Source organism: Sphingomonas aurea, assembly GCF_030678875.1.
Classification (GTDB): Bacteria; Pseudomonadota; Alphaproteobacteria; order Sphingomonadales; family Sphingomonadaceae; genus Sphingomonas; species Sphingomonas aurea.
Map to the genome: position 1 here is coordinate 1 of NZ_JAUUDS010000004.1, position 53418 is coordinate 53418.

The 53418-nt window shown below is 67.5% G+C and carries 69 protein-coding genes and 1 tRNA gene (1 of these 70 only partly in view); 16 read left to right on the forward strand and 54 right to left on the reverse strand.

What is annotated here, in order from left to right:
- Positions 1-78: 78 nt before the first annotated feature.
- The 36 genes from guaA to rpsL form a co-directional block, all read right to left on the reverse strand.
- Entirely contained in the window at positions 79-1632 is a 1554-nt protein-coding gene (gene guaA / locus Q5H91_RS09450) for a glutamine-hydrolyzing GMP synthase (protein ID WP_305173151.1), read from the reverse strand.
- Between the two features lie 203 nt (positions 1633-1835).
- The gene (rplQ, locus tag Q5H91_RS09455) at positions 1836-2258 is read right to left on the reverse strand and encodes a 50S ribosomal protein L17 (RefSeq protein ID WP_305173152.1); all 423 of its coding nucleotides are present in this window, start codon (positions 2256-2258) and stop codon (positions 1836-1838) included.
- A 228-nt stretch (positions 2259-2486) separates the two neighbouring features.
- The gene (locus tag Q5H91_RS09460; protein WP_305173153.1) at positions 2487-3551 is read right to left on the reverse strand and encodes a DNA-directed RNA polymerase subunit alpha; all 1065 of its coding nucleotides are present in this window, start codon (positions 3549-3551) and stop codon (positions 2487-2489) included.
- 92 nt (positions 3552-3643) lie between these two features.
- Entirely contained in the window at positions 3644-4033 is a 390-nt protein-coding gene (gene rpsK / locus Q5H91_RS09465; protein WP_019516037.1) for a 30S ribosomal protein S11, read from the reverse strand.
- 104 nt (positions 4034-4137) lie between these two features.
- Positions 4138-4506 (reverse strand): 30S ribosomal protein S13, encoded by a 369-nt coding sequence (rpsM, locus tag Q5H91_RS09470; protein WP_305173154.1) that lies wholly within the window; start codon positions 4504-4506, stop codon positions 4138-4140.
- 159 nt (positions 4507-4665) lie between these two features.
- Entirely contained in the window at positions 4666-4920 is a 255-nt protein-coding gene (locus Q5H91_RS09475; RefSeq protein WP_305173155.1) for a hypothetical protein, read from the reverse strand.
- Positions 4921-4960: 40 nt separating this feature from the next.
- Positions 4961-6304: a sensor histidine kinase gene (locus Q5H91_RS09480; RefSeq protein WP_305173156.1), complete on the reverse strand. Its 1344-nt coding sequence runs from the start codon at positions 6302-6304 to the stop codon at positions 4961-4963.
- A 13-nt stretch (positions 6305-6317) separates the two neighbouring features.
- A complete protein-coding gene (locus tag Q5H91_RS09485) occupies positions 6318-7013 on the reverse strand; it encodes a winged helix-turn-helix domain-containing protein (RefSeq protein WP_305173157.1) in 696 nt (231 codons plus the stop codon).
- Positions 7014-7234: 221 nt separating this feature from the next.
- The gene (locus tag Q5H91_RS09490; protein ID WP_305173158.1) at positions 7235-7885 is read right to left on the reverse strand and encodes an adenylate kinase; all 651 of its coding nucleotides are present in this window, start codon (positions 7883-7885) and stop codon (positions 7235-7237) included.
- A 39-nt stretch (positions 7886-7924) separates the two neighbouring features.
- A complete protein-coding gene (secY, locus tag Q5H91_RS09495; RefSeq protein WP_305173159.1) occupies positions 7925-9289 on the reverse strand; it encodes a preprotein translocase subunit SecY in 1365 nt (454 codons plus the stop codon).
- A gap of 135 nt (positions 9290-9424) precedes the next feature.
- On the reverse strand, positions 9425-9967 hold the full coding sequence (rplO, locus tag Q5H91_RS09500; RefSeq protein WP_305173160.1) for a 50S ribosomal protein L15: 543 nt from the start codon (positions 9965-9967) through the stop codon (positions 9425-9427).
- A 101-nt stretch (positions 9968-10068) separates the two neighbouring features.
- Entirely contained in the window at positions 10069-11304 is a 1236-nt protein-coding gene (locus tag Q5H91_RS09505) for an acyltransferase family protein (protein ID WP_305173161.1), read from the reverse strand.
- Positions 11305-11355: 51 nt separating this feature from the next.
- Positions 11356-11532 carry a 50S ribosomal protein L30 gene (gene rpmD, locus Q5H91_RS09510; RefSeq protein ID WP_305173162.1) on the reverse strand — a complete coding sequence of 59 codons (177 nt, stop codon included), beginning with the start codon at positions 11530-11532 and terminating at the stop codon, positions 11356-11358.
- A 5-nt stretch (positions 11533-11537) separates the two neighbouring features.
- The gene (gene rpsE, locus Q5H91_RS09515; RefSeq protein ID WP_305173163.1) at positions 11538-12332 is read right to left on the reverse strand and encodes a 30S ribosomal protein S5; all 795 of its coding nucleotides are present in this window, start codon (positions 12330-12332) and stop codon (positions 11538-11540) included.
- Between the two features lie 4 nt (positions 12333-12336).
- On the reverse strand, positions 12337-12687 hold the full coding sequence (gene rplR / locus Q5H91_RS09520) for a 50S ribosomal protein L18 (protein WP_305173164.1): 351 nt from the start codon (positions 12685-12687) through the stop codon (positions 12337-12339).
- Positions 12687-13220 (reverse strand): 50S ribosomal protein L6, encoded by a 534-nt coding sequence (rplF, locus tag Q5H91_RS09525; protein WP_305173165.1) that lies wholly within the window; start codon positions 13218-13220, stop codon positions 12687-12689. Before rplF ends, rplR begins: the two co-directional genes overlap by 1 nt.
- Positions 13220-13615, reverse strand: coding sequence for a 30S ribosomal protein S8 (rpsH, locus tag Q5H91_RS09530; protein ID WP_305173166.1), 396 nt, complete (start codon positions 13613-13615; stop codon positions 13220-13222). The genes rplF and rpsH overlap by 1 nt, the downstream gene beginning before the upstream one ends.
- A gap of 12 nt (positions 13616-13627) precedes the next feature.
- A complete protein-coding gene (gene rpsN, locus Q5H91_RS09535; RefSeq protein ID WP_305173167.1) occupies positions 13628-13933 on the reverse strand; it encodes a 30S ribosomal protein S14 in 306 nt (101 codons plus the stop codon).
- Positions 13934-13988: 55 nt separating this feature from the next.
- Entirely contained in the window at positions 13989-14573 is a 585-nt protein-coding gene (rplE, locus tag Q5H91_RS09540) for a 50S ribosomal protein L5 (protein ID WP_305173168.1), read from the reverse strand.
- On the reverse strand, positions 14566-14883 hold the full coding sequence (rplX, locus tag Q5H91_RS09545; RefSeq protein WP_305173169.1) for a 50S ribosomal protein L24: 318 nt from the start codon (positions 14881-14883) through the stop codon (positions 14566-14568). The genes rplE and rplX overlap by 8 nt, the downstream gene beginning before the upstream one ends.
- On the reverse strand, positions 14883-15251 hold the full coding sequence (gene rplN, locus Q5H91_RS09550) for a 50S ribosomal protein L14 (protein WP_017979484.1): 369 nt from the start codon (positions 15249-15251) through the stop codon (positions 14883-14885). The genes rplX and rplN overlap by 1 nt, the downstream gene beginning before the upstream one ends.
- Before the next feature lie 157 nt (positions 15252-15408).
- On the reverse strand, positions 15409-15681 hold the full coding sequence (rpsQ, locus tag Q5H91_RS09555) for a 30S ribosomal protein S17 (protein ID WP_305173170.1): 273 nt from the start codon (positions 15679-15681) through the stop codon (positions 15409-15411).
- Between the two features lie 12 nt (positions 15682-15693).
- The gene (gene rpmC / locus Q5H91_RS09560) at positions 15694-15894 is read right to left on the reverse strand and encodes a 50S ribosomal protein L29 (RefSeq protein WP_305173171.1); all 201 of its coding nucleotides are present in this window, start codon (positions 15892-15894) and stop codon (positions 15694-15696) included.
- A 1-nt stretch (position 15895) separates the two neighbouring features.
- The gene (rplP, locus tag Q5H91_RS09565; RefSeq protein WP_305173172.1) at positions 15896-16330 is read right to left on the reverse strand and encodes a 50S ribosomal protein L16; all 435 of its coding nucleotides are present in this window, start codon (positions 16328-16330) and stop codon (positions 15896-15898) included.
- 12 nt (positions 16331-16342) lie between these two features.
- A complete protein-coding gene (gene rpsC, locus Q5H91_RS09570) occupies positions 16343-17050 on the reverse strand; it encodes a 30S ribosomal protein S3 (RefSeq protein ID WP_305173173.1) in 708 nt (235 codons plus the stop codon).
- Positions 17050-17427, reverse strand: coding sequence for a 50S ribosomal protein L22 (gene rplV / locus Q5H91_RS09575; protein WP_305173174.1), 378 nt, complete (start codon positions 17425-17427; stop codon positions 17050-17052). The genes rpsC and rplV overlap by 1 nt, the downstream gene beginning before the upstream one ends.
- The gene (gene rpsS, locus Q5H91_RS09580) at positions 17427-17702 is read right to left on the reverse strand and encodes a 30S ribosomal protein S19 (RefSeq protein ID WP_305173175.1); all 276 of its coding nucleotides are present in this window, start codon (positions 17700-17702) and stop codon (positions 17427-17429) included. The genes rplV and rpsS overlap by 1 nt, the downstream gene beginning before the upstream one ends.
- 3 nt (positions 17703-17705) lie before the next feature.
- The gene (gene rplB / locus Q5H91_RS09585; RefSeq protein ID WP_305173176.1) at positions 17706-18560 is read right to left on the reverse strand and encodes a 50S ribosomal protein L2; all 855 of its coding nucleotides are present in this window, start codon (positions 18558-18560) and stop codon (positions 17706-17708) included.
- A 1-nt stretch (position 18561) separates the two neighbouring features.
- Positions 18562-18882 (reverse strand): 50S ribosomal protein L23, encoded by a 321-nt coding sequence (locus Q5H91_RS09590; protein WP_305173177.1) that lies wholly within the window; start codon positions 18880-18882, stop codon positions 18562-18564.
- Complete coding sequence (rplD, locus tag Q5H91_RS09595) at positions 18875-19489, reverse strand: 50S ribosomal protein L4 (RefSeq protein WP_305173178.1); 615 nt, start codon at positions 19487-19489, stop codon at positions 18875-18877. The genes Q5H91_RS09590 and rplD overlap by 8 nt, the downstream gene beginning before the upstream one ends.
- Positions 19490-19492: 3 nt before the next feature.
- Positions 19493-20227 (reverse strand): 50S ribosomal protein L3, encoded by a 735-nt coding sequence (gene rplC / locus Q5H91_RS09600; protein WP_305173179.1) that lies wholly within the window; start codon positions 20225-20227, stop codon positions 19493-19495.
- A 253-nt stretch (positions 20228-20480) separates the two neighbouring features.
- Positions 20481-20789 carry a 30S ribosomal protein S10 gene (rpsJ, locus tag Q5H91_RS09605; protein WP_007406109.1) on the reverse strand — a complete coding sequence of 103 codons (309 nt, stop codon included), beginning with the start codon at positions 20787-20789 and terminating at the stop codon, positions 20481-20483.
- A 165-nt stretch (positions 20790-20954) separates the two neighbouring features.
- A complete protein-coding gene (tuf, locus tag Q5H91_RS09610) occupies positions 20955-22148 on the reverse strand; it encodes an elongation factor Tu (RefSeq protein WP_305173180.1) in 1194 nt (397 codons plus the stop codon).
- Between the two features lie 209 nt (positions 22149-22357).
- Positions 22358-24454, reverse strand: a complete 2097-nt coding sequence (fusA, locus tag Q5H91_RS09615) for an elongation factor G (RefSeq protein WP_305173181.1) — start codon at positions 24452-24454, stop codon at positions 22358-22360.
- A gap of 95 nt (positions 24455-24549) precedes the next feature.
- Positions 24550-25020: a 30S ribosomal protein S7 gene (rpsG, locus tag Q5H91_RS09620; RefSeq protein ID WP_305173182.1), complete on the reverse strand. Its 471-nt coding sequence runs from the start codon at positions 25018-25020 to the stop codon at positions 24550-24552.
- 112 nt (positions 25021-25132) lie between these two features.
- Positions 25133-25504 carry a 30S ribosomal protein S12 gene (gene rpsL / locus Q5H91_RS09625; RefSeq protein WP_112381158.1) on the reverse strand — a complete coding sequence of 124 codons (372 nt, stop codon included), beginning with the start codon at positions 25502-25504 and terminating at the stop codon, positions 25133-25135.
- A gap of 267 nt (positions 25505-25771) precedes the next feature.
- On the opposite strand from rpsL, the gene Q5H91_RS09630 reads away from it, so the two are divergent.
- Positions 25772-25848: transfer RNA gene (locus Q5H91_RS09630), tRNA-Trp, on the forward strand.
- A gap of 99 nt (positions 25849-25947) precedes the next feature.
- Here the strand turns inward: Q5H91_RS09630 and Q5H91_RS09635 are convergent.
- Positions 25948-26508 (reverse strand): PEPxxWA-CTERM sorting domain-containing protein, encoded by a 561-nt coding sequence (locus tag Q5H91_RS09635; protein ID WP_305173183.1) that lies wholly within the window; start codon positions 26506-26508, stop codon positions 25948-25950.
- Positions 26509-26774: 266 nt separating this feature from the next.
- Between Q5H91_RS09635 and Q5H91_RS09640 the strand changes: the two genes are divergently transcribed.
- A complete protein-coding gene (locus tag Q5H91_RS09640; RefSeq protein ID WP_305173184.1) occupies positions 26775-27176 on the forward strand; it encodes an MAPEG family protein in 402 nt (133 codons plus the stop codon).
- A 10-nt stretch (positions 27177-27186) separates the two neighbouring features.
- On the opposite strand, the gene Q5H91_RS09645 is transcribed toward Q5H91_RS09640, so the two are convergent.
- From Q5H91_RS09645 to Q5H91_RS09675, 7 genes are read right to left on the reverse strand one after another with little or no spacing between them, the layout of a single operon-like run.
- A complete protein-coding gene (locus Q5H91_RS09645) occupies positions 27187-27966 on the reverse strand; it encodes a metallophosphoesterase family protein (protein ID WP_305173185.1) in 780 nt (259 codons plus the stop codon).
- A 31-nt stretch (positions 27967-27997) separates the two neighbouring features.
- A complete protein-coding gene (locus Q5H91_RS09650; RefSeq protein WP_305173186.1) occupies positions 27998-29104 on the reverse strand; it encodes a catalase family protein in 1107 nt (368 codons plus the stop codon).
- Positions 29105-29159: 55 nt separating this feature from the next.
- Complete coding sequence (locus tag Q5H91_RS09655) at positions 29160-30548, reverse strand: hypothetical protein (RefSeq protein ID WP_305173187.1); 1389 nt, start codon at positions 30546-30548, stop codon at positions 29160-29162.
- A gap of 8 nt (positions 30549-30556) precedes the next feature.
- Entirely contained in the window at positions 30557-31837 is a 1281-nt protein-coding gene (locus Q5H91_RS09660) for a Xaa-Pro dipeptidase (protein ID WP_305173188.1), read from the reverse strand.
- A gap of 51 nt (positions 31838-31888) precedes the next feature.
- Positions 31889-33301, reverse strand: a complete 1413-nt coding sequence (gene lpdA, locus Q5H91_RS09665; protein ID WP_305173189.1) for a dihydrolipoyl dehydrogenase — start codon at positions 33299-33301, stop codon at positions 31889-31891.
- Between the two features lie 37 nt (positions 33302-33338).
- Positions 33339-33746, reverse strand: coding sequence for an acyl-CoA thioesterase (locus tag Q5H91_RS09670; protein WP_305173190.1), 408 nt, complete (start codon positions 33744-33746; stop codon positions 33339-33341).
- Between the two features lie 17 nt (positions 33747-33763).
- Positions 33764-35125, reverse strand: coding sequence for a pyruvate dehydrogenase complex dihydrolipoamide acetyltransferase (locus Q5H91_RS09675; protein ID WP_305173191.1), 1362 nt, complete (start codon positions 35123-35125; stop codon positions 33764-33766).
- A gap of 119 nt (positions 35126-35244) precedes the next feature.
- On the opposite strand from Q5H91_RS09675, the gene Q5H91_RS09680 reads away from it, so the two are divergent.
- Positions 35245-35700 (forward strand): universal stress protein, encoded by a 456-nt coding sequence (locus tag Q5H91_RS09680; RefSeq protein ID WP_305173192.1) that lies wholly within the window; start codon positions 35245-35247, stop codon positions 35698-35700.
- 200 nt (positions 35701-35900) lie between these two features.
- Here Q5H91_RS09680 and gmk read toward each other — a convergent pair whose 3' ends face one another.
- From gmk to Q5H91_RS09710, 6 genes are all read right to left on the reverse strand, one after another.
- Positions 35901-36551 (reverse strand): guanylate kinase, encoded by a 651-nt coding sequence (gene gmk / locus Q5H91_RS09685; RefSeq protein WP_305173193.1) that lies wholly within the window; start codon positions 36549-36551, stop codon positions 35901-35903.
- Between the two features lie 57 nt (positions 36552-36608).
- On the reverse strand, positions 36609-36818 hold the full coding sequence (locus Q5H91_RS09690; RefSeq protein ID WP_305173194.1) for a hypothetical protein: 210 nt from the start codon (positions 36816-36818) through the stop codon (positions 36609-36611).
- On the reverse strand, positions 36815-37024 hold the full coding sequence (locus Q5H91_RS09695) for a hypothetical protein (RefSeq protein WP_305173195.1): 210 nt from the start codon (positions 37022-37024) through the stop codon (positions 36815-36817). Before Q5H91_RS09695 ends, Q5H91_RS09690 begins: the two co-directional genes overlap by 4 nt.
- A 52-nt stretch (positions 37025-37076) precedes the next feature.
- Positions 37077-38468, reverse strand: a complete 1392-nt coding sequence (fumC, locus tag Q5H91_RS09700; protein WP_305173196.1) for a class II fumarate hydratase — start codon at positions 38466-38468, stop codon at positions 37077-37079.
- Between the two features lie 23 nt (positions 38469-38491).
- Complete coding sequence (locus Q5H91_RS09705; RefSeq protein ID WP_305173197.1) at positions 38492-38911, reverse strand: GNAT family N-acetyltransferase; 420 nt, start codon at positions 38909-38911, stop codon at positions 38492-38494.
- A gap of 126 nt (positions 38912-39037) precedes the next feature.
- The gene (locus tag Q5H91_RS09710; protein WP_305173198.1) at positions 39038-39523 is read right to left on the reverse strand and encodes an SspB family protein; all 486 of its coding nucleotides are present in this window, start codon (positions 39521-39523) and stop codon (positions 39038-39040) included.
- 74 nt (positions 39524-39597) lie between these two features.
- Here Q5H91_RS09710 and hisB point away from each other — a divergent pair, with 74 nt between their 5' ends.
- From hisB to Q5H91_RS09745, 7 genes are all read left to right on the forward strand, one after another.
- Positions 39598-40185, forward strand: a complete 588-nt coding sequence (hisB, locus tag Q5H91_RS09715) for an imidazoleglycerol-phosphate dehydratase HisB (RefSeq protein ID WP_305173199.1) — start codon at positions 39598-39600, stop codon at positions 40183-40185.
- Positions 40186-40201: 16 nt separating this feature from the next.
- On the forward strand, positions 40202-40807 hold the full coding sequence (hisH, locus tag Q5H91_RS09720) for an imidazole glycerol phosphate synthase subunit HisH (protein WP_305173200.1): 606 nt from the start codon (positions 40202-40204) through the stop codon (positions 40805-40807).
- Positions 40795-41532 (forward strand): 1-(5-phosphoribosyl)-5-[(5-phosphoribosylamino)methylideneamino]imidazole-4-carboxamide isomerase, encoded by a 738-nt coding sequence (gene hisA / locus Q5H91_RS09725; protein WP_305173201.1) that lies wholly within the window; start codon positions 40795-40797, stop codon positions 41530-41532. The genes hisH and hisA overlap by 13 nt, the downstream gene beginning before the upstream one ends.
- Positions 41529-42290 (forward strand): imidazole glycerol phosphate synthase subunit HisF, encoded by a 762-nt coding sequence (hisF, locus tag Q5H91_RS09730; RefSeq protein ID WP_305173202.1) that lies wholly within the window; start codon positions 41529-41531, stop codon positions 42288-42290. Before hisA ends, hisF begins: the two co-directional genes overlap by 4 nt.
- Positions 42291-42301: 11 nt before the next feature.
- Positions 42302-42616 carry a phosphoribosyl-ATP diphosphatase gene (locus Q5H91_RS09735; RefSeq protein ID WP_305173203.1) on the forward strand — a complete coding sequence of 105 codons (315 nt, stop codon included), beginning with the start codon at positions 42302-42304 and terminating at the stop codon, positions 42614-42616.
- 9 nt (positions 42617-42625) lie between these two features.
- A complete protein-coding gene (locus tag Q5H91_RS09740) occupies positions 42626-43003 on the forward strand; it encodes a histidine triad nucleotide-binding protein (protein WP_305173204.1) in 378 nt (125 codons plus the stop codon).
- Between the two features lie 119 nt (positions 43004-43122).
- Positions 43123-44661, forward strand: a complete 1539-nt coding sequence (locus Q5H91_RS09745) for an amino acid permease (RefSeq protein WP_305173205.1) — start codon at positions 43123-43125, stop codon at positions 44659-44661.
- A gap of 75 nt (positions 44662-44736) precedes the next feature.
- On the opposite strand, the gene Q5H91_RS09750 is transcribed toward Q5H91_RS09745, so the two are convergent.
- On the reverse strand, positions 44737-45735 hold the full coding sequence (locus Q5H91_RS09750) for an adenosine kinase (RefSeq protein WP_305173206.1): 999 nt from the start codon (positions 45733-45735) through the stop codon (positions 44737-44739).
- Positions 45736-45794: 59 nt separating this feature from the next.
- On the opposite strand from Q5H91_RS09750, the gene Q5H91_RS09755 reads away from it, so the two are divergent.
- Positions 45795-46508 (forward strand): EI24 domain-containing protein, encoded by a 714-nt coding sequence (locus Q5H91_RS09755; RefSeq protein WP_305173207.1) that lies wholly within the window; start codon positions 45795-45797, stop codon positions 46506-46508.
- On the forward strand, positions 46505-46876 hold the full coding sequence (locus tag Q5H91_RS09760) for a hypothetical protein (protein ID WP_305173208.1): 372 nt from the start codon (positions 46505-46507) through the stop codon (positions 46874-46876). Before Q5H91_RS09755 ends, Q5H91_RS09760 begins: the two co-directional genes overlap by 4 nt.
- Here Q5H91_RS09760 and queG read toward each other — a convergent pair.
- A complete protein-coding gene (queG, locus tag Q5H91_RS09765; RefSeq protein ID WP_305173209.1) occupies positions 46851-47906 on the reverse strand; it encodes a tRNA epoxyqueuosine(34) reductase QueG in 1056 nt (351 codons plus the stop codon). The two genes, Q5H91_RS09760 and queG, sit on opposite strands and share 26 nt — an antisense overlap.
- A gap of 39 nt (positions 47907-47945) precedes the next feature.
- On the opposite strand from queG, the gene Q5H91_RS09770 reads away from it, so the two are divergent.
- From Q5H91_RS09770 to msrB, 3 genes are read left to right on the forward strand one after another with little or no spacing between them, the layout of a single operon-like run.
- On the forward strand, positions 47946-48878 hold the full coding sequence (locus tag Q5H91_RS09770; RefSeq protein WP_305173210.1) for an ABC transporter ATP-binding protein: 933 nt from the start codon (positions 47946-47948) through the stop codon (positions 48876-48878).
- Positions 48875-50095: an ABC transporter permease gene (locus tag Q5H91_RS09775; protein WP_305173211.1), complete on the forward strand. Its 1221-nt coding sequence runs from the start codon at positions 48875-48877 to the stop codon at positions 50093-50095. Before Q5H91_RS09770 ends, Q5H91_RS09775 begins: the two co-directional genes overlap by 4 nt.
- 32 nt (positions 50096-50127) lie before the next feature.
- Positions 50128-50619, forward strand: a complete 492-nt coding sequence (gene msrB / locus Q5H91_RS09780; protein WP_305173212.1) for a peptide-methionine (R)-S-oxide reductase MsrB — start codon at positions 50128-50130, stop codon at positions 50617-50619.
- Between the two features lie 125 nt (positions 50620-50744).
- Here the strand turns inward: msrB and Q5H91_RS09785 are convergent, their stop codons facing one another.
- Positions 50745-51203: a CHAP domain-containing protein gene (locus Q5H91_RS09785; RefSeq protein WP_305173213.1), complete on the reverse strand. Its 459-nt coding sequence runs from the start codon at positions 51201-51203 to the stop codon at positions 50745-50747.
- Between the two features lie 179 nt (positions 51204-51382).
- Positions 51383-53266 carry a M1 family metallopeptidase gene (locus Q5H91_RS09790; RefSeq protein ID WP_305173214.1) on the reverse strand — a complete coding sequence of 628 codons (1884 nt, stop codon included), beginning with the start codon at positions 53264-53266 and terminating at the stop codon, positions 51383-51385.
- A 133-nt stretch (positions 53267-53399) separates the two neighbouring features.
- On the opposite strand from Q5H91_RS09790, the gene Q5H91_RS09795 reads away from it, so the two are divergent.
- A protein-coding gene (locus Q5H91_RS09795; protein WP_305173215.1) for an SDR family oxidoreductase crosses the window boundary here: on the forward strand, positions 53400-53418 show its 5' portion. 770 nt of this gene lie beyond the right edge of the window; only the first 19 of its 789 coding nucleotides appear in the window; it begins with the start codon at positions 53400-53402; its stop codon lies beyond the right edge, outside the window.

Here is a 53418-nt window from a genome sequence, read left to right on the forward strand (position 1 = left end):
CGCTAGTTCCCGCCTGGCGGCGCGTTGCCGCGCCGAGTGATCGGGGCGAGCAGCCCCCGGCTGCTCGCTAGTTCCCGATCACTCCCACTCGATCGTGCCGGGCGGCTTGGATGTATAGTCGTAGACGACGCGGTTGACGCCCTTCACCTCGTTGATAATCCGCGTCGCCACGCGCGGCAGGAAGTCGCCGGGGAAGGAGAAAGCCTGCGCGGTCATTCCGTCGACCGAGGTCACCGCGCGCAGCGCCAGCACCGAGTCGTAGGTGCGCGCGTCGCCCATCACCCCGACCGTGCGGACCGGCAGCAGCACGGCGAACGCCTGCCAGATCGCGTCGTAGAGGCCGGCGTTGCGGATCTCCTCCAGGTAGATCGCATCCGCCTTGCGCAGGATGTCGCAGCGTTCCTTCGTCACCTCGCCCGGAATGCGGATGGCGAGGCCGGGGCCGGGGAACGGGTGGCGGCCGACGAACACGTCGGGGAGGCCCAGCTCCCGGCCGAGCGCGCGGACCTCGTCCTTGAACAGCTCGCGCAGCGGCTCGACCAGTTTCATGTTCATCCGCTCTGGCAGGCCACCGACATTGTGATGGCTCTTGATCGTCACCGACGGGCCGCCGGTGAAGCTGACGCTCTCGATCACGTCCGGGTAGAGCGTGCCCTGCGCCAGGAACTCGGCGCCGCCGATCTTCTTCGCCTCCGCCTCGAACACGTCGATGAAGGTCTTGCCGATGAACTTGCGCTTGGCTTCCGGGTCGGTGACGCCGGCGAGGCCGTTCATGAACAGCGTCTGCGCTTCGACATGGATCAGCGGGATGTTGTAGTGGCCGCGGAACAGGCCGACGACCTGCTCCGCCTCGCCCTGCCGCAGGATGCCGCCGTCGACGAACACGCAGGTCAGCTGGTCGCCGATCGCCTCGTGGATCAGCAGCGCCGCGACCGACGAATCGACCCCGCCCGACAGGCCGCAGATCACCTTGGCACTGCCGACCTGCTGGCGGATCTCCGCGATCTTGGCGGCCCGGAACTCGGCCATGCTCCAGTCGCCGGTCAGGCCGCAGACATGGCGGGCGAAGTTGGCGATCAGCTTGGCGCCGTCGGGGGTGTGGACGACCTCCGGGTGGAACTGCATCGCGTAGATGCGGCGCGCGTCGTCGGCGATGATCGCGAAGGGCGCGCCCTTACTGGTCGCGACCGGGCGGAAGCCGGGGGCAAGCTCTGCGACATGGTCGCCGTGGCTCATCCACACCTGGTGCCGCTCGCCCTGGGTCCAAAGGCCGTCGAACAGCGCGCACGGCGCGCCGATGTCGATGAACGCCTCGCCGAACTCGCCGCCCGCTCCCTTCTCAACCTGGCCGCCGAGCTGCCGGGTCAATGCCTGCTGGCCATAGCAGATGCCGAGCATCGGCAGGCCGCTGTCGAGGATCTCCTGCGGAATGCGCGGGCTGTCCTCGTCGACGACCGAGGCCGGGCCGCCCGACAGGACGATCCCCTTGGGCGCCATGCGGGTAAAGGCTTCGGCCGCCGACTGGAAAGGGGCGATCTCGCTATAGACCCCCGCCTCGCGGATGCGCCGCGCGATGAGCTGGGTCACCTGGCTGCCGAAGTCGACGATGAGGATGCTGTCGGGGTGTTCCATGGCGCAGGCCCTAGCCGCGCAGGCGGCAATGGCCAAGCCCGGCGGAGCGACGGGGCCAAGCCCGGCCGGCGGAGCATCGCTCCGTCCGGCGGTGCGGCTTTGCCGCGGCGCTCATGCGGTCATACGAAAAGAGGCCGCACTTCCGGGTGGAAGCACGGCCCCTCTATTACAGACGCCGGCGCGGCGACGCCGCGCGGTCCGCCTCAGGCGGCGTCGTCGTAATCCTCGTCGTTCATTACCGGGCCCGAATCCTGGCCCTTGGCCGACACGTCGCGGTCGACGAACTCGATGATCGCCATCGGCGACGCATCCGACTGGCGCGGGCCGGCCTTGATGATGCGGGTGTAGCCGCCGTTACGGCCCGCATAGCGCTCGGCCAGGACGTCGAACAGCTTCACGAGCTGTGCGTCGTCGAGCAGGCGGGCGTGCGCCAGACGGCGGTTGGACAGGCCACCCTTCTTCGCCAGGGTCACCAGCTTCTCGACGTAGGGGCGAAGCTCCTTCGCCTTGGCGACGGTGGTGGTGATCTGCTCATGCTTGATGAGCGCGGCCGACATGTTGCGGAACAGGGCGATCCGGTGGGCCGAGGTACGCTGCAGCTTACGGCCGCCGACGCGATGACGCATGGTAGTTCCTTCTCGTTCGTAGGGGGGCCGTGTGAGGTACCCCGATCCAGGCGGTGTTATGGAAGGGCCACCGCCATTTGCCCTGGAAAGTCACGAAAGGTCACACCCGTTGGGATGCTGGCCGGGCCGCGGCCAAGCCGCGTCCTCTACGTCGAACGGGTCGGCTGGAAGCCGACCCGCCGGCCGGGGCTGTGCGTCTCCGGTGCAGCATCGCTGCACCGGTGCGCATCAGCCCATGATCTCCTGCTCGAGCTTCTTCGCCATCTCTTCGATGTTCTCGGGCGGCCAGCCGGGAATTTCCATGCCCAGCCGCAGCCCCATCGACGACAGCACTTCCTTGATCTCGTTCAAGGACTTGCGGCCAAAGTTCGGCGTGCGGAGCATCTCTGCCTCGGTCTTGCCGACGAGATCGCCGATATAGATGATGTTGTCGTTCTTCAGGCAGTTGGCCGAGCGCACCGACAGTTCCAGCTCGTCCACCTTCTTCAGGAGGTAGCGGTTGATCTGCTGGGTGTCGCCCGCAGGCTCCGCGCCGGCGGCAGGCGCCGCCGCCTGGCCGATCGGGGCCGAGCGGGTGACCGACGAGTCGTCGAAATGGACGAACAGCGCCAGCTGGTCCTGCAGGATGCGGCCGGCATAGCCCACCGCGTCCTCGGGCGTGACGGTGCCGTCGGTCTCGATCGTCAGCGTCAGCTTGTCATAGTCGAGGTCCTGACCGACGCGGGTCGGGTCGACCTTGTACGACACCTGGCGCACCGGCGAGTAGAGCGCGTCGACCGGGATCAGGCCGATCGGCGCGTCGGCCGGACGGTTGCCGGCGGCGGGGACATAGCCCTTACCGACGTCGGCGGTCAGCTCCATGTTGAAGGTCGCGCCCTCGTCGAGGTGGCAGATCACCAGGTCCTTGTTCATGACCTCGATGTCGCCCGACACGGCGATGTCGCCCGCCTTCACCTCGCCGGGGCCGGTGGCCGACAGCTGGAGGCGCTTCGGGCCTTCGCCCTGCATGCGGATCGCGATCTGCTTCACGTTCAGGACGATGTCCGTCACGTCCTCGCGCACGCCGGCGAGGCTGGAGAACTCGTGCAGGACGTTCTCGATCTTGATCGACGTCACCGCCGCACCCTGCAGCGAGGAGAGCAGCACGCGGCGCAGCGCATTGCCGAGCGTCAGGCCGAAGCCACGCTCCAGCGGCTCGGCGACGAAGGTCGCCTTGCGCTTGCCGTCACCGCCCTTTTTCTCCAGGCCGTTCGGCTTCTTGAGTTCCTGCCAGTTCTTTGCGTTGACAGCCACGGGGTTCCCCTGGGTTGGAGGCCGGTGGGGCGCCGGCCTCGGATAAGTAACGCCGACTCGTCAGCCGGCGCGAAGGTCGAGCAAGATAAGGCTCAGACGCGCCGGCGCTTGGACGGGCGCACGCCGTTGTGCGGGATCGAGGTCACGTCGCGGATCGAGGTGATCTGGAAACCGACCGCCTGCAGCGCGCGCAGCGCCGACTCGCGGCCCGAACCCGGACCCTTGACCTCGACCTCGAGCGTGCGGACGCCGTGTTCGGCGGCCTTCTTGCCGGCGTCCTCGGCCGCGACCTGCGCCGCGTACGGGGTCGACTTGCGCGAGCCCTTGAAGCCCATCATGCCGGCCGACGACCAGCTGATCGCATTGCCCTGCGCATCGGTGATCGTGATCATGGTGTTGTTGAAGCTGGCGTTGACGTGCGCGACGCCGGCGGTGATGTTCTTGCGTTCGCGACGGCGAATGCGCTGCGGTGCTTGTGCCATTATCTAATCCTGACCTTGTTCCGTGGTACGGAGGCCGGGAGGCGGTATGCCTCTGACCTGCCTCCGGCGGAGAAGAAGTGAAAAACAGTCCCCCGGACTGTTTTTTACTTCTTCTTCCCCGCGATCGGCTTTGCCTTGCCCTTGCGGGTGCGCGCGTTGGTGTGCGTGCGCTGGCCGCGGACCGGCAGGCCCTTGCGGTGACGCAGGCCGCGATAGCAGGCCAGATCCATCAGACGCTTGATGTTCATCGCGGTCTCGCGGCGCAGATCGCCCTCGACCGTGTGGTCGGCGTCGATCGCCTCGCGGATCTGCAGAACCTCCTGATCGGTCAGGTCCTGGACCCGGCGCTCGGCCGCGATGCTCAGCTTGTCCGTGATCTGCTTGGCCTTGGCCGGGCCGATCCCGTGGATATAGGTCAGCGCGATGACGACGCGCTTGTTGGTCGGGATGTTAACACCCGCGATACGTGCCATGTGATATATACTCCTAGCTCCACAGCGGCCGGCATGGCTAGCCACGACCGCTATCTCGACGCGTTGACCCCGAACGCACGATGGCGGCGAGCGCAAACAAGCGCCGCCGGAAACCGGTGTTGCGGAGTGAGGGTCAGTTAAGCGCGGCGCAACGCCCTGTCAACCATCGGGTTCCGCGGATCGTCGCAGAGCCGATGCCTTGCTCCGCAAGCCGACCCAGCGTCGCAACGCGACGACGAACCAGATCAACTCCACCGCCCCGAACGGCCACGCACCTTGGAGAAAGCCATAGGCCGACCCCATCAGACAGCCGAGGGCGAACAGCAGCGTCCAGAACGGCGCCCGATCCTCCAGCACGTAGCAGATCAGCATGAAGGTGACGGCGAACAGGCCAAAGGCGGTCAGGGCGTCCATGCCCCGGCGCTAGCGCAAAGCGCACGCGCTTGCACCCCGGCTAAAGCGGCAGGATGATCCGTGCGATCAGTCCGGGATGGTTGTCGGCCAGCTCGAAGCGACCGTCGTGAAGCCGCGCGACCGTATCGATCAGCGACATGCCTAGCCCTGCCCCCGGGGTCGTCCGCGCGGTGTCGAGGCGGCCGAAGCGGCGCAGCGCCTGCGCCCGGTCGGATGCGGCGATGCCGGTGCCGCGATCCTCGACCTGGATCGCGACCCCCTCCACATGCGGGGCCAGGCGCAGCGTCACCATTCCCCCGGCCGCGGCGTGCTTCAGCGCGTTGTCGATCAGGTTGGTGATCGCCTGGCTGATAAGCTCGCGGTGGAGGCGCATCACCGGCGACCCTGCGTCGATCGCAACGACGAAGGCGAGCCCCGCCTCCTCGGCGACGGGACCGTAGAGGTCGGCGATCTCCTCGATCAGCGCGGCGGGATCGACGTCAGTGAAGCGGTCGCGCGACACCGACTCGGCACGGCTGATCTCGATCACCATGGTCAGCATCCGCATGACCACGTCCGTCTCGGCGAGCAGACCGCCCAGCATAGCGTCGCGTGCGGCCGGGTCCGCGATCATCACCGCCTGCTCGGTCTTGGTCCTGAGGCGGGCGAGCGGCGAGCGGAGATCGTGCGCCAGACTGTCGGTGACGACGCGCAACTCGGTCATCAGCCGCTCGATCCGGCCGAGCATAACGTTGAGCCGCGCGGCGAGACGGTCGAATGCGTCGGCGCCGCCCGCCACCATCTCGACCCGGCGCGACAGGTCGCCCTGCCCCGCCGCCTCGACCACCCCGGCGATCCGGTCGAGCCGCGCGCCGACATAACGGGCGAGGACCAGGCCCGCCCCGATGCCGAGCGCCAGCGACAGGGTGACGGCGAGCGCCAGCGCGCTCTCGATCGCGCGCTGCTCCGCCTCGATCACGTCGAGGTTGCGCCCGGTCAGCAGCCAGTAGCCGCCGATCGCGTGGAGGAGGTAGCCGGTGTCGTGGAGGCCCCAGGCCCCCTCCTCCCCCAGCCGTGCGACACGGAAATGGGTCGGTCGCAGCGGTACGGTGACCCGGTCCGGGGCGTAGCCGACCAGCCGTCGCCCGTCATGGTCGAGCACCGCCACGACCAGCGAGACGTCGCCGGGCGGCCGGGCGTCGCGAACCGCTGCCGAAAGCGCCGCCGCGCCGCCCTCATGCCAGATCGCGAGCAGCGCGTCGGACTGCTCGATCATCTCGCGCCGGGTGGCGGCGATCGCGTCGTCATGGGTCTGCTTCCAGACGAAGCCGACCAGCACCAGGTTCGACACCAGCGCCAGCGCGATCGCGAGCAGCGCGATCCGCGCGGTGACCGACAGCCTCATGGACGGGGCTGCATCAGCTCTCCGCGGCGGCCAGCCGATATCCCGCCCCGCGTACCGTGTGGAGGATGGGCGAGGTGAAGCCGTCCTCCAGCTTGCGGCGCAGGCGGCCGATATGGACGTCGACGACGTTCGATCCGGGATCGAAGTGATAGTTCCAGATCTTCTCCAGCATCATCGTGCGGGTGACGACCTGACCGGCGTGGCGGGCAAGGAATTCGAGCAGGTTGAACTCGCGCCCGCCCAGCGCGATCGTCCGGCCAGCGCGGCTGACGTGACGCGAGAGCAGATCGATCTCCAGATCACCGACCGACAGGCGGGTCTTCTGCGGCTCGCTGGCGGCGCGGTCGGCGCGGCGGACCAGCGCCTCGATCCGGGCGGACAATTCGGTGAAGGAGAAAGGCTTGCAGAGATAATCGTCGGCGCCCGCCTTCAGCCCGTCGACCCGATCGTCGACCGAGGCGAGCGCGGACAGGACCAGCACCGGCGTCGGGATCCGGGCCGCGCGCAACGCCCCCACCATCGAGAGACCGTCCAGCCCGGGCAGCATCCGGTCGGCGATGATGAGGTCGAACACGCCCTCGCTCGCCAGGAACAGGCCGTCGCGGCCGTCGGCGGCGGTCTCCACGGTGTAGCCCGCCTCTATCAGTCCCTTTGCCAGATAGGCTGCGGTCGAGGGATCATCCTCGACGATCAGGATCTTGCGGGTCATCGTGTCGCTCGCCTCCGCGCCGCCCATACAGGAAAAGCCGGCGGAAAGCATCCTTCCCGCCGGCCCCTACGGCACCCCCGGGAGTTCGGGTACCGATCTTGCAAATCCTGCCGGGCGCGTCGCGGCGCTCGCGCCCAATGGATAGCAGATAGACGGTACGGGACTGCCGCAGCGTGACCGGTGGATGACAAAAGCGTCATCACTGGACGAACACAAAAATGCTATCGCGTCTCGTCAAGGATGGCGGCGATCGCAACGCCGACATCGGCCATGTCGGCCATGCCATCGACCCGGCGGACCAGGCCGCGTGCCTCGTAGAAGGGCAGGATCGGCGCGGTCTTGGCACGATACTCGGCCATGCGGGTGGCGACGGTTTCGGCATTGTCGTCGGGACGGCGCTTGAACTCGGTCGAACCGCAGACGTCGCAGACGCCACCGGTCGCGGGCTGCTTGAACGTGTCGTGATAGCCGGTGCCACAGGATGCGCAGGTATAGCGGCCGACGATCCGCTCGGTCAGCGCCGCCTCGTCCACCTCCAGCTCGATCACCCAGTCGAGCTGCTGCCCGCGCTCGGTCAGCAGCAGGTCGAGCGCCTCGGCCTGGGCGGTGGTGCGGGGATAGCCGTCGAAGATCGCGCCGCGCTCGACACCCTGGTCCAGCCGCTCGCCGATCAGCGCGGAGACGATCGCATCTGACACCAGCTCGCCGGCATCCATCACCGCCTTGGCCTGCAATCCCACCGGCGTGCCGGCCTTGACCGCCGCGCGCAGCATGTCGCCGGTCGACAGCTGGACCATGCCGCGCTCTGCCACCAGCTTGGCGGCTTGGGTGCCCTTGCCCGCCCCTGGCGGTCCCAACAGGATGATGTTCATGCCGCTCCCCTAATGCCGCGGGTACCGTCCGTCCGCCGATCAGCGGAGGCGGCCGCCCTTCAGCTTGGCCTTCTTGATGAGGTCGCCATACTGGTGCGCCAGCAGGTGCGACTGGATCTGGGTGACCGTGTCCATCGTGACGTTGACCACGATCAAGAGGCTGGTGCCACCGAGGTAGAACGGGATCGACAGCGCCGATACCAGATACTCGGGCAGCAGGCAGATGATCGTCAGATATGCCGCCCCGATCACGGTGATGCGGGTGAGGACATAGTCGAAGTAGTTCTCGGTATTCTTGCCGGGCCGGATGCCGGGGATGAAGCCGCCATAGCGCTTCAGATTGTCCGCCGTCTCTTCCGGGTTGAACACCACGGCGGTGTAGAAGAACGAGAAGAAGATGATGCCGGCGCCATAGAGCAGCATGTAGACGGGGCTGCCGTGCTGCAGATACTGGTTCAGGCTGATGATGAAGTCGCCCCAGGCGCTCTCGCCCGCGACCCGCTGGCCGGCGAACTGCGAGATGGTCAGCGGCATCAGCAGCAGCGACGAGGCGAAGATCGGCGGGATGACGCCCGCGGTGTTGATCTTCAGCGGCAGGTGGCTGCGATCCGCCTGCATCCCGCGCTGCGTCTGGCGCTTGGGATACTGGATCAGGATGCGGCGCTGGGCGCGCTCCATGAAGCAGATGAACAGGATCAGCGCGACCACCGCGACGACGATGCCGATCAGCCGGATCGGGTCGAGACTGCCCGAGCGACCACCCTCCAGCAGGTTGATGAGCGTCGTCGGCAGGTGCGCGACGATGCCGGCCATGATGATGAGCGACACGCCGTTGCCGATGCCGCGGCTGGTGATCTGCTCGCCCAGCCACATCAGGAACATGGTGCCGCCGATCAGCGAGATGACCGCGGCGATGCGGAAGGTCATGCCCGGCTCGATCACCGCGGCGACGCCCTGCGACGCGCCCAGCGTCTCGAGCCCGACGGCGATGAAATAGCCCTGGATCGCGGTCAGGCCGACGGTGCCGTAGCGGGTGATCTGGTTGAGCTTCTTGCGGCCGCTCTCACCCTCTTTCTTGATCGCCGCCAGCTTGGGGCTGAGCGAGGTCGCCAGCTGCACCACGATCGAGGCGGTGATGTAGGGCATCACGCCCAGCGCGATCAGCGACATGCGGCTGAGCGAGCCGCCCGAGAAGGTGTTGAAGAAGTCGAGCACGCCGCCCGTCGTCTTCTGGCTGAGCAGCCCCAGCGCGGTCGGGTCGACGCCCGGCAGCGGCACATAGGACAGCAGGCGGAAGACGATCAGCGCGCCGATCGTGAACCACAGCCGCTTCTTGAGGTCGGTCGCCTTGGCGAATTTCGCCAGGTTGATGCTTTGCGCCATCTGGTCGGCTGCGGATGCCATGCGTGTCGATGTCCTGGAAACCAATGCGGCGGGTAAGCGTTTGCCGCCCCCGCCGCCATATAGTCACGCTCGGTGGCTTGTCTAACCCGCCGATGCGAATTCCGCCGCCCGCCTGCGCAGGCAGCAGGGCAGACGTCAGGCCTTGAACGAAGCCTTGTGCGCCGCGCGCTCCTTGTACTTCACGCCCTTCTTGGCCGCGGCCTTCTCGGCGGCGGGGACGACGTGGATCACGTCGACCTTGCCGCCGGCCTTCTCGACCGCCTCGATCGCGCCCTTCGACGCGCCGGCGACGGTGAAGGTCAGCGCGGTCGAGAACTCGCCCTTGCCGAGCAGGCGGACACCGTCCTTGCCGCCGCGCGCCAGGCCGGCGGCCTTCAGCGCGGCGTGATCGATGGCGGCACCAGCGGTGATCTTGCCCGCTTCGACCGCCTTCTGGATCGCGCCCAGGTTCACCTCGGCATAATCCTTGGCGAAAATGTTGTTGAAGCCGCGCTTCGGCAGACGCATGTGGAGCGGCATCTGGCCGCCCTCGAAGCCGGCGATGGACACGCCCTCGCGGCTCTTCTGGCCCTTCTGGCCGCGACCGGCGGTCTTGCCCTTGCCCGAGCCGATGCCGCGTCCGACGCGGATCTTGGACTTGCGGGCACCTTCGTTGTCGCGGAGTTCGTTGAGCTTCATGATATGCACTCGCTTTCGCTTTTGTCGCGCTGATGGAAAAATGAAGGCGCGCCCTTAGCCGAGCGCGCCTGTCGCGTCACGCGGAATCTGCCCCTGCGCGGCTAGCGAGGCATCGCAGCGGCCACGCGCCGGTCCGGCGAGCGGAAATGCTCCAGCCGGCGCACCAGCCGCTGGCCGATACCGATCGCAGGCAGCTCGATCCATTGGAAGCCGAGCGTCGCCAGCGGCATGGCAAGCGCGATCGTCCCGGCGATCAGGACCAGCGTGGCCGCGCCGGGGTGCGCCACGATCAATCGGGGGACCAGCAGCGCGCCGGTTGCCGCCAGGATCGCCAGCACCGGCTGGTGAAGCAGGTAGAGACTGTAGGACCGATCTCCGAGCCGCGTCGCCCAGCGCGCGGACAGGATGGAAAAGCGGTCCGCCCTGACGAAGATCGCGCCGATGACGAGCGCGGCGCCAACACCCTCGATCATCGAGGTGAGCGGATCGTGATAGGCCAGTTCGAAATCGGCTCCGGCGATGGCGCGACCGGTCCAGAGGAGCGCCACCCCCGCCCCTGCGCACACGGCCAGCATGCCACGCCTCCGCAACGCGACACGCAATTGCGGAACGACCAGCGCGACGGAGGCACCGAGCGCGAAGTCGATCATATAGGTGGGTATCAGCAGCAGCTTGTCACCACCGAACCGCGACAGCACGGCCAGTCCCAAGGTCAGGATCACGAATGCCGGCACAGAGCGGCGCATGACAAGGATCAGGAAGGGCATCGCCGCCGAGGCGACGAGTTCCACGGCCAGCGACCAGATCGGCAGCGGCAGCGTGGATTTCAGACCGGCAAAGGCGAGCATGATCCTGCCCGTGGGTAACGGCCAGTTGCCGCAGTTCATCCGGGCCCATTCCGATCCCAGCGCAACGCCATCGGCTCCGAAGACCAGAAGATAGATCAGCGCGAGCGCGCATGCCGTCCAAAGCGCGGGATAGATGCGGAAAGCGCGGCGGATATAGAAGAAGCCGATCCGACGCCTATCGAGTGGAGACCGCATCAGCGATAGGGTTAGCACAAAACCGCTGAGGACGAAGAACGTGACCACCGCCCCATGCGCGTTGAAGATCAATGACATGGCGGATCGCGATGCCGCCCCATAGTCATAATAAAGGGCGCAGTGATAAACGACGACGATCAGAGCTGCGATTCCGCGAAGTGACTGAAGCTCTATAACGGAACTGCCGGTCCGAATATCTGCCGCCGCCCGCGCATAGGTGCCGCTGCAAATCATCACCCCACCCCTGCGCCAATTTCTTCGTGGGGCGTAACGACAACGAAAAAGGCGGCGCAAGTCATAAGACCTGCGCCGCCCTCCATGTTCGTATCACGATGGGACGAAGGCTTAACCCTCGACACTCACCATGTGCTGAACCTTGCGGATCATGCCACGGACTTCGGGGCTGTCTTCCAGCTCCGACACACGGTGCATCTTGTTGAGGCCAAGGCCGATCAGCGTCGCGCGCTGATCCTTGGTACGGCGGATCGGCGAGCCGATCTGCTTGATCTTGATGGTCGCCATATCGCTTACTCCACGATCGCCGCGGCGTCGGCCTCGGCCGCGCCCTTGTCGGCGCCGCCACGACCCAGCAGGTCCGCGATCTTCTTGCCACGACGCTGCGCAACCGACTTCGGGCTGGTCTGGTCGCCCAGGGCCTCGAAGGTCGCACGGATCATGTTGTACGGGTTCGACGTGCCGATCGACTTGGTCACGACGTCAGCGACGCCGAGCGATTCGAAGATCGCGCGCATCGGACCGCCGGCGATGATACCGGTGCCCTGCGGTGCAGAGCGCAGCGTCACGCGGCCGGCACCGAAATGCCCGTTGCCGTCATGATGCAGCGTGCGGCCGTCCTTCAGCGGAACGCGTACCATCTTCTTCTTGGCCGCCGCAGTCGCCTTCGAGATCGCCTCCGGCACCTCGCGCGCCTTGCCATGGCCGAAGCCGGCCCGGCCCTTGCCGTCGCCTACGACGACCAGCGCCGCGAAGCCGAAGCGCTTGCCGCCCTTCACCGTCTTCGACACGCGGTTGATGTGGACGAGCTTCTCGATCAGCTCCTCGCCACCGTCGTCGGAGCCGGGACCGCCGCGACCGCGACCGTCACGACCACCGCGACCGCCGTCACGACCGCCGCGCTGGCCGCCGGGGCCGCCGCGACCGCGACCGCCACCACCGCCCGGACCGCCACGGCCGCGACCGCCGCCCTGACCCTGATAACCGCCACCTGCGTTCGCGCCGGTGTTAGCGCCGGCATCACCGGCGGAAGCCTCAACCGCGGCGTTCTCGCCCGGCTGCGACTGGGTATCGTTGTTCTCGGCCATTATCTTAGAACTCCAATCCGGCTTCACGAGCCGCCTCGGCCAGCGCCTTGACGCGGCCGTGGAACAGGAAGCCACCGCGGTCGAACACGACCTTGGTCACGCCAGCGGCCAGAGCCGCCTCCGCCACGCGCTTGCCCACCGCCGATGCGGCAGCGACATTGGCGCCCGACGCATCGCGCGCGGTCAGCGTCGACGCCGCAGCGACAGTGACGCCGGCGACGTCGTCGATCACCTGGGCGTACATGTGCTTGCCCGAGCGATGCACCGACAGCCGCGGCCGGGTGCCGGCACGCGCACGCAGCGCAGTACGATTGCGCCGACGGCGCTTCTCGAAGAGTGTCATACCCTTGGACATTACTTCTTCTTCCCTTCCTTGCGGAAGATGAACTCGCCGTCGTACTTGATGCCCTTGCCCTTGTACGGCTCGGGCTTGCGCCAGCGGCGGATCTCGGCGGCCAGCTGGCCGACCTTCTGCTTGTCGGCGCCGCTGATCTCGACCGTGGTCGCATCAGGGGTCTTCACCTCGATGCCTTCCGGCACGTCGATGTTGACGTCGTGGCTGTAGCCGAGCTGCAGCTTCAGGGTCTTGCCCTGCGCCGCGGCGCGGTAACCAACGCCGGTGATGACCAGCTTCTTCGAGAAGCCCGTCGTCACGCCCGTCACCAGGTTCTGCACCAGCGTGCGCTGCATGCCCCAGAACGCGCGAGCGCGCTTGGTGTCGTTCGCCGGCTGCACGCCGATCGAGTCCGACTGGACGTCGTAGGTGATGAGGTCCGATAGCGGCATCGACAGGGTGCCCTTGGGGCCCTTGATCGACAGCTCGTTGCCGGTGCGGGTCGCGGTGACGCCCGAGGGGACGGCGACCGCCTTCTTACCGATGCGGCTCATCAGAACACCTCCGCCAGCACTTCGCCGCCGACATTCTGCTCGCGCGCCTCGGCGTCGGACAGAACGCCACTCGGCGTCGACACGATGGTGATGCCCAGACCGTTCATCACGCGCGGCAGGTCCTGCGACCCGCTGTACACGCGGCGGCCGGGCTTCGACACGCGCGCGATATGCTTGATGGCCGGCTGGCCCTCGAAATACTTCAGCTCGATGCGCACGCCGGCGGCGGGGCCCATCTGCTCCTCGGAATAGCCACGGATATAGCCTTCGCGCTGCAGAACGTCGAGCACGCGGACGCGCAGCTTCGACGCCGGCGAGAGGACGGAGTCCTTCTTCGCGCGCTGGCCGTTGCGGATGCGGGTGAGCAGGTCACCCACGGGATCGGTCACTGCCATCTCAAACGGTCCTTACCAGCTCGACTTCGTGAGGCCGGGGATCATGCCCTTGTTGGCAAGATCGCGCAGCATGACGCGAGCGAGACGGAACTTGCGATAATAGGCGCGCGGGCGCCCGGTGATCTCGCAACGGTTGCGGATACGCGTGGGGTTCGCGTTGCGCGGCAGCTCGGCCATCTTCAGCCGCGCGATCAGGCGCTCGCTCTCGTCGAGCGACGTGTCGTTCGCCTGGGCCTTCAGCTTCGCCAGCTTGGGAGCATATTGCTTCACCAGCTTCTTGCGACGCTCATTCTTGTTGATCGAACTCAGTTTCGCCATGGACTTAAGCTCTTCCTAGTAGCGCTCCCCCGCGAATGCAGGAGAGCGGGAGATGTCAGGCCGCCTTCTTCTCTTCGGCGGCCTCTTCCTGCGGGAACGGGAAGCCGAACAGACGGAGCAGCTCGCGCGCCTCGTCGTCGGTCTTTGCCGTGGTGGTGACGATCACGTCCATGCCACGCACCTTGTCGATGCGGTCATAGTTGATCTCGGGGAAGATGATCTGCTCCTTGATGCCGCAGGCATAGTTGCCGCGACCGTCGAAGCTCTTCGGGTTCAGACCGCGGAAGTCGCGCACGCGCGGCAGGGCGATCGTGATGAAGCGGTCGAGGAACTCGTACATGCGCTCGCGGCGAAGGGTGACCTTCACGCCGATCGGCATGCCCTCGCGCAGCTTGAACTGCGCGATCGACTTCTTCGCCTTGGTGATGACCGGCTTCTGACCGGCGATCAGCTCCATTTCCGACGCGGCCTGGTCGACGCGCTTCTTGTCCTGGGTCGCCTCACCGACGCCCATGTTGAGCACGATCTTCTCGATCCGCGGGATCTCGTTGACGTTCTTGTAGCCGAACTTCTCGGTCATCGCAGCGACGATGCGATCGTCGTAGATGCCCTTCATCCGGGGCTTATAGGCATCAGCCATCGATCTTCTCCCCGGACTTCACGGCCACGCGGACCTTCTTGCCGTCCTGCGTCTCGAAACGGACGCGCGTCGGCTTGCCGTCGGCGGTCACGTGCGCGACCTTCGAGATGTGCAGCGGCGCCTCGACCTTGACCAAGCCACCCTGCGGCTCGGCCTGGGTCGGCTTGCGGTGGCGGGTCGCGACGTTGACGCCCTCGACCACGACCTTGCCGTCCTTCGGCATGGCGAGCGTGACCGTGCCGGTCTTGCCCTTGTCCTTGCCGGACAGGACGATCACGCGATCGCCCTTCTTGATCTTCGCGGCGGCCATTACAGCACCTCGGGCGCGAGAGAGATGATCTTCATGTGCTTCTTGCCACGCAGCTCGCGCACGACCGGGCCGAAGATACGGGTGCCGATCGGCTCCTCGTTCTTGTTGACCAGGACGGCGGCGTTGCCGTCGAAGCGGATGGTCGAGCCATCGGCACGGTGAATGTCCTTGGCGGTGCGGACGATGACGGCGCGGTGCACGTCACCCTTCTTCACCTTGCCGCGGGGCTGCGCTTCCTTGATGCTGACGACGATGATGTCACCGACCGATGCGGTGCGACGCTTCGAGCCGCCCAGCACCTTGATGCACTGCACCCGCTTCGCGCCGCTGTTGTCAGCGACGTCGAGATTGGACTGCATCTGGATCATGGATCCTGCTTCCTTCTCTTCATGGGCTGGATTCCGACCCAGCCCGGCCTAAAAATAACGACCCCGGCGGCGGGCGGACCCGCGCCGGGGGAGCGGCCCTGTAGCCGCTCCTTGGTCAGAGTGCAACCTGCCCCGGTCGAAACCGGAGCGCGATGCATCACGCGTCGACGTCGACCCGCTCGGGCGTCGCATGGGTGTTCACCCGGTCGAGCACCTTCCAGGTCTTCAGCTTCGACATCGGCGCAATCTCTTCGATGCGCACCGTCTCGCCGGCCTTGAACTCGTTCGCCTCGTCATGGGCGTGATACTTCTTCGAGCGGCGGATGATCTTGCCGTAGAGCGGGTGCTTCACCTTGCGCTCGACGTTCACCACCACGGTCTTGTCGCCCTTGTCGGAGACGATCAGGCCGGTCAGCACGCGCTTGGGCATGTGCTTCGTTCCTTACTTGGCCGTCGCGGCGCGAGTGCGCTGCGACTGCAGGGTCTTGATGCGGGCGATGTCGCGACGGACCTCGCGCACGCGGCTCGGCTTCTCGAGCTGGTTCGTCGCCGCCTGGAAGCGGAGGTTGAACTGCTCGCGCTTCAGCTGGCCGAGGCTCTCGTTCAGCTGATCGTCGCTCTGGCCGGTGAAATCAGTGGCCATCTTACTCGCCTCCGAGGTGGCTGGTGTCGCCCAGACGGGCCACGACCTTGGTCTTGATCGGGAGCTTCATGGCGGCGCGCTCGAACGCCTCGGCGGCGATCTTGCCCTCGACACCGTCGAGCTCGAACAGGATCCGGCCCGGCTTCACGCGGGCAGCCCAGAACTCGGGCGAACCCTTGCCCGAGCCCATGCGGACTTCGGCCGGCTTCGACGAGACCGGCACGTCCGGGAAGACGCGGATCCACAAACGCCCCTGGCGCTTGATGTGGCGGGTGATCGCGCGGCGGGCCGCCTCGATCTGGCGTGCGGTGATCCGATCCGGCTCCATCGCCTTCAGGCCATAGGCGCCGAAGTTGAGGCTGGTGCCGCCCTTGGCGTCGCCGTGGATGCGGCCCTTGAACGCCTTGCGGAACTTGGTGCGCTTCGGTTGCAGCATGTTTCTTGTTCCTTAGCGGCGGTCGTCGCGCGCCGGACGCACGCCGGAGGTCTGGGCCTCCATCATGAGCCGGTCGGTCGCCATCGGGTCGTGACCCAGGATCTCGCCCTTGAACACCCAGACCTTGACGCCGCACACGCCGTACGACGTGTGGGCCTCGGCCTCGGCATAGTCGATGTTCGCGCGCAGCGTGTGCAACGGCACGCGGCCCTCGCGATAGCTCTCCGAGCGCGCGATTTCCGCACCGCCCAGACGACCGCCGCAATAGACCTTGATGCCGTCGGCACCCAGGCGCATCGCCGACTGCACCGCGCGCTTCATCGCGCGGCGGAAGGCGATACGGCGCTCCAGCTGGTCGGCGATACCCTGCGCGACCAGGCGGGCGTCCACCTCGGGCTTGCGGATCTCAACGATGTTCAGCGAGACGTCGGACGAGGTCATCGCACCGATCGTCTTGCGCAGCTTCTCGATGTCGCCGCCCTTCTTGCCGATGATGACACCGGGACGTGCGGCGAAGATCGAGATGCGGCACAGCTTGGCTGGACGCTCGATGACGACCTTGGAGATCGCCGCCTGCGGCAGCGTCTTCATGATGAACCGGCGGATCTTCAGATCCTCCAGCAGCAGCTGGCCATAGGCGGCGCCTTCGGCGTACCAGCGGCTGTCCCAGGTGCGGTTGATCTGCAGCCGCATGCCGATGGGGTTGCTCTTGTGACCCATTATGCTTCTTCCTGCTCGCGCACGACGATGCGCAGACGGCTGAACGGCTTCAGGATGCGGGTGGACTTGCCACGGCCGCGGGTCGCGAAACGCTTCATGGTGATCGACTTGCCGACCGACGCCTCGGCGACGACGAGCGCGTCGACGTCGAGGTTGTGGTTGTTCTCGGCATTGGCGATGGCCGAGGCCAGAACCTTGCGCGCGTCGACCGCCATGCCCTTCGTCGAGAAGGCCAGGATGTTGAGCGCGTCGGACGCCTTCTTGCCGCGGATCAGGCCCGCGACCAGGTTCAGCTTCTGGGCCGAACCGCGGATCTGCGTGCCGACCGACAGGGCTTCCTTGTCACCGACCTTGCGGGGGGATGCTGGCTTCGACATCAGCGCTTGCCCTTCTTGTCGGCGGCATGACCCGGGAAGTAGCGCGTGGGCGCGAACTCGCCGAGCTTCATGCCGACCATGTCCTCGTTGACCGTGACCGGCACGAACTTGCGACCATTATAGACGTTGAACGTCAGACCGACGAACGACGGCAGGATGGTGGAACGACGCGACCAGGTCTTGATCGGCGCGCGGCCACCGGCATCCTGCGCGGTCTCCGCCTTCTTCAACAGGCTCAGTTCGACGAACGGGCCCTTCCAGACTGAACGAGCCATGGGTTAGCCCTTCCTCTTCGTCGAGTGACGCGACCGGATGATCATCTTGTCGGTCGACTTGTTGTGACGGGTGCGCGCACCCTTGGTCGGCTTGCCCCACGGGGTAACCGGATGACGGCCGCCCGAGGTCCGGCCTTCACCACCGCCATGCGGATGGTCGACCGGGTTCTTGGCGACGCCGCGGGTCAGCGGACGCTTGCCCATCCAGCGCGAACGCCCGGCCTTGCCGAGGTTCGTGTTCTGGTTGTCCGGGTTCGACACCGCACCGATCGTCGCCATGCACTCGCCATGGATATAGCGCTGCTCGCCCGAGTTCAGGCGGACGATGACCATGCCGCGATCGCGACCGACGACCTGCACATAGGTGCCGGCCGAACGTGCGATCTGGCCGCCCTTGCCCGGCTTCATCTCCACATTGTGGACGATGGTGCCGACCGGGACCTGGCCCAGCTCCATGGCGTTGCCCGGCTTCACGTCGGTCCGCTTGGCCGCGATCACCTTGTCCCCGACGCCGAGGCGCTGCGGAGCGATGATATAGGCCTGCGCCACCTTGCCATCGGCATCGGTGCCGTAATTGACCAGTGCGATGAACGCGGTGCGGTTGGGATCATATTCCAGCCGCTCGACCGTGCCCTCGACGTCCCAGTTGCGACGCTTGAAGTCAATGAACCGGTACTTCTGCTTGTGGCCACCCGCGATGCCGCGGCTGGTCACATGGCCCTTGTTGTTGCGGCCACCGGTCTTGTTCTTGCCCTCGACGAGCGCCTTGACGGGCTTGCCCTTCCAGAGCTGCGACTTGTCGACGAGAATCAGGCCGCGGCGGGCCGGGCTCGTCGGATTATATTGCTTGAGTGCCATCTCAGCCCTGCGCCCCCGTCGTCACGTCGATGGACTCGCCGTCCTTCAGCGTCACGATCGCCTTCTTCACGTCCGACTTGGTGTAGGGCACGCCCTTCCACTTCTTCGTCTTGCCCTTCTGGACGATCGTGTTGACGCCGGTGACGGTGACGCCGAACAGCGCCTCGACAGCGGCCTTGATCTCGGGCTTGCTCGCAGTCTTGGCGACCTTGAACACGACGGCGTTATGCTCGGACAGCAGGGTCGCCTTCTCGGTGATGTGCGGCGCGAGCACGACGTCGTAGTGACGCACGTCGATCGCGGCCTTCTGCGGCTTAGCCATTGAAGCGCGCCTCCAGCTTTTCGACAGCGGCGCGGGTCAGCACCAGCGTGTCGGCCTTGATGATGTCATAGACGTTGGCACCGACGGCCGGCAGCAGGTCGACGCCCGGCAGGTTGTAGCCTGCGCGGAAGCCCTCACCTGCCTCGCCGTCGATCACCAGCGTGCGCTTGCCGGCGTTCAGGGTCGCGAAATGGCCCTTCAGTTCCTTGGTCTTGCCGACCTCGAAACCGTCCAGCACGATCAGCGAGCCGGCCTTGGCGTGGCTGCTGAGCGCCATCTTCAGACCCAGGGCACGAACCTTCTTGTTCAGGCCGGGATTGAAGTCGCGGACACGGGCGCCGTGCGCCTTGCCGCCGCCGATGAAGACGGGAGCGCGACGATCGCCGTGACGGGCGACACCGCCGCCCTTCTGGCGACCGAGCTTCTTGCCCGAGCGGGCGACATCGGCACGCTCACGAGTGCCGCGCGCGGTGGCGCGGCGCTTTTCCAGCTGCCAGGTCACAACGCGGTGCAGGATATCGGCGCGCGGATCGAGGCCGAAGACCTCGTCGTTAAGCTCGATGTCCGCCCCGGCGGTGCCGGCAAAGGACTGAACCTTGACCTTCACTGTTTAGCCCTCCTGGCTCGCGGTGGCTTCCGGAGCAGGCTCGGCAGAAGCAGTGTTGTTGTTTGCGATCTTCAGACCGGCGGGCTTCGGGGCATCGGCGTGCGCCTTGACCTTCACGGCGTCCTTGACGAACAGCCAGCCACCCTTCGACCCGGGCACCGAGCCCTTGACGAAGATCAGACCGCGCTCGACGTCGGTGCCGACGATCTCGAGATTCTGCTGGGTGCGATACTTGTCGCCCATGTGACCGGCCATCTTCTTGTTCTTGAAGACGCGACCCGGATCCTGACGCTGACCGGTCGAACCGAGCGAACGGTGCGAGACCGAGACGCCGTGCGTCGCGCGCAGACCGCCGAAGTTCCACCGCTTCATGCCGCCGGCGAAGCCCTTACCCTGGGTACGACCCTGGATATCGACCATCTGGCCAGCGACGAAATGCTCCGCCGAAATCTCTGCGCCGACGTCGAGGAGATTGTCCTCGGAGACGCGGAATTCCGCCAGGATCGCCTTGGGCTCGACCTCGGCCTTGCCGAAATGGCCGCGCTGCGGCTTGGCGACGTTCTTGGCCTTGGCGACGCCTGCGCCAAGCTGGACGGCGGTGTAGCCGTCGGTATCTGTTTCGCGGCGGGAGACGACCTGAAGCCCTTCGAGCTGCAGAACGGTGACCGGCACGTGCCGACCGTCGTCCTGGAACAGGCGGGTCATCCCCATCTTCTTCGCGATCACGCCGGTGCGCATGATCCACACTCCTTGACAGAGGCACGCCCGGACCATTCCGGAACGTGCTTGCGGGCCTCTCCGGAACCGAGGTTCCATCAAAGCCCATCCAACCCGAATTTATCGAAACGTGCCCCGCCCCGGGCTGGTCGTTCTCTAGCCTTGGCTCAAGAACATGGCGGGAGACGCTGGCCCGACGACCGAGGTCGCCGGCGGTATCTCGAAATGCCGTCGCGCCGCAGGACCGAGGTCGACTGCAGCGCGCCGCTGGCCCTTAGGCCAGCTTGATCTCCACGTCAACGCCGGCCGCGAGATCCAGCTTCATCAGCGCGTCGACCGTCTGGGGGGTCGGCTGCACGATGTCGAGCATCCGCTTGTAGGTACGGACCTCGAACTGCTCGCGCGACTTCTTGTCGATGTGCGGGCCGCGGTTGACGGTGAACTTCTCGATGCGCGTCGGCAGCGGAATGGGGCCACGGATGAGCGCGCCGGTGCGGCGGGCGGTGTCGGCGATATCGCCGGTCGCCTGATCGAGCACGCGATGGTCGAACGCCTTCAGACGAATGCGGATGTTGCTGTCCATGATCCCTACCGATGCGAAAGAGCGGGCCGCATGAATGCGGCTCTTGCTGTTCAAAAAAGCGAAGGGGCGCCCATACAGGCGCTCCTACAAAAAGGCAACCGCCCGGCGCACCCTGACGGTGCACCGGGCGGCTGTTTTGCGGTGGGCCGTTGCCGGCCCGGTCCGTTACTTCGAGATCGCGCTGACCACGCCGGCGCCGACGGTGCGGCCACCCTCGCGGATCGTGAAGCGCTGACCCACGTCCATGGCGATCGGTGCGATCAGCTTGATGCCGAGCGCGACGTTGTCGCCGGGCATGACCATCTCGGTGCCCTCAGGCAGCTCGACGGTGCCGGTCACGTCCGTGGTGCGGAAGTAGAACTGCGGGCGGTAGTTGGCGAAGAACGGCGTGTGACGGCCACCCTCTTCCTTCGACAGCACGTAGACTTCCGAGTTGAAGTCGGTGTGCGGCTTGATCGAGCCGGGCTTGCAGAGCACCTGGCCACGCTCCACGTCGTCGCGGGCGACGCCGCGGATCAGCGCACCGACATTGTCGCCGGCCTGGCCCTGATCGAGCAGCTTGCGGAACATCTCGACGCCGGTGACGGTGGTCTTGCGGACCTCCGGGTGAATGCCGACGATCTCGACTTCCTCACCGACCTTGACGATGCCGGTCTCGACGCGACCGGTGACGACCGTACCGCGACCCGAGATCGAGAACACGTCCTCGATCGGCATCATGAACGGCTTGTCCAGCGGACGCTCCGGCTGCGGGATGTAGTCGTCGACCGCCTGCATCAGCTCGAGCACCGCTTCCTTGCCGAACTTGTCGTTCGAACCCGACAGCGCGCAGGTCGCCGAACCCTTGATGATGGGGATGTCGTCGCCCGGGAACTCGTACGAGCTGAGCAGCTCGCGGATTTCCAGCTCGACCAGCTCGAGGATTTCCTCGTCGTCGACCAGATCGACCTTGTTCATGAACACGACCATCGCCGGCACGCCGACCTGACGGGCGAGCAGGATGTGCTCGCGGGTCTGCGGCATCGGGCCGTCGGTAGCCGACACGACCAGGATCGCGCCGTCCATCTGGGCGGCACCGGTGATCATGTTCTTCACATAGTCGGCGTGGCCGGGGCAGTCGACGTGCGCGTAGTGGCGGTTCGTCGTCTCGTACTCGACGTGTGCGGTCGAGATCGTGATGCCGCGCTCACGCTCTTCCGGCGCCTTGTCGATGTTGGCGAAGTCGACGGCGGTGCCGCCGGTCGTCTCTGCCAGGACCTTGGTGATCGCGGCGGTCAGCGAGGTCTTGCCATGGTCGACGTGACCGATGGTGCCGATGTTCAGATGCGGCTTGTTCCGCTCGAATTTTGCCTTTGCCATTTTCCTACCTTCTGATTCGAATTCGGTGCCGCCGGGGCCACGCGAACGCGGCCCAATAACGACTGTTGCATGGTTACGCCAGCCCCTGTCCCGATTCCTCGGGCAGGCCGACACCGGAGTAAATCCGGCGTCGTCGAACGGGTCGCCGGAGCGACCCGCCGGCCGGCCTTTCGGCGTCTCGGGGCCAGGTTGCCCTGGCCCCGTGCGCCTCAGGCCATCTTCGCCTTGATCTCGTCCGCGACGTTGCTCGGCACTTCGTCATAGTGCGAGAACTGCATCGAGTACTGCGCCCGGCCCTGGGTGAACGAGCGGAGCTGGTTCACGTAACCGAACATGTTGGCCAGCGGCACCATCGCCTCGACCGTCTGCGCATTGCCGCGGCTGTCGGTGCCCTGGATCTGGCCACGACGGCTGTTCATGTCGCCGATGACGTCGCCCAGATAATCCTCCGGGGTGACAACCTCGACCTTCATGATCGGCTCGAGCAGCTTGATGCCGGCCTTCTGTGCGGCCTCACGCATCGCGCCGCGGGCGCAGATCTCGAACGCCAGCGCCGACGAGTCGACGTCATGGTACGCGCCGTCGTACAGATGGACCTCGAAGTCGATGATCGGGAAGCCGATCAGCGATCCCGTCTCGGCCGTCTCGCGCATGCCCTTCTCGACCGAGGGGATATATTCCTTGGGAATATTGCCGCCCTTGACCTCGTCGAAGAACTGGAAACCCGAACCGCGCTCGCCCGGAACGACGGTCAGCTTGACGCGACCGAACTGGCCCGAACCACCCGACTGCTTCTTGTGCGTATAGTCGATGTCGACCTTCTTCGCGAGATACTCGCGATACGCCACTTGCGGCGCGCCGACATTCGCCTCGACCTTGAACTCGCGCTTCATGCGATCGACGAGGATCTCGAGGTGAAGCTCGCCCATGCCCTTGATGATGGTCTGGCCCGACTCGGCATCCGACGACACGCGGAACGACGGATCCTCGCGCGCGAGACGGTTGAGCGCGACGCCCATCTTCTCCTGGTCGGCCTTGGTCTTCGGCTCCACCGACAGCTCGATCACGGGCTCGGGGAACTCCATCCGCTCCAGGATGATCGGCGCACTGATGGCACAGAGCGTGTCACCGGTCGTGGTATCCTTCAGGCCCGCCAGCGCGACGATGTCGCCGGCATAGGCCTCCTGGATGTCCTCGCGGCTGTTCGCATGCATCAGCAGCATGCGACCGACCTTTTCCTTCTTGTCCTTCACCGAGTTCTGGACCTGCGACGCCGCCTCGAGCTTGCCCGAGTAGATGCGCGCGAAGGTCAGGGTGCCGACGAAGGGATCGTTCATGATCTTGAACGCCAGCGCCGAGAACGGCTCGGTGTCCGACGACGGACGCTCGTCCGGCGTCTCGCCGTCGAGCTTCACGCCCTTGATGGCGGGAACGTCGAGCGGCGACGGCAGATAGTCGACCACCGCGTCGAGCAGCGGCTGGACGCCCTTGTTCTTGAAGGCCGAACCGCAGACGATCGGCACGAACGCCATGTTCAGCGTCCCCTTGCGGATCAGCTTCTTCAGGTCGGCGACCGACGGCTCGTTGCCCTCGAGATAGGCCTCCATCAGGTCGTCGTCCTGCTCGACGGCCATCTCGATCAGGTCGCTGCGATACTTCGCCGCCTTCTCGGCCATGTCGTCGGGGATCGCCTGATATTCGAACTTCGCGCCCAGGCTCTCCTCGAGCCAGACGATCGCACGGTTCTCGACCAGGTCGACCAGCCCCTTGAAGCCGCCCTCGATGCCGATCGGCAGATACAGGACCGCCGGCCGCGCACCCAGACGCTCGATGATCGAGTTCACGCAGAAATAGAAGTCGGCGCCGGTGCGATCCAGCTTGTTGACGAAGCACATGCGCGGCACGCCGTACTTGTCGGCCTGGCGCCACACCGTCTCGGACTGCGGCTCCACGCCCGCCACGCCGTCGAAGCACGCGACCGCGCCGTCGAGCACGCGGAGCGAACGCTCCACCTCGATGGTGAAGTCGACGTGGCCCGGCGTGTCGATGATGTTGATCCGGTGCTCGGGGCCCTGACCCTCCTCGGCCTTCCAGAAGCACGTCGTCGCGGCCGACGTGATGGTGATGCCGCGCTCCTGCTCCTGCTCCATCCAGTCCATCGTCGCGGTGCCCTCATGCACTTCGCCGATCTTGTAGGACTTGCCGGTGTAGTAGAGGATACGCTCGGTCGTGGTCGTCTTGCCGGCGTCGATGTGCGCCATGATGCCGATGTTGCGATACTGTTCGAGCGGATGGCTGCGGGCCATGATCGGGCTTCCTTAGCGATGTGGGGAGCAGGCCCATGGCCGGCTCCCCACGATATAGGTCAGATTCGAGACGCTTCCAAGACGAAGCGCCGCGCTTACCAGCGGTAGTGCGAGAAGGCGCGGTTCGCTTCCGCCATGCGGTGCGTGTCCTCGCGCTTCTTCACCGCGTTGCCGCGGTTGTTGGCGGCGTCGAGCAGCTCGCCCGACAGACGCGCCGCCATGGTGTTCTCGCTGCGGTTGCGGGCCGCGGTGATGAGCCAGCGGATCGCCAGCGCCTGGGCGCGCTCCGGACGGACCTCAACGGGGACCTGGTAGGTCGCACCGCCGACGCGGCGGCTGCGGACCTCGATGCCCGGCTTGATGTTGTTCAGCGCGTCGTGGAACACGCCGATCGGCTCGCGCTTGGCGCGGGTCTCGACAGTTTCCAAGGCACCATAGACGATCAGCTCGGCGACGGACTTCTTGCCGTCCAGCATGACCGAATTCATGAACTTCGAGAGAACCTCATCACCGTACTTGGGATCCGGCAGGATGATGCGCTTCTCTGGGCGACGACGACGTGCCATTTCTTATTCCTTCTAAACTTCAGCCGGTTCCGGAACCCGTCCGGGGCTTACTATGATCTGGATCCCGGCCTGCGCCGGGATGAGTCCGCGCGGACGCTCCGCGCCCGCTGGCTCACTTCGGACGCTTGGCGCCGTACTTGGAGCGGGACTGGCGGCGATCCTTGACGCCCTGCGTATCGAGCACGCCGCGCAGGACGTGATAGCGAACGCCGGGAAGGTCGCGCACACGGCCACCGCGGATCAGGACCACCGAGTGCTCCTGCAGGTTATGGCCTTCACCCGGAATGTAGCTGATGACTTCGCGGCTGTTCGTCAGGCGGACCTTGGCCACCTTGCGCAGCGCCGAGTTCGGCTTCTTCGGGGTCGTCGTGTAGACGCGGGTGCAGACGCCGCGCTTCTGCGGGTTCTGCTCCATCGCAGGGACCTTGGACTTGGCCTTCTGCGGCTCGCGGCCCTTGCGGACCAGCTGGTTGATCGTGGGCATTGAAGCCTTCACCTTTCACATGGTTACTTTGCTGGACCCTGTCTCGAATGCAAAAGGAGCCTTGGGGGCGCAACCGTCTCCGGCCACCCCAGGCCCCTGCCATTCCAGCAATGTTCAAGCATGTCCGGTACGAAACAGGTCGCCCCGAACGGCCGCGCCTATACGCCGGGGGATGCCCGTGGTCAATGGCACATGGTCGGGCAGACCGGGCGGCGCAGATGGCCGCTTGCCCCGCCGGACACTTCCCGCTAAAGCCCGCCCCCGCACAGGGGTGTAGCTCAGTTGGTTAGAGCGTCGGTCTCCAAAACCGAAGGCCCTCGGTTCGAGTCCGAGCTCCCCTGCCAGCATTTTTCGTCGTCGATGAACTGCCAACCGGCACGCCGCCCGACGCGCGAAGGCCGCCGGATCGCTCCGACGGCCCCACTGCATTCACGAACCGAAAATCAGGCGTAGCGTGCCTGCATCGCACGCCGGCGATAGCGGGCGACGCCGGCGACCATGCCGAACCCGACCAGCATCATTGCCCAGGTTGCCGGCTCGGGCACCGCGGTCGTCGCGGTGATCGCGGTATTGGCCATCGTCTCGAAGCCATAGCCCTTAAGGATGTTGTTCGTCGTGTAGACGAAGCCATAATAGTTATCCGTGCCGACCGTAGCGCGGATGCCGAGAAAATTGTCGCCGTTGGAGAAGTTCACCGAAGTCGGGGTGGGAAACGAGGCATAGCTGCCGAAGATTCCCGGGCCATACTGCACGGTGTTGCGGTTCACGAAACTGGACGACGGGCTGCCGAACACCGACGAGAACGCACCGTTGGTGCCGTTCGAGACGAGCAGCGGTGCCGAGAAGCTGCTGACCGCCGACAGGGTGAACGAAACCCCCTGAACCGTGAAGGTATAGGGCGTGTTGAGAAGGTTCGTGTTCACCTCCGTCAACACCGGCGCGGCGGCGGCGGGTGCCGCGACGAAGGCAGCGGCGAGCGCGACCGCTGAGACCATGGCTTTCATGAAGAACTCTCCCTGTGGGCGGTGCCACGGGGCGCGGTCACCGTGGGAGATACGGTTAACTGCCGGAAAAGGTGCGAAGCTTTTTTGAGCCTCTGCGTCGAAATGGGACACTCTGGACAGAACGGCGGGCATCTCATCCCGCTTCGGCACCACTGTCGACCAGCGATGGGAGTGGCGGCGTGGCGGCCGTCATGCTCGTGCGGAGCCAAGTGACGGCCCGCGACGTTGCCTGCGCGAGCCGGTGTCCCGCCGGTACCGGAGACCCGATGATGGACGCTCTGCCCACGGAAATCGCGCTGCTCGCCTGGTCGACGGTCCTGCTGTTCGTGCACGTCATGATCCAGGGACAGACTTCGACACGCGAGCGGGGGTTGGACTGGAACGCCGGCCCCCGCGATGGCGAGGCGCCGCCGCCGGGGCCGCTCGCGGGGCGTGCGGCGCGGGCGCTGGCGAATTTTCAGGAGACGTACCCGGTGTTCGTCGCGCTGGCGCTGGGACTGGCCGTGACCGGACGCGCCGGCGGCATCGGCGCGGTCGGGGCAGGTCTGTGGTTTGGGGCGCGGATCGTCTACATACCGCTCTACCTGTTCGGCGTGCGCTATGTCCGCAGCATGGCGTGGCTGGCGTCGATCGCGGGACTGCTGCTGATGCTGATCCGGCTGCTCTGACAGAGCAGCGTCAGGAGGCGCCCGCGTCCATCGTCTCGCTGATAGAGCGGCTCGGTTCGTCGCTCAGCGTGCGGACCACCGTCTCGAAGCGGTCGCCGTCGATGCGGATCTCGTTGAAGGCGGGGGGATGGTTGCGCACCCGCTTCGACAGGGTGCCGGCGCCGATCATCCGCACCGTCCAGTCGCCGCGCCGGACCGGCACGTCGAACGGGTCGTGGACATGGCCCGACAGGACCGCGTGCGCGCCGGCCGCCGCCAGCTCCTCCAGAGCCTCCTCGCCGCGCCAGGTCTTCGCCGTTCCCTTGGTACCACCCTCGATCAGCGGATGGTGCGCGGCGACGAAGATCAGATTGCCCTTTGGCGCCGCCGCGATCAGCGCCAGCGCGCGCTTCAGCGAGCCGCGGCTGACATGGCCCTTCGACCAGTTCATCCGCCACTGCGCGCGTGCCGTCGTCTTCAGCGGCACGATGGTGACGCCGGCAAGCTCCAGCGGCCGCTCGATCATCCGCTCGATCGCCGCATAGCGGGTATAAGGCGCGATGAAGCGGCGGATCGGGTCCCAGTAATAGGGAATGTCGTGGTTGCCGACCTCTACCGTGACCGGCGCCGCAAGGCTCTTCAGCCACGCGCCACCGGCCTCGAACTCGCGGGTGCGGGCGCGCATCGTCAGGTCGCCGGTCATGATGACGGCGTCGGGGCGCTCGGCCTCGACCCGCTCCGCGAACCAGCGGATCGCGTGCGGGTCCTCCTTGCCGAAATGGACGTCGCTGACGTGGAAGAGCTTGGTCATCCCCTGCTCTTCCCGCCGTCGCGCATCATCGTCAAGGCAGGTCGGCCAGCTGCCGCGGCTCGTGCATCGGGCAGCCGTTGAAACGCCCACGATAGTCGGCGGAGAACTTATAGGTATCGTTGCGCGCCCGGTTGATGTTGCCGAGCGGCCGATGTGCCGCCAGCCCGTGCCAGATGTTGTAGGATAGTGCGTCGTTGATCTTGTCCGACGTACCGTGCTCCCAGCCGGGCTGCGGCGCGACCTCCAGCGTGGCGACGGTCTGGAAGGGGCTGTCCTTCTCGTCCCAGACCTTGGTCGGATCCTCGACCGGCATCGCCTCCAGGTCGCGGCTGAGCTGGACGCGCAGCTCCCAGGTGCCGCCCTGGCTGACCAGCACCTCGCTGACGACCTCGCGCAGCGCGTCGGGGCGGTTGGTGGTGGTCACCGTGTCGCCGGTCAGCTGGGTCAACGCCGGGCTGACCGGAGCGAGCGAGAACTTGGCGATATAGTCGCCATAGCGAAACGGCGTCTGCGAATAATAGGTTTCGCCGAGCGGATGGACCTGCGGCGCGCCACCCAGCGTCTGCAACGTCGCCGATTCGAGCCCGACCGCCTCCAGCGTCGCCTCGAACGCGCGCAGCACACCCGACAACAGCTTCTTCGCGCCCTCCGCCTTGTCGGTGGTGGAGGCGAGCAGTTTCAGGTTCTTCGAGAATGCCTTGGCGTCGGGCGCCGAGAAGGCTGGGCCGTTGACGAGGATCAGGTCCTGCGTCGCGTCGCCCTCCGATCCCGGCAGCCGCTCGCCTTCGACGCCGATGATCTTCAGTGCCAGCCCACGCGGCAATGCGATCGAGTCGTCCAGGATGTCGCCCGCGTTGGTCGAGATGCGCAGGACCGCCTCATAGGTGCCGGGCCGGGCGAACAGGCCCTGCGCCAGCTCGGGTGGCAGGCCGTCATGCACCGTCAGCGTTCCGGTGGCGATGCCGTGCGCCTTGGCATGGACCGAGCGTTCGGCGTGGCCATAGTCCTTGGACGTCGTCTCCAGAATATTGCGGAATGAGTCCTCCAGCTGGTGGATCACCTGTCCCTCGTCCGGCTGTACCGTCTCGACGGACGGGTCGTAGCGGACGGGCGCCTTCAGCGTTGCAGTGTCGGTCATCGGCGGCGCTCTCCTTGCGTGTCGCTGCTCAACCGCTGGAAATGAGTGACGTTCCTTACCCGATCCGCGCGACGGCAGCGTCGGCGGGAAGGAGCAGGCGCGCGGCGGCACCGGTCGCGGTCACCAACAGCATCGCGAGAAGCGTCGCCCCTGCCCGTCGCCGCGACCAGCCCCGTCCGAGCAGGACCAGCCCGAGTGCGATCGCGAGCATCGGCCAGAGGTGATAGCGCAGGTCAGAGGCGATGCTGACGACCGCGAAGCTCGCCTCCAGCATCAGGGCCGAGCCGATCAGCGCACGGGCGAGCGCGGCATCGGCATCGCTCCGTGCCCGGCCGGCGATCAGCGCGGCCACCCCGGCGACGATCCACAGGACCGGCCAGCCCGCCGGCGTGGTCGCGAGCGGGCGACTCCATGTCTGCCAGACGATCGCCGAACCGCCGGGCGGAACGAGCCCCAGCGCGTTCGGCTCCGATGCCATCGGCGGCTCCGCGCCGGGCCAGCGATACGGGACCAGCCAGCGGTCGGTGGAGTTCAGATGCGCCAGCCGGTGCTGCGCATAGGCGATCGGATGCAACAGCACCGCGCGGGCGAGCGCCGCGTACAGCTGCCCGGCCGACCACGCATCGATGCGCGCCGTGGCGGCACTGCATCCGGGCACGTCGTCGAGCGGATCCCAGAAGAAGGGCGTCACGCATCCGTGGCGGCGCAGCGCCAGCGCCTCGGCACCGGTGAACGCGCCCGCACCGGGACTGCGCACCGCGATGCCGGCGAGATCGTAGAGCGGCTGGGTTCGTGTCACCCGGCTCGCCTCCGCACCGAGCAGCCGGTGGTTGACGATCGGCGACAGCGCCAGCGTCGCTGCCACGATCGCCGTACCTGCGACCAGCCGCCGTCCGCGCGACAGCGTCAGCGCGACGAGCGGCGCGACCGCGAACACGGCATTGGCCCGCACCAGCAGCGCGTAGATCAGCAGCACGGCGACGGCGGTCCGCGCCGCCCATGGCAGACGCTGCCCCGCGAGCCGCCACCAGCCGATCAGCCCGACCGCCGCCAGCATCGCCGCGACCTGCTGCCCATCCTTCAGGATCGCGACCTGCCAGCCGAGGAAGACGGGCCACAGCCCGATCGCGAGGACACCGGCACCGGCGACGCTCCGCCCGCGGCGCGCCAGCGCCGCGGAGAGCAGGCCCAGGCCGAGCCAGTATCCGCCGAGCTGGGCGACCAGCATCGGTCCCGCTCCGGCGCCGAACAGCAGGCGCAGCCCCGCCCAGAACCGCGCCATCGCCGGCGGGTGCCAGTCGTCATATCGACCGGTCAGCAGCTGCTCGTACTGGCGGACGCTGTCATATTCGACGAAGCCCGGCCAGAACAGGGCGAGCGTCCCTGCCAGCAGCAGCGCCGCCACCGCCAGTGCCGCGACTGGTAACCATCGCTGCGGCCTCACGGCGCGGCTCAGCGGACCGGTTCACCAGCCTTGATGACCAGCGCCGGTCGTTCCAGCACGCGAATATCGGCGAGCGGATCGCCGTCGACCGCAACGATGTCGCCCCAGCGACCGACCGCGATCGTGCCGACATCGGTACGCGCCAGCGCCTCCGCCGCATTCACCGTCGCCGAGCGGATCGCCGCGATCGGGGTCATGCCCCACTCGACCATCTTGGCGAATTGCAAAGCGTTCTGGCCGGCCGGGAAGACCGCGCCATTATCGGTCCCGAAGACCATCTTCACGCCGGCGCGATAGGCGTCGCGAAAGGTCTCGCGCTGCTTGCGGCCGATCTGCCGCTCCTTCTCCAGCGACTCGGGATGTACGCCGTTCTTCGCCCCCTCGGCAAGGATGTAGTCGTCGTCGTACACGTCCATCGAGAACCAGGCGCCGCGTTCCTTCGCCAGCTTGAACGAGGTCGCGTCGGCCAGGCTGGCATGCTCGATCGTGTCGATGCCGGCGCGCAGCGCGTCGTTGATACCGGCGGTGCCGTGCGCGTGGGCGGCGACCTTCAGCCCGAGCATGTGCGCCTCGTCCGCGACCGCCTTCATTTCGTCCAGCGACATCTGCTGCGCGCCGGGCGCGTCGCGGCGCGACAGCACGCCGCCGGTCGCGCAGATCTTGATGACCTCCGCACCGTATTTCTTCATCGTCCGCACCAGCCGGCGATAGCCATCGGGGCTGTCCGCGACGGAGGGGTTGGGCAGGTCCGCAAAGCTCGGCGGCAACCCCTCGGTGCCGTCGCAGTGCCCGCCGGTCGAGCCCAGCGCATAGCCGGCCGGCACGATGCGTGGGCCGACGATATAGCCACCCTCGACCGCCTGTTTCAGCCCGACATCGTTATAATCGGACGAGCCAACGTTGCGGACGGTCGTGAACCCCGCCGCCAGCATCGCGCGGGCATTGGCGACGCCGACCGCCTGCCAGAAGCTGTCGGTATAATCCAACCGGCGATAGCCGCTGATCCGCGCGTCCGCATCGAGATGGACATGCATGTCGATCAGGCCGGGCAGGATCGTCTTGCCGGGCAGGTCGATCCGCTCCGCCCCGTCCGGGATCGCCGGCCGCGCACCGCCGCGGCCGGTGACCGAGACGATGCGCCCATCGGTGATGACGACCACCGGCTCCTCAACCGTCCGCCCCGCCTCGACATCGATCATGTGCGCGGCGGTGACGACCACCGTCTTCGCGATCGCAGGAGTGGCGGCGAGCATGGTCGCTGTCACCGTCAGCGCTAGAATCGTCCGCATCCCCTGCCCCCGTCTCCGTCGTGCCGGCCCTGTCCCGGCATGACGTCCATCTCAGATATGGATTGCCTTGCCGTAGGCGCCCAGCACGCTCTCGTGCATCATCTCCGACAGGGTCGGGTGCGCGAAGACGGTCTGCATCAACTCGGCCTCGGTCGTCTCCAGCTGGCGGGCGACGACATAGCCCTGGATCAACTCGGTCACCTCGGCACCGACCATGTGTGCGCCCAGCAGCTCGCCGGTCTTGGCGTCGAACACCGTCTTGATGAAGCCCTCCGCCTCACCCAACGCGATCGCCTTGCCGTTGCCGATGAAGGGGAATTTACCGACCTTCAGCGTGTAGCCGGCCTCCTTCGCCTTGGCCTCGGTCATGCCGACGCTGGCGACCTGCGGGCGTGAATAGGTGCAGCCCGGAATATTGCCCTTGTCCATCGCGTGGGGATGGACATCCTTGTTGCCGGCCGCCTGCGCGATCGCCTCGACCGCGATGACGCCCTCATGGCTGGCCTTGTGCGCCAGCCAGGGTGCACCCGTCACGTCGCCGATCGCCCAGATCCCGTCGACACTGGTGCGTCCGTAGCCGTCGGTCGCGATATGGCCGCGATCGGTCTTCACGCCCAGCGCCTCCAGCCCGATCTCCTCGGTATTGGGAACGATGCCGATCGCGACGATGACATGGCTGTACTCGGTCGTCTCGACCTTGCCGTCCTTGCCCTTGATCGCGGCCTTCACCGAAGCCGCGCCGGGCTCGATCTTCTCGACGCCCGCGCCGGTTAGGATCTTGATTCCCTGCTTGGTCAGCGCCTTGTCCATGAAGGCCGAGACTTCCTCGTCCTCGACCGGCAGGATGCGCGGCAGCATCTCGACGATGGTAACGTCGGCGCCCATGTCGTTGTAGAAGCTGGCGAACTCCACCCCGATCGCGCCCGATCCGATGACCAGCAGCTTGGTCGGCATCTCGGTCGGGACCATCGCGTGGCGATAGGTCCAGACCCGCTTGCCGTCCGCTTTGGCGAACGGCAGGTCGCGGGCGCGCGCGCCGGTTGCGACGATGATGTTCTTGGCCGTCAGCTCAACCGTCTGGTCGCCCTGCTTGACGCTGAGCTTCCCCTTACCAGTGATCGCGCCGACGCCCTCGACGACGGTCACCTTGTTCTTCTTCATCAGGCCCTTGACGCCGGCGTTCAGCTGGCCTGCCACCTTTCGGCTGCGATCCACCACCTTCTGCAGGTCGAACGACGGCTTCTCGCAGCTGAGGCCATAGCTGTCGGCATGGGTCATGTAGTGGTAGATTTCCGACGTGCGCAGCAGCGCCTTGGTCGGGATGCACCCCCAGTTCAGGCAGATACCGCCCAGCCGCTCGCGCTCGACGATCGCGGTCTTCATCCCCAGCTGCGCCGCGCGGATCGCGGCGACATAGCCGCCGGGGCCGGAGCCGAGGATGATGAGGTCGTAAGTGTCAGCCACGGATCGATTTCCTTGCTTTCACCGCCGGTTGCCGGCGTTATTGATCGGATTGCTGGAGGGCGGGCACGCGCCGGGGTTGGCGGTCTTCGCCGATGGCGACGAAGGTGAACTTGGCCTCTGTCACCTTGTAGCTACGGTCGTCGTGGCGGGCGCGGCGCCAGCTTTCGACCTCGATCGTCATTGAGGTCCGGCCGACCCGGGCCAGCTTCGCATAGACCGACACCTCGTCGCCGACCACGACCGGGCGGTGGAAGGTCATCCCCTCCACCGCGATCGTCACCGCGCGGCCATGGCTGTGGCGCGACGCGACCGAGCCCGCGGCCGAATCCATCATGCTCATCAGCCAGCCGCCGAAGATGTCGCCATACGGATTGGTGTCCGCAGGCATCGCGATCACCCGCACCGCGGGCAGCCCCTCGGGCGGCATTTCCTCCGGGTGGAGCATTGCGGCGACCCGACCCGTCAGGCGAGCATGCCGAGCGGCCGCTCGACCAATTCCTTGAACATCTTCATCAGCTCGGCGCCGTCCGCGCCATCGATCGCGCGATGGTCAAAGCTGCCGGTCGCCGACATCACGGTCGCGACGCCCAGCTCGCCATCGACGATGTAGGGCCGCTTCTCGCCCGCTCCGATCGCCAGGATCATGCCCTGGGGCGGGTTGATGACCGCCTCGAACTGCTTGATCCCGAACATGCCCATGTTGCTGATCGAGGCGGTACCGCCTTGGAATTCCTCAGGCTTCAGCTTGTTGTCGCGGGCGCGACCGGCAAGGTCCTTCACCTCGGTCGAGATGACCGACAGCGACTTGGTGTCCGCCTCCTTCACGATCGGGGTGATGAGCCCCGAGGGCGTCGACACCGCGACCGAGATGTCGGCGCGCTTGAAGCTGATGAGCTGGTCGGGCGTGAACATGACGTTGCACTTGGGCACCGCGATCAGCGACACCGCCAGCGCCTTCACCAGCATGTCGTTAACCGACAGCTTGACGCCGCGGCTCTCGAGCGAGTGGTTCAGCTCGCCGCGCAGCTTCAGCAGCGCATCGAGGCGCACGTCCACCGTCAGGTAGATGTGCGGCACCGTCTGCTTCGACTCGGTCAGGCGACGCGCGATCGTCTTGCGCATGTTCGACAGCTTGGTCGCCTCGTGCGGGATGTCCGGCACGGTGGCGGGTTTCGGCGCGGCGGCGGGTGCGGCCGCCTCGGCGGTCGGAGCGGCGGTGGCCTGGGACTGGCCGGCACCCGGCTTGGCACCCTCGACATCGGCCTTGACGATGCGGCCGTTGGGGCCGGACCCGGACACGCCCGAAAGCTCTACGCCCTTGCTGGCGGCGATGCGGCGGGCGAGCGGGCTGGCCTTCACCCGGTCGCCGCCGGCCGCGGCCGCCGGCTTGGGAGAGGCCGTGCCGGCATCGGCGGGACGACCATGATCCTCGGCCTGCTCCACGGTGCGGGCGCCGCCCTGCGCCTCGTTGCCCTTGGCATTGGGGTCGGTCGCGTCGGGCGTACCCTTGAACTGCGGGTCGGCGGGCTGCGGCGTGTCGGCCTTCGCGCCGCCGCCGCTGGTGACGGAGGCCGGGTCTTCACCTTCCTCGGCGAGGATCGCGATCACCGTGCCGACCTTCACATTGTCGCTGCCCTCGGTGACCAGGATCTTGGCGATGACGCCCTCGTCGACCGCCTCGAACTCCATCGTCGCCTTGTCGGTTTCGATCTCGGCCATGATATCGCCCGAGGAGACGGTGTCGCCCTCCTTCACCAGCCACTTGGCGAGCGTTCCCTCCTCCATCGTCGGGGAGAGCGCGGGCATCTTGATCTCGATCGACATGAATGTCCTCAGGCGTTCCGTAAGGGCACACTCCTTTGCCCCCCGCGCCGCATCGGTCAACCCCGGCGGCTTGCACCCGCGCGCGTTGCCCGGCACATCATCCGCGAAAGGGGACGGCCATGCGCATCTATCTCGTCGTGATCGACGACAGTCCTGAGGCGGAGATCGCGCTCCGCTTCGCCGCGCGGCGCGCGGTGAAGACCGGCGGCGGCGTCGAGATCCTCAACCTGCTGCCGCCGCAGGAGTTCATCGCCTTCGGCGGCGTCCAGGCGACGATCGAGGAAGAGGCGATGCAGCACGCGCAGGGTATCGTCGCCAAGGCAGCCGGCGCGCTGTTCGAGGAATCGGGCATTACCCCCGCCATCACCGTCCGCGGCGGGGACGGCCCGAAAGTGGTGCGCGAGACGATCGTGGCCAATCCCGACATCGCCGCGCTGGTGCTGGGCGCGGCGGCGAGCGGCGCACCGGGCGCGCTGGTGACCCACTTCACCGGCGCCGACGCGGGCACACTGACCGTGCCGATCATGATCGTGCCCGGATCGCTGAACGCCGAGCAGATCGACCGGCTGAGCTAGAGCGTTACCGTGTCAGGTGGGATCATCGGCATGTTGAGAGCGCCCCGCCGCGTAGCGGTCGTCCGGAACGCGACGACGGTGGTTCAACCTGGCACGGTGACGCTATAGGCCGATCGACATTCAGCGTAGCAGGCAATGTTTCGTCATCCCCGCGGAGGCGGGGATCCAGAACCTCTTACGTCGCGGCTCTACAAGCAGCCCTATTTCGTCAATCGCCGGATGAAGCCGATCAGCCCGGTCTGGCGCGAGCGGCGCAGGCGTTCGGCGGCGAGGATGGTCTTCACACCGCGGAAACACGCCTGGACGTCGTCGTTGACCAGGACATAGTCGTAACCGTCCCAGTGGCTTACCTCGTTGGCCGCACGCGCCATGCGAGCATCGATCACCGCCTCCGCATCGGTCGCGCGGCGTTCCAGCCGGGCGCGCAGCTCGGTCATCGAGGGCGGGAAGATGAAGACGCGGACGACGTCGCCGCCCGCGATCTGGAACAGCTGCTGCGCGCCCTGCCAGTCGATGTCGAACAGAACGTCCTTGCCCGCCGCCAACAGCTCTTCGACCTGCGCGCGCGGCGTGCCGTAGCGGTTGTCGAAGACGTGCGCCCATTCGAGGAACTCGTCCGCCGCGACCATGCGGCGGAATTCCTCCAGATCGACGAAGTGATAGTCGCGCCCGTCGACCTCGCCATCACGAATCGTGCGGGTGGTCGCCGACACCGACATGGCCAGCTCGGGATCGTCGGCGAGCAGCATCCGCGCGATCGTCGATTTGCCGGCACCCGAGGGCGATGACAGGACGAACAGGACGCCCCGGCGCTTCAGGCCGTGCGGATCGGTCGAGGGATGGTGCGCCATGCGCGCCTTTGGCCGTCCGCACCGGCGGGCGTCAAGCCGGCGCGGACAATTGGCGGATCAGATGGCGGGTGGCACCTGCCGCGCGGCCCGGCGGCGGTCATAGGCCTTCTTGGCGACATAGCCGCCACCCAGCACCATGCCGAGCGGACCCATCCGCCGCAGCCCGCCGCCGATCAGTGCGCCGAGTGCCGCGCCCTTCACCCCGCCAGAGCCGTCGCGACGATCCATCTCGCGGCCGACGAGCGCACCGATAATCTTGCCGATCATTCCACTTCTCCGAAAATGCCGTCCTTCAGTTCGGCCGCGCCCTTCAGCACCGCCCAGCCGACCGCATACGTCACCGCGACGGGCACCACGACCTTCAGGATATTGGCGGCGATCGCACCCTTGATCGCGCCGTCGCCGACGCCGTCGTCGCCACTCATGCTGTCGATCAGGCCACCGATCAGCCCACCCACGGTCGTTGCACTCACGTCGCGATCTCCTTCGCGCGGACAAGCGCGGGAGGCGCGGCGAAGTTCCGGATCAGCGACCGACCATCGCCTCCGGCCGAACGACCCGGTCGAACGTGGCGGCATCGACCAGCCCCAAATCGAGCGCCGCCTGCCTGAGGGTCAGACGTTCGGCATGGGCATGCTTGGCGATCTTCGCGGCATTGTCATAGCCGATCTCGGGCGCGAGCGCGGTGACCAGCATCAGCGAGCGGTCGACCAGCTCGGCGATCCGGTCGCGATCGGCGGTCATCCCGTCCACCGTTCGTTCGGCGAAGCTGGTCATGCCGACGCCGAGCAGGTCGATCGAGCGGAGCACGTTGGCGCCGATCAGGGGCTTGAAGACGTTGAGTTCCAGATGCCCCTGCGCCCCGCCGACGGTAACCGCGACGTTGTTGCCCATCACCTGCGCGGCGACCATCGTCAGCATCTCGCACTGGGTCGGATTGACCTTGCCCGGCATGATCGAGCTGCCGGGCTCGTTGGCGGGCAGTTGCAGCTCGCCCAGGCCCGAGCGGGGGCCGGAGCCGAGCAGGCGGATGTCGTTGGCGATCTTGGTCAGCGCCACCGCCAGTACGTTGAGCGCGCCATGCAGGTCGACCAGCCCGTCATTTGACGCCAGTGCCTCGAATGTGTTGGCGGCGGCGACGAAGGGAAGCCCGGTCAGTGCCGCGATCTCGCGCGCGATATCCTCGGCGAACCCTTCCGGCGCGTTCAGCCCGGTGCCGACCGCGGTGCCGCCCTGCGCCAGCGGCATGATGTTGCGCGCCAGCGTCCCCTCGATCCGGTCGCGAGCGTTGGCGAGCTGTGCGGCATAGCCGGAAAATTCCTGCCCCAGCGTCAGCGGCGTCGCGTCCTGCAGGTGCGTGCGGCCGATCTTGACGATGTCGCTCCACTCGCGCGCCTTGGCGTCGAGTGCGTCATGCAGCCGGTCGAGCGCCGGATAGAGGCTGCGGGTGACCGCCAGTGCGGCGGCGACGTGGAGCGCGGTCGGAAAGCTGTCGTTCGATGACTGGCCGCGGTTGACGTCGTCGTTCGGATGGACCGGCACCTTGCCGCCGCGCGTGCCGGCGAGTGCCTCGTTGGCGATGCCGGCGATCACCTCGTTGGCGTTCATGTTGCTTTGGGTGCCGCTGCCGGTCTGCCAGATGACGAGCGGGAACTGGTCGTCGACCTCGCCCGCGGCGACCCGGGCGGCGGCGGACTCGATCGCGTCGGCCTTGGTGGCGTCCAGTCCATGGCGGCGGTTCACGCGCGCCGCCGCCTGCTTCACCAGCGCCAGCGCGTGGAGGATCCCGATCGGCATCCGCTCCTGCGCACCGAACGGAAAATTCTCGATCGAGCGTTGCGTCTGCGCACCCCAATAGGCGGCGGCGGGGACCTCGATCGGGCCGATCGAGTCGGTTTCGGTACGGGTGTCGGTCATGCGCGAAGAACCGCGCACCCGGATCAGTCGATCCGCTTGCGCAGGAAAAAGCGTGATTCGCCGGGCGGGAAATCGTCGATCCGCCCGATTACCGCATAGCCGAGCTTCTCGTAGAAGCCGCGCGCCTGAAAGCTGAAGGTGTCGAGCCAGACGCCGACACAGCCCAGCCGCCGCGCCTCCTCCTCGGCCATGCGCATCAGCGTGCGGCCATGGCCCTGCCCCTTCAGCGCCGCCGGGACGGCGAGATACTGGACGAACAGCCAGCGGAACCCGGTCACGCCCCAGAGTCCGCCGGTGACCGCGTTATCGTCACCACGCAGCACGATCGCCACGGTGCGACGATCGGTCGGACCGACCATGGCTTCGTTATGAGCGATCAGCGGGGCCAGGATCGCGTCGCGGACGCTGTCGTCGGGGTTGGAGAGGAGTTCGGGAGGCGTCATCGCGTTCCTTCCTGCCAAGGCCGTCATGGGAGTAAATCCCATGACGTCGGCCGCGGCCTTGCCGCGCCGGCCGGCTCCGCGCGTCGCGTTGCGAGCGCCTTGCAGCTACGCTGCGCGGCTCGCTCCCTATTTCTTCCTCTTGAAATCCACGCTGACGACGTTCGACCCGTCCTCGACCGGTTGGGCGATCGGGCCGTCATTCTCGGCCTCGTCATGGATCTCGGGCGTGTCGCCCGGCTCTTCCTGCGCCTGGAAGCGCAGTTCGAAATTGACGGCCGGATCGTGGAAACCGGTGATCGCCGAATAGGGCACCACCAGCTTCGAGGGCACTTGGTTGAAGCTGAGCCCGACCGAGAAGCGCTCCTCGTCGACCAGCAGGTCCCAGTAGCGGTTCTGCAGGACGATCGTCATCTCGTCCGGGAACCGCTCGATCAGCCGCTGCGGGATGTCGACTCCGGCGGCCTGCGTCTTGAAGGTGATGTAGAAATGATGCTCGCCGGGCAGGCCGCCCGCCTCCGCGACCTGGCCGAGCACGCGGCCCACCACGGCGCGCAGCGCCTCCTGCACGATCTCGTCGTACGGTATCAGACTGTCGGGCAGGCCATCGCTCATGCCCCTTGGGTAGGCGCGCCGCCCCGCCAGCGTCAAGATTGCATGCTGTGCCGCCTTCGCTATGGACCACCGCCATGCGCACCGCCACCATCGCCCGCGACACCAGCGAGACGAAGATCGCCGTCACCGTCAACCTCGACGGCACCGGCGCCTATGACATCGAGACCGGGGTCGGCTTTTTCGACCATATGCTCGAGCAGCTGTCGCGCCACTCGCTGATCGACCTGCATGTCCGGACCAAGGGCGACCTGCACATCGACCAGCACCACACGGTCGAGGATACCGGCATCGCGATCGGCGAGGCGGTGGCCAAGGCGCTCGGCGACAAGCGCGGCATCCGCCGTTACGGCGACGCGCTGTCGCCGATGGACGAGACGCTGACCCGCGTCGCGCTCGACATATCGGGGCGGCCTTGGCTGGTCTGGAAGACCGAGTTCTCGCAGAAGCGGCTGGGCGAGATGGATACCGAGATGTTCCAGCACTGGTTCCACAGCTTCGCGCAGGCCGCCGGCATCACGCTCCACGTCGAGACGCTGCACGGCGAGAACAACCACCACATCGCCGAGAGCGCGTTCAAGGGGCTGGCCCGCGCGCTGCGCATCGCGGTGGAGATCGACCCGCGCAAGGCGGACGCGATCCCCTCGACCAAGGGGGTGTTGTGAGGGACGGACCGCGCCGATGACCCTCGCCCTGATCGATTATGGCGCGGGGAACCTCCATTCGGTGGAGAATGCCCTGCGTGCGGCGGGCTGCAACGACCTGACCGTCACCGCCGATCCGGACGTGGTCGCGAACGCGGACCGGATCGTCCTGCCCGGCGTCGGTGCATTCGGCGCCTGCGCCGCCGCGTTGCGCGGGGTCGACGGGATGGTCGAGGCGATGGACCTGCGCGTCCGGCAGCAGGGCAAGCCGTTCCTGGGCGTCTGCGTCGGCATGCAACTGATGGCGGACACCGGCGAGGAGATGGGGACGCACGGCGGCCTCGGCTGGATCGCAGGCCGCGTCCGACGGCTGGAGCCGGGCACGATGGACGCCAAGGTGCCGCACATGGGCTGGAACGACGTCGTCCCCGCCCGCCCCCACCCGCTGATCGAGGCGGGCGAGGCGTATTTCCTCCACAGCTTCGCCTTCGAGGGCGCAGATATCCTCGCCACCACCGACCATGCCGGCCCGGTCACCGCCGCGATCGGCCGCGACACGATGTTCGGCGTCCAGTTCCACCCCGAGAAGAGCCAGAATTACGGGCTCGCCCTGCTAGAAAGGTTCCTCGCATGGGCTCCTTGATCGTCTTCCCCGCCATCGATCTGAAGCGAGGCCAGGTCGTGCGGCTGGCCGAGGGCGATATGGACCGTGCCACCGTCTATGGCGACGATCCCGCCGCACAGGCGATGCTGTTCTCGGATGCGGGGGCGCAACACCTCCATGTCGTCGACCTCGACGGCGCGTTCGCGGGCGAGAGCGTCAATGGCGACGCGGTAAAGGCGATCGTCGAGCGCTTCCCCGGTCATGTCCAACTGGGCGGTGGCATCCGCACGCCTGCGGCGGTGGAGGCGTGGTTCGACCTGGGTGTCGCCCGCGTCGTCATCGGCACCGCCGCGCTGGAGCAGCCGCAGTTCGTCCGCGACATGGCCGCTGCCTATCCGGGCGGCATCGTCGTCGCGGTCGACGCGCGCGACGGCATGGTCGCGACCAAGGGCTGGGCCGATGTGTCGACCACCAGCGCCACCGACCTCGCCCGTCGGTTCGAGGATGCGGGCGTCGCCGCGCTGCTGTTCACCGATGTCGGCCGCGACGGCCTGCTGAAGGGCTGCAACGTCGAGGCGACGGTCGACCTCGCCCGCGCCGTGTCGATCCCGGTGATCGCCAGCGGCGGGGTCGCCGGCATTTCCGACATCCACGTCCTCGCGCTCCATGCCCGCGACGGGGTGGAAGGGGTCATCACCGGCCGGGCGCTCTATGACGGCCGGCTCGATCTCGCCGCCGCACTGGCTGTCGCGGAGGCCGCGTGACCGTTCGCGCCCGCGTCATCCCCTGCCTCGATGTCGCTGGCGGTCGCGTCGTCAAGGGGGTGAACTTCGTCGAGCTGCGCGATGCCGGCGATCCGGTCGAGCAGGCGCGCGCCTATGACGCCGCCGGGGCGGACGAGCTGTGCTTCCTCGATATCACCGCCAGCCACGAGGATCGCGGCACGATCCTGGACGTGGTCCGCCGCACCGCGGCGGTGTGCTTCATGCCGCTGACCGTCGGCGGCGGCGTACGTACCGCGGAGGACGCCCGCGCGCTGCTGCTGGCCGGCGCCGACAAGGTCGCGGTCAACTCCGCCGCGGTCAGCCGGCCCGAGGTCGTCGCGGACATCGCCGAGCGCTTCGGCAGCCAGTGCTGCGTCGCCAGCGTCGACGCGCGCCGCACCGGTGATGGCTGGGAGGTCTTCACCCATGGCGGCCGCCGCCCGACCGGGATCGACGCGGTCGCCCATGCGCTGCGCCTCGCCGAACTGGGCGCGGGCGAGCTGCTGGTCACCTCGATGGACCGTGACGGCACCCGCAGCGGCTATGATCTCGACCTGATCCGCGCGATCGCCGACCGTACCAGCGTGCCCGTCGTCGCCTCGGGCGGGGTCGGCGGGCTGGATGACCTGGTCGCCGGGATCGTTCAGGGGCATGCCAGCGCGGTGCTCGCCGCCTCGATCTTCCATTTCGGCGAGGCGTCGGTCGCCGACGCCCACCGCGCGCTGGCCGCCGCCGGCGTGCCGGTCCGCAGCCACTGACGGAGGTTCCGATGGACGCACTCGACCGGCTCGACGCCACGATCCGCGATCGGCGCGGGGCTGATCCCGCCTCGAGCTACGTCGCCAGCCTGTTCGCCAAGGGTCGTCCCCGCATCGCGCAGAAGCTGGGCGAGGAGGCCACCGAGACGGTGATCGCCGCCCTTACCCAGCCGGACACGCTGGCGTCCGAGGCCGCGGACCTGCTGTTCCACCTGCTCGTTCTTCTCGCCGATGCGGGCCTGTCGCTGGACGACGTGCGCGCCGAACTGGCACGGCGCGAGGGCGTGTCGGGCCATGACGAGAAGGCCGGCCGAACCCGGAAATAGGAGCCGCTGATGCCGATCGACGCCACCCAGCCCTATAACGACACCAACATCTTCGCGCGCATCCTGCGTGGCGAGATCCCGTCGCAGCGCGTCTACGAGGATGAATGGGCAGTCGCCTTCCACGACATCGCCCCGCAGGCGCCCGTGCATATCCTGGTGATCCCGCGCGGCGCCTATGCCTCGTGGGACGATTTCAGCGCGCGGGCGAGCGCGGACGAGATCGCCGGCTTCGTCCGCGCGGTCGGCCATGTCGCGCGCGAGCACGGGCTGGTCGCGCCCGGATACCGCCTGCTCGCCAATGTCGGCGCGCATGGCGGGCAGGAGGTCGCGCACCTGCACGTCCACCTGTTCGGCGGTGCGCCGCTCGGCCCGATGCTGTCGCGCTGAAGGCGTACCGGCGCAGGAAAACATTGCGCCATGCAGATTTCCGATTAGGCTCGCCCGCTTGAACTGAACGACGAGGCGGGCCGGTTGGGTCCGCCCTCTCCCCGGGGGGATGTGAGTAGATGATTTTCGGGCGTGTTAAGTCCCTGGACGCCATATTGGCGACTGCCGAGAAGCGCGGCCTGCACCGCTCGCTCGGCGCGTTCCAGCTCACCATGCTGGGCGTCGGCGCCGTTATCGGCACTGGTATCTTCGTGCTGACGTCGGAGGCCGCGCAGAAGGCGGGGCCGGGCATGATGCTGTCCTTCTGCATCGCCGGCTTCGTCTGCGCGGTCGCCGCGCTCTGCTATTCGGAGCTGGCGTCGATGGTGCCGGTCGCAGGATCGGCCTATACCTATACCTATGCGGTGATGGGCGAGCTGCTGGCCTGGATGGTCGGCTGGGCGCTGATCCTGGAATATGCGGTCGGCGCCAGCGCGGTCGCGGTCGGCTGGTCCGGCTATGTCGTCGGGCAGATGCGCAACCTGCTGGGCATCGACATACCGGTCGAGTGGGTCAACGGCCCGTCGTCGGGCGGGTACGTCAATATCCCCGCGGTCATCATCTCGCTGCTCGTCACCTGGCTGCTGGTGATCGGCACGACCGAGAGCGCACGGGTCAACGCGATTCTAGTCGCGATCAAGGTGGCCGCGCTGACCCTGTTCGTCGCCCTGTCGGTGCCGGTGATGAACGGCGCCAACTTCACGCCCTTCATGCCGACCGGGCTGACCGGCGTCGCGGGAGCCGCAGCGTCGATCTTCTTCGCCTATGTCGGCTTCGACGCGGTGTCGACCGCGGCGGAGGAGACCAAGAACCCGCAGCGCAACGTGCCGATCGGCCTGATCGCGTCGCTGCTGTTCTGCACCGTCTTCTACCTGCTGGTGTCGGCGGGTGCGATCGGGTCGCCGCTCGGCGCGCAGCCGGTCCGCGACGCCGCGGGCGTGGTGCTGTCGCCGGGCACGCCGGAGCTGGCCGATCGCTGCCGCGCGATCGTCGCCGGCGGCGCGCTGGAGCCGCTGTCCTGCTCGCGCGAGGCGTTGGCCCATGTCCTGCGCGTGATCGGTTGGGAGAAGATCGGCAACCTGATCGGCTTGGCCGCGACGCTGGCGCTGCCTTCGGTCGTGCTGATGATGATGTTCGGCCAGACCCGCGTCTTCTTCACCATGGCGCGCGACGGGCTGCTGCCCGACAAGCTCGCCTCGGTCCATCCGAAGTACAGGACGCCGCACGTCGTCACGATCGTGACCGGCATCGCCGCGACGCTCGCCGCCGCCTTCCTGCCGGTCGGCAAGCTGGCGGACTACTCCAACTCGGGCACGCTGTTCGCATTCTTCATGGTCGCGCTGTCGGTGATGGTGCTGCGCAAGTCGGATCCGGCCCGCAAGCGTCCGTTCCGCACGCCGGCGGTATGGATCGTCGCGCCGCTGGCGATGGCAGGATGTGCGTACCTCTATTTCTCGCTGCCGCTGGTGGCGATCCTCGTGCTGCCGGGCTGGGGCGCGGTCGGATTGGTGATCTATTTCGCCTATAGCCGCAGCCGCAGCCATGTCGGTCGCGGATACGAGCCGGAGCTGCCCGAGCCGGCGATGCAGCCCGAGATCGCCCGACCGCTGGAGCCCTGAGGCTCCGGCCCGGCACGAAAAAGGGGCCGCGGGAGCATCCTCCCGCGGCCCCTTTCTTTATGCACAGACGCGGTGTCAGCCGAGCCGTTCGGTCGCCAGCGCCCTCAGGTCGACCTGCGGCCGGGCGCCGAAATGGCTGATGATCTCTGCGGCGCACAGCGCCCCCAGCTTCAGCGATGCTTCCAGATCATACCCCTGCGCCTGGCCGTGGAGGAAACCGGCCGCGAAGAGGTCGCCCGCGCCCGTCGTATCGACCACCTGCGCAACCGGCGCCGCCGGCACCGTCACCCGCTCTCCGCCGCGGATCGCACAGGCGCCCTTCTCGGCGAGCGTCACCACCAGTGTCTCGACCTTGTCCTGCAATGCGGCGATCGCCGCCTCGACGTCGCTCGTCTCGGTCAGCGACATCATCTCCGCCTCGTTGGCGAAGATCAGGTCGATCATGCCGGCATCGATCAGCGCGTGGAAATCGGCACGATGGCGGTCGATCACGAACTCGGCCGACAGGGTAAAGGCGACCTTGCGCCGCGCCTCGCGCGCGACCTCGATCGCGGCACGCATTGCGGCGCGCGGCTCCTCCGGATCCCAGAGATACCCTTCGATATAGAGGTAGGCGGCGTCGGCGATCAGGTCACGGTCGAGCGCGGCGGCAGGCAGATAGTGCGACGCGCCGAGGAAGGTGTTCATCGTCCGCTGGCCGTCTGGCGTCACGAAGATCAGGCAGCGCCCGGTCGTCGGTGCACCGGCGCGAACCGCGGTGTCATAGCGGACGCCGGCGGCGCGGATGTCGTGGGCGAACACCTGCCCCAGCTGGTCGTCGGCGACCTGGCCGATAAAGGCGGCCCGCCCGCCCAGCGCGGCGATGCCGGCCAGCGTGTTGGCGGCCGACCCGCCCGACACCTCGCGGCCGGGGCCCATCTTGGCATAGAGCGCGTCCGCCGCCTCGGGCGAGAAGACGAGCTGCATCGCCCCCTTGGTCATGCCCTGTTCGGTGAGGAAGGCGTCGTCGGACTGGGCGAGGATGTCGACGATCGCGTTGCCGATGGCGACGACGTCGTAGGCGGGGCTGGTCAAGTTACGGCGCTCCGGGAAGAAGGAAGCCGCCGCGATAGAGGCGCCGCCCGGCGCACGCAATGTTGACGGCGCCCGAGCCGCCCGCCATCCCGCTGTCGATGCTGCGCTATCTGTTCCTGTCGATCGGCCAGCTAGGGGACCGGGCGGTGCTGGCCGTATTGGCCAAGTCGCTGGCGCTGACGCTCGCGCTGTTCGCGGTGCTGGGTGCCGGACTGTGGTGGCTGATCCAGGCGTTGACCGGGAAATGGCTGGGAGACGGTGCTGCTCCTTTTGTCGGTTTTCTCGTGATCTTGGTAGTGATCGCATCGATGTGGCTGCTGTTCCGCGCCGTAGCTGTCGCCTCGGTGGGGCTCTTCGCGGACGAGATCGTCGTAGCTGTCGAACGAAAGCATTATGCCGCCGCCTTGGAGCGGGCGAGATCCCTGCCCTTTCATCAGGCCGCCAGCCTGGCGGTCCGCTCGGCGGTACGGGTGATCGCGGTCAACCTGCTGCTATTGCCCATCTACGTCATGCTGCTGCTGTTCGGGGTCGGCACGGGTATCGCCTTCCTTCTCGTCAATGGCTGGCTGCTCGGCCGCGACCTGGGCGACATGGTCGCGGTGCGCCACCTCGACGGCAAGGGCGTGAAGCGGTCGCGCGGCGAGACGGCGGGGCAGCGCTTCCTGCTCGGTCTGGGTGCCACGGTGCTGCTGACCATTCCCATCGTGAACCTCGTCGCACCGCTGCTCGGCGCGGCGATGGCGACCCACCTCTTCCATGCGAGACGATCGTGAAGCCCATCCGCTACGCCCTGCTGCTGCCACTTGCGCTCGCCGCCTGCGCCACGCCCGTGCCGCGCGTGCAGCAGAACGTCGCGCCGCCGCCGGTCACCTATTCCAAGATCGGGCTGGAGCGGGTGATCGGGCAGGATGCGAAGGGCCTCCTCCAGCTGTTCGGCCAGCCCGACGCCGATGTGCGCGAGGGGACGGCGCGCAAGCTGCAGTTCGGCAGCAACATCTGCGTGCTGGACGCCTATCTCTACCCCGAGCGCAGCGGCGCCGAGCCGCGCGTGACCTATCTCGACGCACGCGAGCCGGACGGCAGCGCCATCGACCGGGCGAGTTGCGTCGCCGCCCTCACCCGTCGCGACGGCGGGCGCTGATCCGGGCCATCGCCCAGCCCGCGGCGTCGCGCACCGCCTCGTCGGCATCGTCGGTCAGCGTCGCCAGCTGGGGGAGCAGCGCCGCGCCACCATTGTTGCCGGCAGCGATACAGGCGTTGCGGACCATCCGGTCGCGCCCGATCCGCTTGATCGGCGAGCCGGCGAACACCTGCCGGAACTCCGCATCGTCGAGCGCGAGCAGATCGGTCAGCTCGGGCGCGGCCAGTTCGGCCCGCGATACGAAGGCGCGATTGGCGGCGGCGGCGGCAGCGAACTTGTTCCACGGACACACCGCCAGACAGTCGTCGCAGCCATAAAGGCGATTGCCGATCGCCTCGCGAAACTCGGCCGGGATGGGGCCGCGATGCTCGATCGTCAGATATGAGATGCAGCGCCGGGCATCGAGGCGGTATGGTGCCGGAAATGCATCGGTCGGGCAGGCGCGCTGACATGCATCGCACCGGCCGCAGCGATCGACGCCGCCGCTGTCGGGATCGAGGTCGAGCGTGGTGTAGATCGCGCCCAGGAACAGCCAGCTGCCATGGTCGCGGCTGACCAGGTTGGTGTGCTTGCCCTGCCAGCCGATGCCCGCCGCCTCGGCCAGCGGCTTCTCCATGACCGGCGCGGTGTCGACGAAGACCTTCAGGTCGCAACCCGCCTCCTGCACCAGCCAGCGGCCGAGCGCCTTCAGCGCGCGCTTGACGACGTCGTGATAGTCGGCCCCCTGCGCGTAGACGGAGATGCGCCCGACCCCGTCCGCATCGGCCAGCGCCAGTGGATCGGCGGCCGGCGCATAGCTCATCCCCAGCGACACGACGCTGCGCACCGCCGGCCACAGCCCCGCCGGCGCGTGGCGGTGATGGGCGCGCTCCTCCATCCAGATCATGTCGCCGTGGCAGCCCTCCGCCAGCCACTGGTGCAGCCGCGCACCCGCCCGTGGCGCCGCGTCGGCGCGTGCGATCCCGCACGCCGAGAAGCCCAGCTCGGCAGCCTTCTGCTTGATGCGGTGTTCCAGCTTGTCGGGCGGCACATCCTCCCGCTACCACGATGTTTCGGCGGGAGGAACGATTTGACGGACGCATGGGCGGTGACCGCCGAGGGACTGGTGAAGCGGTTCGAGGGCCGGCGCGTCGTCGACGGGGTGGACCTGGCGGTGCCGGGCGGCGCGATCTACGGCGTGCTCGGCCCCAACGGCGCGGGCAAGACGACGACGCTGCGCATGCTGCTGGGCATCATCGAGCCGGACGAGGGCCGGCGCACCCTGCTCGGCCAGAGCCAGCCGCGTGACGCCGGCGACCGGGTCGGCTATCTGCCCGAGGAACGCGGCCTCTACCCCGCGATGAAGGCGCGCGAGGCCATCGCATTCATGGGCGCGCTGCGCGGCCTGCCCTGGCGAGAAGGGCGCAAGCGGGCGGCGACGCTGCTGGAACAGGCGGGGCTGGGCCATGCGGTCGACGAGAAGGTACGCAAACTGTCCAAGGGGATGGCGCAGCTGGTCCAGCTGCTCGGCTCCGTCGTCCACCAGCCCGACCTGATCGTCCTCGACGAGCCGTTCTCGGGCCTCGACCCGGTCAATCAGGAGAAGCTGGAGGCGCTGATCGTCGCCGAGCGGGATCGCGGCGCCACCATCCTGTTCTCCACCCATGTCATGGCCCATGCCGAGCGGCTGTGCGACCGGCTGGCGATCATCGCCGGCGGCAAGCGGCGGTTCGAGGGGACGGTGGACGACGCCCGTGCCACCCTGCCCGCACAGGTCCATTACCTGCCGCACGCCGCCGATCCGGCCATCGCCGCGCTGCTGCCGCACGACGCGGTGCCGGAGGGGAATGGCTGGCGCTTCACCCTGCCCAGGGACGGGATCGAGCCGTTGCTGACCCCACTGATCCAGGCCGGCCACGGTATCGCCGGGCTGACGATCGAGCGGCCGACCCTGCACGAGGCGTTCGTGCGTGTCGTCGGCGCGGTCGAGGCGGCGCGCCAGCAGCAGGAGGTCCGGGCATGACCCGCTTCCGTCGCACCCTGCGCCAGACGATGACCATCGCGCGCCGCGACTTCGTCGCCACCGTCTTCACGCCGATCTTCCTCCTGTTCCTGTTCGCGCCGATCTTCATGGGATCGTTCGGCGCGATCGGCGGACTGGGCGCGGCGAGCATGAGCGACGGAGCGGCCGACAAGTCGCGGATCGTCGCGATCGTCGCGCCCGACCGGGCGCAGGCGATGATCCGCGAGGATGCGCGCCTGCGCCGCCTGTTCAAGCGTGACGAGCGCCCCTCCACCCTCTCCATCGTCGCACCCGCGGGTGACCCTGCAGCGCAGGCGCGCGCGGCGATGGCGGACCGGGCCTATGACATCGACGGTGTCCTTTACGGCCCGCTCGCCAAACCGACGATCCTGGTGCCGCCGCTCAGCCGCTTCACCGGCAATTATCTCGAGGCGCTGGCGCAGGCGACGATCGCGGCGGAACAGCCCGGCGCGGTCACCGTCACCGCCACCCGGGTGACGACGACACGCGAGCGGACCTCGATCGGCGGGCAGCATCAGTCGGGTTTCCTGGCGGTATTCGGCGTATTCTTCCTGACCCTGTTCCTGGCGGGACAGGTCGTCGGAACGATGGCCGAGGAACGCAACAACAAGGTCATCGAGGTGCTCGCCGCAGCAGTGCCGCTGGAGGCGGTGTTCTTCGGCAAGCTGATCGGCATGTTCGGGGTCGCGGTCCTGTTCGTCGGCTTCTGGGGCACGGTGCTGGGACAGTTGACCACGCTGCTGCCGCCGAGCGCCGCGGCGGCGTTCGGCGACCTGACGCCGGCGGTCGGTGTGCCGACCTTCGCGCTGCTGTTCGCGGCCTATTTCTCCATGGCCTATCTGCTGCTCGGCTCGGTGTTCCTGGGGGTCGGCGCGCAGGCATCGACGATGCGCGAGATCCAGATGCTGTCGCTGCCGATCACGCTGGTGCAGGTGGGCATGTTCGCGCTCGCCTCCGCCGCGGCGCGGCTGCCCGGCAGTTGGGTCGCGACGCTGGCGGAGGTGTTCCCGCTGTCGTCGCCGTTCGCGATGGCAGGGCGCGCGGCCAACTCGCCGGAGGTCTGGCCGCATCTGCTGGCGCTGGCGTGGCAGGCGCAGTGGGTGACGATCTTCATCACCGTCGGCGCGCGGCTGTTCCGGCGCGGGGTACTGCAATCGGGCAGCGCGCGGCCCTTCTGGCGGCGGCACAAGGGATAGCGCGCGGGCGGTCGGCTCCCCATATCGGTGCGATGAGCACGACCCCCGATCGCCGCGGCTTCCTGAGCCTAGCTGCCCTGTCCACCGCCGCCGCCGCGCTGTTCGGCTGTCGCAATGCCGCCGAGGCGGCGGAACGCTTCCCGGTCACGATGAGTGACGCGGAATGGCGAAGGAAGCTGGGCCCGGCCGCTTACGAGGTGCTGCGCCATGAGGACACCGAGCGGCCGTTCAGCAGCCCGCTGAACGACGAGCACCGGGCCGGTACCTTCGCCTGCAAGGGCTGCGCGCAGCCGCTGTTCGCGTCGAAGACCAAGTTCGACAGCGGCACCGGCTGGCCCAGCTTCTGGGCACCGTTGTCGAACGCGGTGGGTACGCGCAGCGACCGGTCGATGCTGATGAGCCGGGTCGAGGTGCACTGCGACCGCTGCGGCGGGCATCTGGGTCATGTCTTCGACGACGGCCCGCGCCCGACCGGCAAGCGCTATTGCATGAACGGGGTGGCGATGACGTTCCGGGCGGCGTGATCCGCCCACCCGTCTCCGCCGTCATGCCGGGCTCGTCCCGGCATCCACGGTGCCGCGAACACCTCGGCGGTAACCTGTGCGGAGCGGTGGATGCCGGGACGAGCCCGGCATGACGGGTTTGGCGATCAGCCCGCGAGCGGCTCGGCCGGAACGGTGCCGGCGAACTGCACCGGCGGCGCCGGCTCATGATCGGCGTAGATGAAGCCCTTGGTTGGATAGCTCGACGTGCCGAGATCGTGGTTGGGGCCGTACCACACCTTCACCCGGCTCCAGTCGCCCGCTTCCGATACGTCGACTGCGCGGACGTCCGTCTCGACGCCGCCGCGGCGTGACCAGTTGGCATGGGTCAGCAGCACCTCGCGATCGTTGACCACCTGCGACACCATCGCGACATGGCCGACCCGCATCCGGCCGGTCGCCTCGAACGCCAGCACGGCGCCAGCGCGCGGCGTGTGGCCGCGGTCGTAGCGACCCTCGGCTTGGCCCCACCAGGTATTGGCATTGCCATGGATCTCGATGCCCGAGATCTGGCGGGCATAGGGAGCGCACTGCCAAAACTGGGCGGCGGCGGGTGCGGCAGTCATCAGGATGCAGGTCGAAACCAGCGCAAGACGCGCTGCCAAAACTCGGATCATGCTTGCAGACCCCCCGGTCTCTAACGGTGTGAGGGTCGGCTACGGAGATAATTCCAGATAGGAAAGCGGCGCGGGAACCTTTTCGGATGAAGCGTGTTACCGCGCCGATGACCTGACCGGGCGGGCCGTCAGAGCGCTCCCGAAGCGCCCTTCCAGCCCATGATCCGGTCCACCGTCGTCGCGGTGACGGCGTGATAGCCGGGCCGCGCCTTCGTGTAGATTCGCGTCGCCAGCGCCCGGCCCCAGTCGCCCTGCCCCCATAGCTGCTCGAACAGCGGCGCCACGAACTTGCGCCGACCCTGCGCGGTCAGGAACTGCTCGGCCGAAGCGGCGGCGGGCGGGTAGCGATTAGCGAGCGTCAGCGACAGCCAGACGAAGCGGATCTCGGCATTGCCGGTCTGCGACCAGCCGAAGCGGCGGTCGAGCGCGGCCAGCCGCTCCTCGGGCAGCTGGCGCGGCAGCTGGGTGATGAAGCGGACATATTCCTGCGTCGTCACGTCGCCGGGCACCGCCGACACCGGACCGCCTGCCGCATATGCCTTCGCCGCCGCGTCGATCGCCGGGAAGGCGTCGGAGCGGACATGGACGGCATTGGCCGGTATGCCCGGCTGATAGACCCAGGTGTCGACGCCGATCTTCTCCGCCTCGCCCGGCTTCAGCAGGTTGGCGCGCAGGTCCTTCAGGAAACCGGCACTGGTCTGCGGCTGGAAGGCGTGGCGGTCGAAATAGCCGCGCAGATACGCGTCCCAGCGCGCGCGGCCGACGACGCTCTCGATCGTGCGCAGGAAGGTCGCACCCTTGTCATAGGCGATCTGCGTCATCCCGTCGTCGGGGTCGCGGGTCGCGGGCAGGTCGAGGTGCAGCTTGGTGTCGGGCGAGGTCGGACCGCCGGCAGCGGCGACCGCGGCCTGCATATCGGTCCAGGCCAGGTCCGCCTCCATCGCCGCGCGGCGAGGGCCGTACAGCTTCTCCATGATGCGGTTCTCGAAATAGCTGGTGAAGCCCTCGTTCAGCCAGAAATCGTCCCAGGTCGCGTTGGTGACGAGATTGCCCGACCAGCTGTGCGCCAGCTCGTGCGCGATCAGGCTGACGAGGCTGCGGTCGCCGGCGATCGCCGTCGGCGTGGCGAAGGTCAGCGTCGGGTTCTCCATACCGCCGAATGGAAAGGACGGCGGCAGGACCAGCACGTCGTAGCGGCCCCAGCGATAGGGGCCATAGAGCGACTCGGCCGCGGCGACGAACTTCTCCAACTCGCCGAACTCATAGGCCGCCTTGTCGAGCATCGCCGGCTCGGTCCAGATGCCGGTGCGCTTGCCGGTCGAGCGGAACTTCAGGTCGCCGACCGCCAGCGCGATCAGATAGGGGGCGACCGGCTTGTCCATGCGATAGGCGAAGGTGCAGGCGGTCGCGGTGCAGCGCCGCTCGCCCACCGCCAGCCCACTCATCACCGCGGTCAGCGGGCGCGGCACGGTGATCGTCGCGTCCCAGGTCTGGCGGATACCGGGCGAGTCCTGCGTCGGGATCCAGCTGCGGTTGAGGATCGCCTCGCCCTGGCTGAACAGATAGGGCTGGGTCTTGCCCGCGGTCTGCGCCGGATCGAGCCATTGCAGCGCCTTGGCACCCGGCCGGGTGGCATAGGCGATGCGGACGCGGCGGGCATCGCCGACATCGATCGTCAGCGGCGCGCCATGCGCGGCATCGGCCACCGTGCCGACCGTATAGCGCAGCGCCCGCCCGCTCGCGTCGGTGACGCCGGTGATGTCGAGCCCGTTGTCGTCGAGGATCAGCCGCCCGCCCTGGCCCTGCACGTCGAGCGTGGCGGTGCCGCGCAGCAGCTTCGCGGCGAAGTCGGCGGTCAGCGCCAGCGAGACATGGGTCACCCGCAGGTCGAGCGGCGCGGCATAGCTGTGGACGTCGCGCGCATCGGGTGCGGTCAGCACCGGCGCGACCATCGGCGCGGGCGCGGCGGCAACGAGGAACAACGACAGGACGGGCGGCAGAAAGGCGCGCATGGCATACTCCGGTTGGTGCCGCCGTCTTATCGGCATCGCACGCCCGCGCCCATAGCGATGATGCGCGGGCGCACCGGCTTGCGATCCGGCCCGATCCACCGTACCCAGTGTTCAAATCATCAGGAGAGCGCCCGTGGATACCAGCAGCCTGT

Coding starts and splice junctions, on each gene's coding strand:
- guaA (WP_305173151.1), bottom strand. CDS start 1,632: ATGGAACACCCCGACAGCATCCTCATCGTCGACTTCGGCAGCCAGGTG.
- rplQ (WP_305173152.1), bottom strand. CDS start 2,258: ATGCGTCATCGCGTCGGCGGCCGTAAGCTGCAGCGTACCTCGGCCCAC.
- rpsK (WP_019516037.1), bottom strand. CDS start 4,033: ATGGCACAAGCACCGCAGCGCATTCGCCGTCGCGAACGCAAGAACATC.
- rpsM (WP_305173154.1), bottom strand. CDS start 4,506: ATGGCACGTATCGCGGGTGTTAACATCCCGACCAACAAGCGCGTCGTC.
- Q5H91_RS09475 (WP_305173155.1), bottom strand. CDS start 4,920: ATGGACGCCCTGACCGCCTTTGGCCTGTTCGCCGTCACCTTCATGCTG.
- Q5H91_RS09480 (WP_305173156.1), bottom strand. CDS start 6,304: ATGAGGCTGTCGGTCACCGCGCGGATCGCGCTGCTCGCGATCGCGCTG.
- Q5H91_RS09485 (WP_305173157.1), bottom strand. CDS start 7,013: ATGACCCGCAAGATCCTGATCGTCGAGGATGATCCCTCGACCGCAGCC.
- Q5H91_RS09490 (WP_305173158.1), bottom strand. CDS start 7,885: ATGAACATCATCCTGTTGGGACCGCCAGGGGCGGGCAAGGGCACCCAA.
- secY (WP_305173159.1), bottom strand. CDS start 9,289: ATGGCATCCGCAGCCGACCAGATGGCGCAAAGCATCAACCTGGCGAAA.
- rplO (WP_305173160.1), bottom strand. CDS start 9,967: ATGAAGCTCAACGAACTCCGCGACAACGAAGGTGCCCGCAAGTCCAAG.
- rpmD (WP_305173162.1), bottom strand. CDS start 11,532: ATGGCGACCATCAAGATCAAGCAGATCGGCTCGCCGATCCGCCGTACC.
- rpsE (WP_305173163.1), bottom strand. CDS start 12,332: ATGGCCGAGAACAACGATACCCAGTCGCAGCCGGGCGAGAACGCCGCG.
- rplR (WP_305173164.1), bottom strand. CDS start 12,687: ATGTCCAAGGGTATGACACTCTTCGAGAAGCGCCGTCGGCGCAATCGT.
- rplF (WP_305173165.1), bottom strand. CDS start 13,220: ATGAGCCGCATCGGTAAGAAGGCGGTCGCCGTCCCCTCGGGCGTCACC.
- rpsH (WP_305173166.1), bottom strand. CDS start 13,615: ATGGCAGTGACCGATCCCGTGGGTGACCTGCTCACCCGCATCCGCAAC.
- rpsN (WP_305173167.1), bottom strand. CDS start 13,933: ATGGCGAAACTGAGTTCGATCAACAAGAATGAGCGTCGCAAGAAGCTG.
- rplE (WP_305173168.1), bottom strand. CDS start 14,573: ATGGCTGATGCCTATAAGCCCCGGATGAAGGGCATCTACGACGATCGC.
- rplX (WP_305173169.1), bottom strand. CDS start 14,883: ATGGCCGCCGCGAAGATCAAGAAGGGCGATCGCGTGATCGTCCTGTCC.
- rplN (WP_017979484.1), bottom strand. CDS start 15,251: ATGATCCAGATGCAGTCCAATCTCGACGTCGCTGACAACAGCGGCGCG.
- rpsQ (WP_305173170.1), bottom strand. CDS start 15,681: ATGCCCAAGCGCGTGCTGACCGGCCTGATCGTCTCCGACAAGGGCGAC.
- rpmC (WP_305173171.1), bottom strand. CDS start 15,894: ATGGCCACTGATTTCACCGGCCAGAGCGACGATCAGCTGAACGAGAGC.
- rplP (WP_305173172.1), bottom strand. CDS start 16,330: ATGCTGCAACCGAAGCGCACCAAGTTCCGCAAGGCGTTCAAGGGCCGC.
- rpsC (WP_305173173.1), bottom strand. CDS start 17,050: ATGGGTCACAAGAGCAACCCCATCGGCATGCGGCTGCAGATCAACCGC.
- rplV (WP_305173174.1), bottom strand. CDS start 17,427: ATGTCGAAGCCAGCATCCCCCCGCAAGGTCGGTGACAAGGAAGCCCTG.
- rpsS (WP_305173175.1), bottom strand. CDS start 17,702: ATGGCTCGTTCAGTCTGGAAGGGCCCGTTCGTCGAACTGAGCCTGTTG.
- rplB (WP_305173176.1), bottom strand. CDS start 18,560: ATGGCACTCAAGCAATATAATCCGACGAGCCCGGCCCGCCGCGGCCTG.
- Q5H91_RS09590 (WP_305173177.1), bottom strand. CDS start 18,882: ATGGCTAAGCCGCAGAAGGCCGCGATCGACGTGCGTCACTACGACGTC.
- rplC (WP_305173179.1), bottom strand. CDS start 20,227: ATGCGCACCGGCGTGATCGCGAAGAAGATGGGGATGACCCGCCTGTTC.
- rpsJ (WP_007406109.1), bottom strand. CDS start 20,789: ATGGACAGCAACATCCGCATTCGTCTGAAGGCGTTCGACCATCGCGTG.
- tuf (WP_305173180.1), bottom strand. CDS start 22,148: ATGGCAAAGGCAAAATTCGAGCGGAACAAGCCGCATCTGAACATCGGC.
- fusA (WP_305173181.1), bottom strand. CDS start 24,454: ATGGCCCGCAGCCATCCGCTCGAACAGTATCGCAACATCGGCATCATG.
- rpsG (WP_305173182.1), bottom strand. CDS start 25,020: ATGGCACGTCGTCGTCGCCCAGAGAAGCGCATCATCCTGCCGGATCCC.
- rpsL (WP_112381158.1), bottom strand. CDS start 25,504: ATGCCCACGATCAACCAGCTGGTCCGCAAGGGCCGCGAGCCGCAGAAG.
- Q5H91_RS09635 (WP_305173183.1), bottom strand. CDS start 26,508: ATGAAAGCCATGGTCTCAGCGGTCGCGCTCGCCGCTGCCTTCGTCGCG.
- Q5H91_RS09640 (WP_305173184.1), top strand. CDS start 26,775: ATGATGGACGCTCTGCCCACGGAAATCGCGCTGCTCGCCTGGTCGACG.
- Q5H91_RS09645 (WP_305173185.1), bottom strand. CDS start 27,966: ATGACCAAGCTCTTCCACGTCAGCGACGTCCATTTCGGCAAGGAGGAC.
- Q5H91_RS09650 (WP_305173186.1), bottom strand. CDS start 29,104: ATGACCGACACTGCAACGCTGAAGGCGCCCGTCCGCTACGACCCGTCC.
- Q5H91_RS09660 (WP_305173188.1), bottom strand. CDS start 31,837: ATGCGGACGATTCTAGCGCTGACGGTGACAGCGACCATGCTCGCCGCC.
- Q5H91_RS09670 (WP_305173190.1), bottom strand. CDS start 33,746: ATGCTCCACCCGGAGGAAATGCCGCCCGAGGGGCTGCCCGCGGTGCGG.
- Q5H91_RS09675 (WP_305173191.1), bottom strand. CDS start 35,125: ATGTCGATCGAGATCAAGATGCCCGCGCTCTCCCCGACGATGGAGGAG.
- Q5H91_RS09680 (WP_305173192.1), top strand. CDS start 35,245: ATGCGCATCTATCTCGTCGTGATCGACGACAGTCCTGAGGCGGAGATC.
- gmk (WP_305173193.1), bottom strand. CDS start 36,551: ATGGCGCACCATCCCTCGACCGATCCGCACGGCCTGAAGCGCCGGGGC.
- Q5H91_RS09690 (WP_305173194.1), bottom strand. CDS start 36,818: ATGATCGGCAAGATTATCGGTGCGCTCGTCGGCCGCGAGATGGATCGT.
- fumC (WP_305173196.1), bottom strand. CDS start 38,468: ATGACCGACACCCGTACCGAAACCGACTCGATCGGCCCGATCGAGGTC.
- Q5H91_RS09705 (WP_305173197.1), bottom strand. CDS start 38,911: ATGACGCCTCCCGAACTCCTCTCCAACCCCGACGACAGCGTCCGCGAC.
- Q5H91_RS09710 (WP_305173198.1), bottom strand. CDS start 39,523: ATGAGCGATGGCCTGCCCGACAGTCTGATACCGTACGACGAGATCGTG.
- hisB (WP_305173199.1), top strand. CDS start 39,598: ATGCGCACCGCCACCATCGCCCGCGACACCAGCGAGACGAAGATCGCC.
- hisH (WP_305173200.1), top strand. CDS start 40,202: ATGACCCTCGCCCTGATCGATTATGGCGCGGGGAACCTCCATTCGGTG.
- hisA (WP_305173201.1), top strand. CDS start 40,795: ATGGGCTCCTTGATCGTCTTCCCCGCCATCGATCTGAAGCGAGGCCAG.
- Q5H91_RS09735 (WP_305173203.1), top strand. CDS start 42,302: ATGGACGCACTCGACCGGCTCGACGCCACGATCCGCGATCGGCGCGGG.
- Q5H91_RS09740 (WP_305173204.1), top strand. CDS start 42,626: ATGCCGATCGACGCCACCCAGCCCTATAACGACACCAACATCTTCGCG.
- Q5H91_RS09745 (WP_305173205.1), top strand. CDS start 43,123: ATGATTTTCGGGCGTGTTAAGTCCCTGGACGCCATATTGGCGACTGCC.
- Q5H91_RS09755 (WP_305173207.1), top strand. CDS start 45,795: ATGTTGACGGCGCCCGAGCCGCCCGCCATCCCGCTGTCGATGCTGCGC.
- Q5H91_RS09775 (WP_305173211.1), top strand. CDS start 48,875: ATGACCCGCTTCCGTCGCACCCTGCGCCAGACGATGACCATCGCGCGC.
- msrB (WP_305173212.1), top strand. CDS start 50,128: ATGAGCACGACCCCCGATCGCCGCGGCTTCCTGAGCCTAGCTGCCCTG.
- Q5H91_RS09785 (WP_305173213.1), bottom strand. CDS start 51,203: ATGACTGCCGCACCCGCCGCCGCCCAGTTTTGGCAGTGCGCTCCCTAT.
- Q5H91_RS09790 (WP_305173214.1), bottom strand. CDS start 53,266: ATGCGCGCCTTTCTGCCGCCCGTCCTGTCGTTGTTCCTCGTTGCCGCC.